Consider the following 56761-nt stretch of genomic DNA (forward strand, 5'->3'; position numbering starts at 1 on the left):
GCCTGGCGCACAGCTTCTGGCTGGTCGCACTGACCTACGCATTGGCCGCCGTGAGTATCCGCGTCATCCGTTCATTTACGCGAGCGCCTGAGACATCCGATTTTTCTGTCAATACTTCTAATAACTCTGAGACAAACCCATGAACACATCGCAATTGGCCGTTCTGCTGCCACTTCTCGGCTCGATCAGTGCCCCCGCCTGGGCCGAACAGACAGAGCCGACCAGCCTGCAGTTGCAAGCGACCGTGGTGTCGGCGACGCGCAATGAAACCAGCATCGCGCAGATTCCAGGCTCTGTGCAGGTCATCAACGAAGAACAGATCCGCCAGCAAACGGGCGCGGGGCGTCGGGTCGCAGATATCCTCGGCCAACTGGTGCCTGGCATTGCGCCTTCCAGCGGCGGCATGAGCAACTTCGGCCAAACGCTTCGCGGGCGTAATACCCTGATCCTGATCGATGGGGTTTCACAAAACGCCGCGCGCGATAACTTCCGCCAGCTCAACAGCGTGGCACCGGAAAGCATCGAGCGCATCGAAGTGATCTCCGGCGCCAGCAGCGTCTACGGCGCAGGCGCATCGGGCGGCATCATCAACATCATCACCAAGCGCAACAAGGGTGAGGACCTGGCCTTCAGCAGCAAGATCGGCATGACCGCCGGCAATAACTTCAGCCACAAGGGGTTCGCTTACGAGGCGTTCCAAAGCGCTACCGGGCGCAAGGGTCCAGTGGACTGGTATCTGTCGGGCAATACCGTGCAGCGCAACGACCAGTTCGACGGTAACGGCAAGCGCATTCCCCAGGATACGTCCCAGGGCAGCAACATGGACACCGACACCTACGACCTGCAAGGTCGCTTCGGCTACGAGCTCGATGACGACAAGAAGATCAGCCTGTCGCTGCAAGACTATAAAGACGAACAAGACACCCGCTACACCAAGAACCCGCGCATCACCAGCAACGCAGTCGCGGTAAAAGGCCTGGACCTGGGCGACCAGCCCTACACCCATAACCAGGCGGTCAACCTTAACTACGCCGATAAGGATTTCTACGGCCAGGGCCTGCAGGTCGAAAGTTACTGGCGGCGGGCCGACGCCCTGTTCTTCCCGGACCTGTCCCGGGGTCGGGCAGGCGTGTCCGACAACAACAGCGTGCAGGATGTCTATGGCCTGCGTGCGGCGATCGATACGCAGATGCCGGACATCGGCCCGGCAACCGGCAACCTGGTGTGGGGGGCTGACTATGATCATGAAACCTCACGCCAGCGTGGCGACCAATACCGGGTCAATGGCCTGAGCTACAGCAAAACCGGGACCACGTTCGAACTGGGCCCGGATATTGAGACCACCACCAAAGCCATCTTTGGTCAGCTGTCCTACGACATCGATGACTGGACCTTACGCGGTGGAATACGTCGCGAGTGGATTGAGAGCAAAGTCTCCGACAGCATCGCCTACGGCGAAATCGTCCAGACCGGCAACCGCGCCACACTGCCCGGCGGCACGCTCAAATACGATGACACGCTGTATAACCTCGGGGCGGTGTATCACCTGACCGAAAACCAGGACGTGTTCGTCAACTTCAGCCAGGGCTTTTCCCTGCCGGATATCCAGCGCTTCCTGCGTGACGTGAACAGCAAATACGATATTCAGGACCTCAATGCCCAGGCTCTGAAAGTCGACAGTTACGAGCTGGGCTGGCGTGGCGACTGGGACAAGTGGCAGGCCAGTGTCACCGCGTATGAAAACACCTCGGATGTCACGCAGTTCTACGATGCCAACGACCGTGTATTGCGCCTGATCAATCAGAAAGAACGCGTGCGCGGTGCCGAAACCAGCCTGACTTATAACGTCAACGACCAGTGGTCCGTCGGCGGTACTTACGCTTACGCCAAGGGCGAGACCCAGCAGAACGGCAAATGGATCGACCTGCCCGCCACGCGTATTTCCCCCGCCAAGACCACCGCTTTTGTCGGCTATCAGCGTGACGACTACAGCCTGCGCTTGCAGGGGATGCGCCTGGCCGACTATGACGCGGCGGCCAAGGACAACAACGGTCGCGATATCCAGGGCTATACCTTGGTTGACCTGCTGGGCTCGGTAAGGCTACCGGTAGGTCGCCTCGAAGGTGCGGTGTACAACCTTACCAACCGCAACTACCAGAACATGTTCGCCCAGGCCAATGCCCGCGCACCGTACCCGAATGCCGAGGGCCGTACCTTCAGCCTGAGTTACGCAGTGGATTGGTAACCGGCTGACGCTGCACGCTTAAAACACAAACCCCGCCTTTTGGCGGGGTTTGTCGTTTCTAGCGGCTTACCACATCAGATCGTCAGGGATCTGGTAGGCGGCGTACGGATCATCCTCATCCGGCACCTGGCTTTCGGTGAGGATGTTGAGCTGCACGATGCGCTCCGGTGCACGTTCCTGAATCTTGAGCGCCGCTTCACGCGGGATCACCTCGTAGCCGCCACCGTGGTGCACGATAGCCAGAGAGCCGTTGCTCAGCTTGTTGCGCATCAAGGTGTTGACCGACAGGCGCTTGACCTTCTTGTCATCGACAAAGTTGTAGTAGTCCTCGGTGGTCAACTTGGGCAGGCGCGAGGTTTCGATCAACTGCTTGACCTGGGCGGTACGCGCCTTGGCCTCGGCTTTTTCCTGCTGCTGGCGGTTGAGCTCCTGGTCACGCTTGACCTTCTCGGCGTGTGCCTCAGCGGCCAGGCGTGCCTGGGTATCATCGACTTCGGCCTGGCCCTTGTGGACCAGACGCTGCTGCTTCTGCTTCTCTTTGCCGACCTGCTTGGCCTGCTTTTGGTTGACCAGACCTGCTTTGAGCAACTGGTCGCGAAGGGAAAGGCTCATGGTGCTTACTCACTTAGGCAGCTGCTCAACCGCAGCTGGACACATTCTTTTCCTGGCGTTTGGCTTCGCCCCACAGGGCGTCCAACTCTTCGAGGGTGCAATCTTCTATGGGTTGGTGCGTATCGCGCAATGCCTGTTCGATAAATCGGAAACGTCGTTCGAACTTGGCATTGGCACCGCGCAGTGCGGTTTCCGGGTCAACCTTGAGGTGACGGGCCAGGTTGACGGCGGCAAACAGCAGGTCACCGACTTCATCGGCAATGGCCTGCGGATCGTTATCGGCCATGGCTTCGAGCACTTCATCCAACTCTTCACGCACGTTGTCCACCACCGGCAAGGCGGCCGGCCAGTCGAAACCGACCTGGCTGGCGCGCTTTTGCAATTTGGCCGCACGGGACAACGAAGGTAAGGCGGTGGGCACATCATCGAGCAGGGAGAGTTGCTCGGGAGCGTCGGACTTTTCTGCGCGCTCCTCAGCTTTGATCTGCTCCCAGCGCTCCTTGACCTGTTCTTCGCTCAACTGCGGGATATCCAGCGGTGCGTACAGGTCGCCGGTTGGGAACACGTGAGGATGCCGGCGAATCAACTTACGGGTGATGCTGTCGATCACGCCGGCAAATTCGAAGCGCCCTTCTTCCCGCGCCAGTTGGCTGTAATACACCACTTGGAACAGCAGGTCGCCCAGCTCACCTTGCAGGTGATCGAAATCGCCGCGCTCGATGGCGTCGGCCACTTCATAGGCCTCCTCCAGCGTGTGCGGGACGATGGTCGCGTAGGTTTGCTTGATGTCCCACGGGCAGCCGTATTGCGGGTCGCGCAGGCGGTTCATCAGGTGCAGCAGGTCTTCGAGTGAATACATCGTATCTCTTTCCGCTGAAAATCCAATGTGGGAGCTGGCTTGCCTGCGATGCTCGCGACTCGGTGCTTCAGTTAAACCGAGGTGGTGCTATCGCAGGCAAGCCAGCTCCCACATGAAGCAGCTAACACAATTCAGTTCGCGTTCATCCAGCTATTCATGGGGTGCGGTTGCGCCGCGTCTCGATGATATTCGGCAACTGGGAAATCCTCCCAAGCAACCGTCCCAGTGCGTCCAACCCCGGAATCTCGATGGTCAGGGACATCAACGCCGTGTTGTCCTCTTTGTTCGAGCGGGTGTTGACCGCCAGCACGTTGATCCGCTCGTTGAGCAGCACTTGCGAGACGTCACGCAGCAAGCCGGAACGATCGTAGGCACGGATGATGATGTCCACCGGGTAAGTGAGCACCGGCACCGGCCCCCAACTGACCTGGATGATCCGCTCCGGCTCGCGCCCGCCCAGTTGCAGCACCGAGGCGCAGTCCTGGCGGTGAATGCTCACGCCACGGCCCTGGGTGATGTAGCCGACAATGGCGTCGCCCGGCAACGGCTGGCAGCAGCCGGCCATTTGCGTCATCAGGTTGCCCACGCCCTGGATCTGGATATCGCCACGCTTGCCCGGTTTGTAACCCGTGGCCTTGCGTGGGATGAGTTCCAGCTGTTCGTTGCCGCGCTCGGGCTCGACCAGTTGCTGGGCCAGGTTGACCAGTTGCGCCAGGCGCAGGTCACCGGCACCGAGGGCGGCGAACATGTCTTCGGCGATCTTCATGTTGGCCTTTTCGGCCAGCTTGTCGAAGTCCACCTGAGGCAGGCCCAGGCGCGCCAGTTCGCGTTCGAGCAGGGTCTTGCCGGCGGCGACGTTCTGGTCGCGCGCTTGCAATTTGAACCAGTGGACGATCTTCGCCCGTGCTCGCGAGGTGGTGATATAGCCCAGGTTCGGGTTCAGCCAGTCGCGGCTCGGCGTGCCGTGCTTGCTGGTGATGATCTCGACCTGTTCACCGGTTTGCAGGCTGTAGTTGAGCGGCACGATGCGCCCGTTGATCTTGGCGCCCCGGCAGTTATGGCCGATTTCGGTGTGCACGCGGTAGGCAAAATCCAGCGGCGTGGCGCCCTTGGGCAAGTCGATGGCATGGCCGTCGGGGGTGAAGATATAGACCCGGTCCGGCTCGATATCCACCCGCAGCTGTTCGGCCAGCCCGCCGATGTCGCCGAGTTCTTCGTGCCATTCCAGCACTTGGCGCAGCCAGGAGATTTTCTCTTCGTACTGGTTGGACCCGGCCTTGACGTCGGTGCCCTTGTAGCGCCAGTGCGCGCACACGCCCAGCTCGGCCTCCTCGTGCATCGCGTGGGTGCGGATCTGCACTTCCAGCACCTTGCCTTCAGGGCCGATCACCGCGGTGTGCAGCGAGCGGTAGCCGTTTTCCTTGGGGTTGGCGATGTAGTCGTCGAACTCCTTGGGGATGTGGCGCCACAGGGTGTGAACGATCCCCAGCGCGGTGTAGCAATCGCGCATTTCCGGCACCAGCACGCGCACCGCCCGCACGTCATAGATCTGGCTGAAGGCCAGGCCCTTGCGCTGCATTTTGCGCCAGATCGAGTAGATGTGCTTGGCGCGGCCGCTGATGTCGGCGTCTACGCCAGTTGCCTGCAGCTCGGAACGCAGCTGGCCCATCACGTCGCTGATAAAGCGCTCGCGATCCAGGCGCCGCTCGTGCAGCAATGTGGCGATCTGTTTGTATTGGTCCGGCTCCAGGTAGCGAAAGGACAGGTCCTCCAGCTCCCACTTGATGTGGCCGATGCCCAGGCGGTGGGCCAGCGGCGCGTAGATGTCGAAGACTTCGCGGGCGACGCGGTTGCGCTTTTCGTCGTCGGCGGTCTTCACCGCACGGATCGCGCAGGTACGCTCGGCCAGCTTGATCAGGGCGACGCGCACGTCGTCGACCATCGCCACCAGCATCTTGCGCAGGTTTTCCACCTGGCCCTGGGTGCCCAGCACCATCGACTGGCGCGGGCTGAGGCTGGCACTGATGGCCGCCATGCGCAGCACGCCGTCGATCAGCTTGGTCACCACCGAGCCGAAGCGCTGGCCAACGGTTGCCAACGGAATATGCCCCTCGCGCACGCCGCGATACAGCACGGCGGCGATCAGCGAATCCTGATCCAGCTTGAGATCGGCGAGGATCTCGGCGATTTCCAACCCGGTGCGAAAGCTTGAAGTGCCTTCGGCCCACAGGTTCTTGGCCGCATTGTCTTGCTGCTCAGACTCACGAGCGAACTCGCAGGCTGCTTTCAAGGCTTCACGGTCCAGTGCCGGGTCGACACTGACGGCATGATCCAGCCATGCCTCGAGATTGATACTGCCGTCGGTGTTGATCGGCTGGTGTGCTCTCACCTGTACCATCTTGCTTACCTTCCCTACGACGCACCTTTGATGCGCCAAAATCATCGCCGACTTTTACTGCGAGCTCCGTAGCAGTACCAAGGCCTTGGAGAACGCAGGCCAGTCGGATTAAACGGGCATCCTAGCCCGCTTCAAATAACGCCATGGCCTCGACATGCGCAGTCTGCGGAAACATGTCGAGAATCCCGGCACGCTTTAGCCGGTAGCCTTGCTTGACCAACTCAACCGTGTCCCGCGCCAGCGTAGCTGGGTTACAGGACACATACACCAGGCGCTTGGCTCCAAGGGTGGCGAGCTTGCGCACAACCTCTTGGGCACCATCGCGGGGTGGGTCCAAGAGTACCGCAGAAAAGCCCTGTTTGGCCCATGGCGCGTCAGTCAAAGGCTGAGACAGGTCGGCCTGAAAGAACTGCACGTTAGGCAAATGGTTGCTCGCGGCATTGAGTGCCGCACGGTCCACCATGGTCTGCACACCCTCTACCGCCACCACTTCGCGCACCTGGCGCGCCAGCGGCAAGGCGAAGTTGCCAAGGCCGCAAAACAGGTCCAACACCCGTTCGTCGGCTTGTGGCGCCAGCCACTCCAATGCCTGGGCAACCATCGCCTGATTGACCCCGGCGTTGACCTGCACAAAATCTCCCGGCCGATAAGCCAGTTCCAGATTCCAGGCATCCAGGCGAAACCCCAGGGCCTGGTCGGGCTCGGCAGGTTCCGGTTGGCCCTCGCCATGCAGCCACAATTGGGCCTCATGGAAGGTACAGAATTCTTTAAGGATCAGCAGGTCTGCTTCGGACAGCGGTGCCATATGCCGCAGCAAAACGGCGATGGACGAACCACTGAACAGCTCCACATGCCCCAGCGCCTGCGGTTTGCTCAGGCGACGCAGCATATTCGGCAAGCGCTGCATGATCGGTTGCAAGGCTTGTACCAGCACCGGGCAATCGTCGATAGCGACGATGTCCTGACTGGCCACGGCGCGAAAACCCACTTCGAGTTTCTTCGCCTTGGCGTCCCAACGTACGGCCACACGGGCGCGACGCCGGTAACCGAACTCCGGCCCGCTCAACGGCGGCGCCCACTCTTGCGGTTCGACACCTGCCACCCGCGACAACTGCTCGGCGAGCATGCGCTGTTTCAGGGCAAGTTGCTGATCATGGGGCAGATGCTGCACGCTGCAACCGCCGCAGCGGCCAACGTGGGCGCAGGGTGCCGGGCGCCGTAGCTCACTGGCCTTGAACACCCGCTCGGTGCGGGCCTCAACCACTTTGCCGTGGGCGCCCAACACCCGCGCTTCGACTTCTTCGCCGGCCAGCGCACCATTCACAAACCAGGTGCGGCCTTCAAAGAACACAATGCCACGGCCATCATTGGCCAGGCGCTCGATGGTCAGGCGCTGTTTCTTGCCCACCGGGATCTGCGGGGCCCGGCTGCCGCCTGTCGGCTGGAAGCGCAGGCCTCTCTCGTGCTTGGCCATCAGTTGGGTTCGTCGAAGATGCCGGTCGACAGGTAGCGGTCGCCTCGGTCACAGATGATCGCGACGATCACCGCGTTTTCCACTTCTTTGGACAAGCGCAACATACCGGCCACAGCGCCGCCGGAGGACACGCCGCAGAAGATGCCTTCTTCACGGGCCAGACGGCGCGTAGTGTCTTCGGCTTCGCGCTGGGCCATGTCGATGATGCGGTCTACTCGCGTCGCGTTGTAGATCTTCGGCAAGTACTCTTCGGGCCAGCGGCGGATACCGGGGATGGCCGCGCCTTCCATCGGTTGCAGACCGACGATCTGGATCGCAGGGTTCTGCTCCTTCAGGTAGCGCGAGTTGCCCATGATGGTGCCGGTGGTGCCCATGGAACTGACGAAATGGGTAATGGTGCCCTGGGTCTGGCGCCAGATTTCCGGGCCGGTGCTGGTGTAGTGCGCCTCGGGATTGTCACCGTTGGCGAACTGGTCCAGCACCACGCCACGGCCTTCGGCGGCCATACGCTCGGCGAGGTCACGGGCGCCTTCCATGCCTTCTTCCTGGGTGACCAGGATCAGCTGGGCACCGTAAGCGGTCATCGCCGCCTTGCGCTCGGCACTGCCGTTGTCGGGCATGATCAGCACCATCTTGTAGCCTTTGATCGCGGCGGCCATGGCCAGGGCGATCCCGGTGTTACCCGAGGTGGCTTCAATCAGGGTGTCGCCTGGCTTGATCTGCCCGCGCAACTCGGCGCGGGCGATCATCGACAGCGCCGGGCGGTCCTTGACGGAGCCGGCCGGGTTGTTGCCTTCGAGTTTGAGCAACAGGGTATTGCTGGTTTCACCCGCCATGCGTTGCAAGCGGACCAGGGGCGTGTTGCCGACGCAATCGGCGATTGTGGGGTACTGCAAGGTCATGGCGTATTCGCAATCCAGACTGCGGGGGCGGACATCATACCGGGAAAGGCCGGCGGGCCATATCACGCAAAGTGCGGTGCTTATGGCTTAAAGGCATAAGCCATTAAAGTGTTGACTGTGAGGGCTCCATCGGGGGCAAGCCTCGTCAAACCTGCTAATCCTTCTGCCCTTCACCATGATTTCTCTGGAATACCTCATCCCCCATCGCAGCAATCTGCCCTTCGATCAGCGCTTCAAAGGGTTTGAGCAGCGGATCGAACGATAGTGGCGCTTCCAATACCTGCAACGCTTGCGTGATTGCTTCAACCGTCGACAAGGCACCAGGCCCCGGCGCCTTGCGCAAGCGATAGCGGGAAACGCCGCCTAGGGCCAATGTCACCCGGGGCAACGCCGCCAGCAAAGGATTGAGGTGCAACAGCTTGCGCGCCTTGCGCCAGGTGCCATCGGGAACCACCAATAACAATGGCTGATCGTCAGGTGCATAAGCGCGCAGCGGCTCGGCGTCATCCGCCGGAAACAACAGCCGCGCCCGATAACCAGGCGGGTTTAATAACGTCGCCAGATCATCAAACACCTCCCCCACCACCAACTGCGCATTATTCAAGCCCAACGCCGCCAACCTCGCGGTATTGAGCGCATGGCCGACCTCGCTCGGGTGCTGCAACAGCAACACGCGAGTGCGGCTGTCGAGGGTCGGGATCAGTGCACAGAGGCAATGAGTGGTCGGCCGCAAGCATTGCGGGCATTGGGGTCTGGACATGGTTTTTTCAGGCCTGGTTAAGCTGGGTCTTGAGCAAGTCGCGGAAGGTCTGGATCAGCGGTTCACGGCTACGACCACGGCGCATGATCATCGAGAACGGCGCCTGGTAGCCGAAGGTCGCCGGCAGTAACACGCGCAGGTCACCCTTGTCGGCCCAGGCCTGGGCGTAGTGTTCGGGCAGGTAACCGATGTAGGCGCCAGACAATACCAGGATCAACTGCGCTTCCATACTTTCCACGGTCGCGGCGCTGTGTTTGAAGCCGTGGCGCGCCAGCTCGGCCTGGCTCCAGTAGCCGCGGCCGACCATGCGCTGCTGAGTGATGACCTGTTCGGGAATACGCCGCTCGCTGAACAGCGGGTGCCGGTTGCTGCAATACAGCCAGTGCTGTTCGCGGTACAGCGGCATATAGATCAGCCCGCTCATACGGTTGGAGAACGCACCGATTGCCAGGTCCAGGCGGTTGTCCTGTACGCCCAGTTGCAGTTCGTAGGGGCTCATCACCGACAGATTCAGGTGAACCGCCGGATGTTCCAGGCTGTAGGCGCCAATCACTTCGGCGAACGGCAGGGCCTTGTCGCTGACGGTGGAATCAAGCACGCCCAGCTTGAGCGTGCCGCGCAACTCGCCTTTGAGCGCGGCGGCGTATTGCTCGAAGCCCTCGAGCTCGCCCAACAGGCGCAGGGTTTCCTGATGAAACAGCTCGCCTTTGCTGGTCAGGCTGAAGCCGCCACGTCCTCGATGGCACAGCACCAGGCCCAGCGCGGATTCGAGTTGGCTCATATACGTGCTGATGGCCGACGTCGACAGGTTGAGTTCGTGCTGGGCATTGGCGAACCCCTGGTGGCGCACGACGCTGACGAAGATGCGCAGGAGTTTCAGGTCGGGCAAGGCGTTGGCCATGGTCGGCTCCGGACAGGGATGCGCACAGTCTACCTCCCTGCATTAGTTTAGAAAAATCTGAACTAAGTATTTGCCCCTGCCGATTCTTCCTGCCCCAGGCTTTTTGCAGAATCGGCCATCAATAAACAAAACAACGATGAGGCAATCCCGTGGACAAGATTTTCCACCAACCACTGGGCGGCAACGAAATGCCGCGCTTCGCCGGCATCGCCACCATGATGCGCCTTCCCCACCTGCAAACGGCCAAGGGTCTGGACGCTGCCTTTATCGGCGTGCCCCTGGATATTGGCACCTCGCTGCGCGCCGGCACACGCTTCGGGCCTCGGGAAATCCGCGCCGAGTCGGTGATGATCCGTCCCTACAACATGGCCACCGGCGCTGCACCGTTCGACTCACTGTCAGTGGCCGACATCGGCGACGTGGCGATCAACACCTTCAACCTGCTCGACGCCGTGCGCATCATCGAAGAAGCCTACGATGAAATCCTCGAGCACGACGTGATCCCCCTGACCCTGGGCGGCGACCACACCATCACCCTGCCGATCCTGCGGGCGATCCACAAGAAACACGGCAAGGTCGGGCTGGTGCACATCGATGCCCATGCCGACGTCAACGACCATATGTTCGGCGAAAAAATCGCCCACGGCACCACCTTCCGCCGCGCCGTGGAAGAAGGTTTGCTCGATTGCGACCGCGTGGTGCAGATCGGCCTGCGTGCCCAGGGCTACACCGCCGAAGATTTCAACTGGAGCCGCAAGCAAGGCTTTCGCGTGGTCCAGGCCGAAGAATGCTGGCACCAATCCCTGGCCCCGTTGATGGCCCAAGTGCGGGAAAAAGTCGGCGGCGGCCCGGTGTACCTCAGCTTCGATATCGACGGCATCGATCCCGCCTGGGCACCCGGCACCGGCACCCCGGAAATCGGCGGGCTGACCACCATCCAAGCGATCGAGATCATCCGTGGCTGCCAGGGCCTGGATCTGATTGGTTGTGATCTGGTGGAAGTTTCACCGCCCTATGACACCACAGGCAACACCTCGCTGCTGGGCGCCAACTTGCTGTACGAGATGCTCTGTGTATTGCCTGGCGTCGCGCATCGCTGATGCCTTCACGATAACAATCAAGGGGATCGCGCAGATCCCCATCCAACGATGTACCTGACCTTCGCTCGCGTATTGACCGAGCCGGCTGCCGCCTGATCGCCCATAAAAAAGATAATCGGAGAATCACCGTCATGGCTTTGGATTTATTCGTCGTACTCATCTACGCCGCCGGTATGCTCGTGCTTGGCTACTACGGTATGCGCCGCGCCAAAACCCACGAAGACTATCTGGTGGCGGGCCGTAACCTCGGCCCATCGCTGTACATGGGCACCATGGCCGCCACGGTATTGGGCGGCGCCTCCACCGTCGGCACCGTGCGCTTGGGTTATGTGCACGGCATTTCAGGTTTCTGGCTGTGCGCCGCGCTGGGCGCCGGGATCATTGCGCTGAACCTGTTCCTGGCCAAGCCGCTGCTGAAGCTGAAAATCTTCACCGTGACCCAGGTCCTGGAAAAACGCTACAACCCCATGGCGCGCCAGGCCAGCGCTGTGATCATGCTGGCCTATGCACTGATGATCGGCGTGACCTCGATCCTGGCAATCGGCACCGTATTGCAAGTGCTGTTCGACTTGCCGTTCTGGATGTCGGTGCTGGTAGGCGGCGGTGTGGTGGTGGTGTATTCAACCATCGGTGGCATGTGGTCGCTGACCCTGACCGATATCGTGCAATTTGTGATCAAGACCGTCGGCCTGATGTTCATCCTGCTGCCGATCTGCCTGTACCGCGTCGGCGGCTGGGATGAACTGGTGGCCAAGCTGCCGGCGTCGAACTTCAGCTTTACCGCGATCGGTTGGGACACGATCATCACTTACTTCATGATCTACTTCTTCGGCATCCTGATCGGCCAGGATATCTGGCAGCGAGTATTCACCGCCCGTGATGAAAAGGTCGCCCAGTACGCGGGCACTTTCGCCGGTTTCTACTGCATTCTCTACGGCCTGGCCTGCGCCCTGATTGGCATGGCGGCTCACGTGCTGATCCCGGACCTGGATAACGTCAACAATGCCTTTGCCGCCATCGTCAAAGCCTCGTTACCGGACGGTATTCGTGGCCTGGTGATTGCGGCTGCCCTGGCGGCGATGATGTCCACCGCCAGCGCCGGCCTGCTCGCTGCGTCCACCGTGTTGACCGAAGACCTGCTGCCACGGCTGCGCGGTGGCAAGCAATCGAGCCTGGGCATCAACCGCGTGTTCACCCTGATGACCGGTGTTGCCGTATTGGGCATCGCACTGGTGGTGAATGACGTGATCAGCGCGCTGACCCTGGCCTATAACCTGTTGGTGGGCGGTATGTTGGTACCTCTGATTGGCGCGATATTCTGGAAGCGAGCCACCACCTCGGGCGCGATCACGTCCATGGCGCTGGGTTTCGTAACCGCGCTGGTGTTTATGTTCAAGGATGGGTTGGATGCAAACACACCGATTTACTGCAGCCTGGCGGTAGCCCTGGTGAGTTTTGTGCTGGTGAGTATGTTGTCGCGCAAACCGGATACCGTGGCGGCTCGGGCGGCTTGAGCTATTAGGATAATTTCTTCAGCGGGTGCGACGTCGGTGTTCGCACCCGTTTTTTGCGCTGCACAAAATAATTGTGGGAGCGGGCTTGCTCGCGAAGGCGGTGTGTCATTCAACCATTTACTGGCTGATGCACCGTATTCGCGAGCAAGTCCGCTCCCACATTTCCCATATTGTTTGGGCCTGATACTCAGCGGCGACGGGGCCGGCGCTGCTCATCATCCGTGCGGATCGGCACCGGTTGCAGCGGGGGCTCGATCAAGCCCAGCGTAACGCCAAGATCGTGGAGCCAGTTCTGGATTTTCTCTTTCATGGTTGCCCCCTTTGAGGGTAGTGCTGGTCGGCGTGAGTTTTGTCGCCGTTTCCTACAGAGATAGTAGCCCTAAGTCCTAGGTAATGCTTGAACGAAACCACAACTAACTATTACTGGATTGATCCAAATCCTGACGGATCGCTCAAGCGATGGCGCGCGTATCTGCCAGGCTTGCCGGGCTGCCTTCGTGCTGCAGGTCGATCCATGCATTGAGGTTAGCGCCGAGCATACCCTTTCGCCACATCAGCCAGGTGGTCGCAGTGGCAAAAGGCCCGGTCAGCGGATGAACGGACACGCTGTCCTTGCCTGGCAGGCTGTCGAGCATCGATTGCGACATCAACGCCACCCCCGAACCGGCGATCACACACGCGAGCATCCCTTGATAGGACTCGATCTCGATAGCCCGCCCCATGGCCACATGCTCGTGGGAAAACCAGGTTTCCAGGCGCGTGCGATAGGCGCAGCTGCGTCGGAACGTGAACACAGATCGCCCGGCAACGTCCTGGGGACCGCGCACCGGTGGGTGATCGGCTTCGCAAATCAATACCAGGCGCTCTTCGCACAACGGTACGCCATCCAGGGTCGCGATGGTCAGCGGACCGTCCACAAACGCTGCGTCCAGCCGTCCGGTAATCAAACCTTCCAGCAGCTCCCCGCTGGGCGCCGACTGCACTTGCAGGTTCACCATGGGGTAAGTCCTGTGATAGCGCGCCAGCAGCTTGGGCAAATGCACCGCGGCGGTGCTGTACATGCTGCCCAGCACAAAATCACCAGCCGGTTGCCCGCCTTGTACGGCGCCGTGAGCTTCGTCATGCAGCGCCAGCAGCCGAGTGCTGTAGTCCAGCAGCACTTTACCCGCAGGAGAAAGCTGCAACCGCTGGCGCTCACGCACAAACAGCTCGACTCCCAGTTGCTCCTCCATCTGCTTGAGGCGGGTCGACAAGTTCGATGGCACGCGGTGCAAACGTTCAGCGGCGCGGGTGATGGAGCCCTCTTCCGCCACGGCCTGGAAAATCCGCAATTGACTGAACTCCATACCTTTCTCCAAAACTGAACAAGTTACTCACTATTATTCAATTTTACAGAAAGTCAATCCGCCTTAGCCTACAAGTCATTCGCTTTCCTGTAGGAAACCTAAGCATGTCACCGCAGATTCGTTTACTCGCCAGCTTTATCGCCCTGATGATGGCCATGGGCATTGGCCGCTTCGCCCTGACCCCGCAAATGCCGCATTTACTCAGCGAAGGTCAGGTCGACCTGGCGGATGCCGGGCTGATCGCGGCCGCCAATTACTTGGGCTACTTTGTGGGCGCGGTGGATTCGATCTTTGCTCGCAGCCATCATCATGTACGCGGCCGCCTTTATGGCGGGTTGTGGCTCTGCGTCCTGCTGACGCTGGCGTCGTACTGGGCCCATGGGTTCTGGCCGCACTTGCTGTTGCGCTTCGGAACCGGCGTGGCCAGCGCCTGGGCTCTGGTGATGATTACCAGCCTGAGCCAGCCGCTGGCGATCGCCGCCGGCCGGCCGCGTCTGGGTGCGCTGGTATTTGCCGGGCCGGGACTTGGGATTGCGCTGACGGGGCTGCTGGCGCTGGGCTCGAACTTGCTGGGGCAAGGCTCCGCCATGCTGTGGCTGGTCTACGGCATCGTTGCCCTGGTGATGCTGCTGGCGATCCTGCCCTTTTTACCCAAGCCAACCCTCACGGCGCCTGCTGAAACCCGTGCAAGCAACAACGGCAGCATCGCGCATCTGTGCTGGATCTATTTCCTGTTCGGCCTGGGCTACATCATCCCCGCGACCTTTCTGTCGCAGATGGCCAACGCACAGTTCAACGGAGCCTGGCAGGCCGATCTGTTCTGGCCCTGCTTCGGCCTGGCTGCCGCTGTAGGTGTGGTGGTGGCAAGTCTGCGCCGCAAGAGCCCGGACACCACGCGCCGATGGCTGATGGTGACCTTGTGGCTGCAAGCGGCCGGGGTCTTCGCCTGCCTGCTCGGTAACAGTTGGGGCCTTGCGCTGGGCGTGTTGTTGTGCGGCGCGCCCTTCCTGGCCTGCATGCAACTGGTAATGGCGCGCCTGCGCGAGGTTGCACCCAACGGCTACCAACGCAGCACAGGGCTACTGACCGCCAGCTTTGCCATCGGCCAACTGAGCGGTCCGCTACTGGCCTCGATGAGCAGTCACCTCAGTGGTGGTCTGCACCCGGCGTTGATCGTCGCCGGTGCCGGGTTGTTGGTGGCAGGCTCGGTCTTGATCAACCGCCAACTACCGATGCACACGCCGTGCACACAGGTGGCCGACGGTGCAGCACAGGGCGGTTAAACAGGTGCCCCACGCCATGTCCATCACCGCGAGCCCGGCGGACCAGCCCCGAAGCGTGGCCCAATTGCTCAAATCATAAGTGCCATAGGCCACCAGGCCCAGCAGTGCGCCCAACCGCGCAGCACGTTGCCAACTGGCACTGGGCAAGACCACGAACACCACACAACCGAGGACATACAGCAGATAGAACAACACCGCAGGCAACAGGCGCGGCTGATCAAGCATCAGCGGGCCGAGCAGGGATTTGTAGGTGGGGCCCATCAGCACGCCGAGCCAGAGGCCGTCGAGGACCAGGAAGGCGAGCAAGGTGCCGAGGTAGGCGAAGAGCGGTCTCTTGGACATGACACGAGCCTTTGTAGGAGCGAGCTTGCTCGCGAAAAACGTACATCCGACGCCACACTGCGCGTGGAATATTTTCGCGAGCAAGCTCGCTCCTACAAAGAGCCAGGCGCGATCAGCTTAGTTCAATGCGGTCAGCGTGAATCACGATCTGGCCTTGCTTGTAGAGCGCACCAATGGCCTTTTTAAAGTTGCCTTTGCTGACGCCGAACAAGTTGCTGATCACCGCCGGATCGCTTTTGTCGCTGACCGGCAGGGTGCCGTTGTTGTCACGCAACTTGGCGAGGATCTTGGAGTTGAGGCTGGAGGCCGCCTCCTGGCCGACCGGTTGCAGGCTCAGGCTGATGTTGCCATCGGCGCGAATCTCCTTGATGAAGCCTTTTTCTTCCTTGCCCGGGCGCAGGAACTTGAACACTTCGTTCTTGTGGATCAGGCCCCAGTGCTTGTTGTTGATGATTGCCTTGAAGCCCATGTCCGTGGCTTCAGCCACCAGCAGATCGACTTCCTGGCCCACCTGGTAGTTGGCTGGCGTCTTGTCCAGGTAACGGTCAAGACGTGCGGTGGCGGTGATGCGCTTGGTGTGCTTGTCGAGGTAGACGTGCACCACGCAATATTCACCCGCCGTCAGCTGGCGCTTTTCTTCCGAATACGGCAGCAGCAGATCCTTTGGCAGGCCCCAGTCGAGGAACACCCCGATACTGTTGACTTCCACAACTTTCAAACTGGCAAATTCGCCGACTTGAACTTTGGGTTTTTCAGTGGTGGCGATAAGTTTGTCATCGCTGTCCAAGTAAATGAAAACATTGAGCCAGTCTTCATCTTCACTGGGAATATCTTTAGGGATATACCGATTAGGCAAGAGGATTTCGCCGTCTTGCGCACCATCGAGGTACAAACCAAAGTTAGTGTGCTTGACCACTTGCAAGCTGTTGTAGCGCCCGACTAAAGCCATTTCCAATACCCTCATTGCGTGGGCGGCATTCTACCCGACTTGGGCCCTGCACGCGCGCGCGCCTGAAAAATCGCGGGCTGGCATGGCGTTCTATTGGCATCGCCCCGCTCGTCTGATCAATCGGTTGAATTTTTCCGGGCCGCCAACCTCGCACACGCCCATGGTTTCGAGCTAAAACAGTAAGTTAGCGGCTTATTTCATCATTAAACCTGGGCTCTTTCCCAGCCTGGCCTATATTCTCAGGGGATATTTGCCAAGCAATTGTCAAGTATTTCCTGTACGATGCCTGGCCAAGTTAATTCTCTACAGGTTAGTGGCCGCCATGCGTGTAAAAGCATCCAACAGCAAAGCAAAGCCAGCTCCCGCCGTTGAAACCAGCGAATCGATCAACAGCCAGATTGCTGCTTTCCTCAAGTCCGGCGGCGAAATCCAGCAAATTGCCAAGGGCGTGAGCGGCCAGACTTTCGGCCCGTCCAAGCAGATCAGCCTGGGCAAGAAGTAATCGTCCTACCTGCGCACTGCATCTGGTCCCTAAGCGTCTTGCCTTCAAGGCGCTAGGACTAGAGTTGGAAACACCCTCGTACACCCTTCAATACCAAGCTAATCGACGAACGGGCCTCAATGCCTGGCATTCGCCGGTATCCTTGCACACGTCTAGCACGGGCATCTGCTCGAACCCATCCGTTACTGCTCCTCGCTTTTCATGGAGTGAAGCATGCTTAAACGCTGTATTTTCCTGGTCAGCATTCTGATCGCCAGCCCTTTGGCCGAAGCGCAGATTTTTCAGCGTGAACTGGGCGACTTCGACCTGAAATTGGGCACTACCCCCAGCCGTAGCATGGCCCAGGGCCTGGTCAAGCCCACCTCCCCTGGCAGTGACTCGTTCCACGGAGGCCTGGACCTTACCCACGACAGCGGCCTGTATTTCGGCCAATTTTCACCGAATATGGGCCTGTCGTCGGCCAACAATCTCGAAGTTGACTCCTACCTGGGTTTCAAACGCCCTTTCGACCAGACCCTGGGCTATGAAGTGGGCTTGATTCACTACAGCTACCCCAAGGTCAGCCCCCTCGACAGCCAGGAGTTCTACGGCGGCCTGAACCTGTTGGGCAACCGCTTCGGCGTGTCCTTCAGCAACGACCCCGACCGTCAGGACAGCACCCTGTTCGCCGACCTCGGCGGCACCCAGCCGTTCGGTATCGGCGTCAGCATGAAATACACCACCCACCAATTGGGCACACCGGTGTCGGTGGAAAACGGCGCCATCAGCAGTTTCAGCGACTGGTCGGTGCAATTCTCCCGGGCCTGGAAAGGCATCGACCTGGATCTGATCTACAGCGACTCCAGCCTCAGCGGCGGTGACTGCTCGGCCTACTCCGGACACAACTCGCAATGCGACGGCCTGTTGACCTTGAAGGCCGTCCGGCCGTTTTATTGATGGGCTGAACTGTCGCACCCCGCGCAGGTTCACATGCATTAATCCCATCCGTGCAAGGACTCGCCCATGTTGCGCCGGCTCAAACTCCTGGTGGTACTGCTGACCCTGAGCCTGGTGCTCGCCGGCTGCAATCGCGTGGGCCTGGCCTACCGTAATCTCGACGTGATCATCCCCTGGACCCTCAACGACTACCTGGACATGAATGCCGGGCAGAAGAGCTGGTTCAACGACACCCTCAAGGAACACCTGGCCTGGCATTGCACCACGCAATTGCCGGGCTACCTGGACTGGCTCGACCGCCTGCAGCAGATGGTCGACAGCCAGCAAATCACTGACGCCGCGCTGCAAACCCGAACCGTGGAAGCCAAGCAGGCGATTGCCGAGATCGCGCGGGAGATCACCCCGTCCGCCGTGCAGTTGCTGCAGGGTCTGGATGATCAACAGGTCAAGGACATGAGCGACGCCCTGGCCAAAGACCTGCGCAAACGCCAGGATGAATACCTCAAACCGCCGCTGGCCCAGCAGATCAAGGAACGCGCCCAGCGCATGAGCAAGCGCCTGGATGCCTGGATCGGCCCGCTGAGCGCCAGCCAGCAAAACCGCGTAACGGCGTGGTCCAACGCTTTGGGCGAACAGAACCAGGCGTGGATCGGCAACCGCGCCCATTGGCAGGCGCAGTTTATCGAGGCCGTTGAACACCGCCACGACGCCGACTTCCCGCAGAAAATGCAACGTTTGCTGGTGGACAGGGAGAGCCTATGGACGCCTGAATACCGCGCTGCCTATGCCCAGACCGAAGCGGCGGCGCGCAGTCTGATCGTGGACCTGATGGCTGAGAGCACCGAGCAACAACGTCAGAAGCTGAGGCAAAAAATCGACGGCGTACGAGGCGATTTCAAAGCGCTTAAATGCCTCAAAGCCGGCGCAAATCAATAGGGAGGGGAGCAGGGCTCCCACCCACATTGGATTCAGGGGTTAGATAGCGCCACCGGCAATCGCAGCTTTGGAAGAGACTTGATCGAAGGTCGCCTCCTCCAGCGCGTCCTCCTGCTCGTTCATCACTTGACGGGGGTGCTCATGGCCAGGAATCGAACTGTCGATCAACGCCAACAGGCTTGCACCGCGCGCGGTCAAGATGAAGTTTTCACCATTGCCGCCTTCCTCTTCGGGGCGCGACTCAATAAACCCGCGCTTGAACAACAACGCCTCGTAGTCCGCAGCGGTTTTTTTCAGCGCGTCCAGGTTCCCGGTGTCCTCGCCAGCCGTAGCCTTATCAGCGGCTTCCTGCTCGGCGTATTTACGCGGGGCGAAGCTGCCCTCGCCGTTCTGCACTTCGTGCAGCAGACGTTCGATCAGATCCCAGTTGTAAGTCGTCATCCTGATTCCTCCTGCAGGCCGATGGAAAATTAGCCCGTCATAGGTAGTGACACGTGGGGGCACTGGCCGTTCACCCGGATAGACGGGCGTCATTTCTCTGAACTTTCCAGACGTTCGCCGCCTCAACTGCCTATACCGCCAAGGAGGTCCGACCATGAAAACCCTGATGAACCTGGCGATTGCCGCCACATTGTTAAGCGCCCTGCCCGCCTGGGCTTGCACGCCTGAAGAGGCCACGGCCAAACGCGAAGAACTGGCCAAGCAAGTGACCCAGCTAACGGAGCAGAATCCCCAGAAAGCCAAGGAGATGAATGCCCAGTTGCAGAAAATGGACCTGGACACCGAAAGCGCCGAGTTTCCCGACAAATGCCAACTGATCGACGCCCGGCTCAAAGAACTGAAAGAAGCCGCCTCCAAAGCCAAAAACTGATGGCGAAAAAAAACCGGACATTGTCCGGTTTTTTTCTGCCTGGCTGCTTATTCGGCAGCCGGTGCTTCTGGCTTGCGGCGCTTGAGCGGCGCCATGCCATCCTTGCTGACGAGCGACAGGTTGTCGGTCTTCGGCCGGTTGGCGATCTTGCGCTTGGTCGGCGATTTGGCGCCGGTTTTCTTTTTGTCGCCCTTGGCGTCAGTCTTTTTCTTCTTCACGCCAACGGCCTTGCCCGACGCCTTGACCTTCTTCGGCCCGGTGTAAGTGCCTTTGACTTCCTTGATGGTACGGCGCTCGAACGACTGCTTGAGGTAGCGTTCAATGCTCGACATCAGGTTCCAGTCGCCGTGGCAGATCAGCGAGATGGCCAGGCCATCGTTGCCGGCACGCCCGGTACGGCCGATACGGTGCACGTATTCGTCGCCGCTGCGGGGCATGTCGAAGTTGATCACCAGATCCAGGCCATCAACGTCCAGGCCACGCGCTGCGACGTCGGTGGCTACCAGGATCTTCACGCCGCCAGCCTTGAGGCGGTCGATGGCCAGCTTGCGGTCCTTCTGGTCTTTCTCGCCGTGCAGCACGAACGCCTTGTATTCCTGCGCGACCAGACGCCCGTAGATACGGTCGGCGGCGGCACGGGTGTTGGTGAACACGATGGCCTTCTGGTAGGTCTCGTTGGCCAGCAACCAGTTGAGGATCTGTTCTTTGTGCACGTTATGGTCAGCGGTCACGATCTGCTGACGCGTGGTGGCGTTCAGGTCACTGACGTTGTTGACCTGCAAGTGCTCAGGGTTGTTCAGCACCTTGGCAACCATGTCGCGCAGGGTTGAACCGCCGGTGGTGGCGGAGAACAACATGGTCTGCTGGCGATTGACGCATTCAGCAACCAGGCGCTGCACGTCATCGGCAAAGCCCATGTCGAGCATACGGTCGGCTTCGTCGAGCACCAGTACTTCGACTTCCTTGAGGTCGAGGTTGCCGGCGTTGAGTTGCTCGATCATGCGCCCCGGGGTACCGATCAGGATGTCCGGCACCTTGCGCAGCATGGCAGCCTGGACCTTGAAGTCTTCGCCGCCGGTAATGATGCCGGACTTGATGAAGGTGAATTGCGAGAAGCGCTCGACTTCCTTGAGGGTCTGCTGGGCCAGCTCACGGGTCGGCAGCAGGATCAGGGTCTTGATGCTGACGCGGACCTTGGCCGGGCCAATCAGACGATTCAGAACCGGCAAGACGAAAGCGGCGGTCTTGCCGCTGCCGGTTTGAGCCGTCACCCGCAGGTCACGCCCTTGGAGCGCGAGCGGGATGGCCGCTGCTTGCACAGGCGTAGGCTCGACAAATTTAAGCTCGGCCACGGCTTTGAGCAGGCGTTCGTGCAGGGCGAATTGGGAAAACACGGGTGCTACCTCGAAGAAATACAAAATATCAGCGCCATAGGTTACCGGTTTCGGGCGGCCAAACCGAGTTTCTTTACGCGAACAGGGCTAATCAGCTGCTTTTTTGTGAGCGATTTTGTCCAGAGCGTCAACTTTGTTGCACTTAAATGCTCTAATCGCCCCGTGTTGTCTTACAGAAGAATCGGTTCACTCATGGATATCAAACAGCTCTGGCTCAACGTCCAAGACCTTTGGGGCGCCCTCGATGAACACCCGGTCCTGCATTCCAGCCTCGGCTTGCTGGTGCTGCTGGTGGTGGCATTGCTGGTTGGACGGGTAGCGCGTTACCTCATCCTGCACGCAGTCAAATTGCTTGGCCGGCAACCGGCCCTGCACTGGCTGAACGATCTGCGACATAACAAAGTCTTCCATCGGCTGGCGCAAATGACGCCGTCCCTGGTGATCCAGTTCGGCCTGTACCTGGTACCTGACCTGAGCAAGACCGCCATTCTGTTTATCGGCAATGTGGCCCTGGCGATCACCATTCTGTTTATGGTGCTGGCCATGAGTGCCCTGCTCAATGCGCTGCTGGATATCTACGCACGCACCGAACACGCACGCACCCGCTCGATCAAGGGTTATGTGCAGTTGGCAAAAATGGTGTTGTTCGTGTTTGGCGCAATCATCATCGTCGCCACCCTGATCGACCGTTCGCCGCTGCTGCTGCTGTCGGGCCTGGGTGCGATGTCGGCGGTGATTCTGTTGGTGTACAAGGACACGCTGCTGTCGTTCGTCGCCAGTGTGCAATTGACCAGCAACGACATGCTGCGGGTCGGTGACTGGATCGAAATGCCCCAGGTCGGCGCCGACGGCGATGTGGTGGACATCACCCTGCATACGGTCAAGGTGCAGAATTTCGACAAGACCATCGTTTCCATCCCGACCTGGCGCTTGATGTCCGAGTCGTTCAAAAACTGGCGCGGTATGCAGGCCTCCGGCGGGCGGCGCATCAAGCGCAGCCTGTACATCGATGCCAGCGGCGTGCGCTTTTTGCGCGATGACGAAGAAGTGCGCATGACCCAGGTGCACCTGCTCACCGGCTACATCGGTCGCAAACAGGCCGAACTCAAGGCCTGGAACGAGGCCCAGGGCCACAGCGCGCAACTGTCGGCCAACCGCCGGCGCATGACCAACCTCGGCACGTTCCGCGCCTATGCCCTGGCGTATCTGCAAAGCCACCCGGACATCCAGCCGAACATGACCTGCATGGTGCGCCAGATGCAAACCACCGCCCAAGGCGTGCCGCTGGAGATCTACTGCTTTACCCGCACCACCGCGTGGGCGGATTACGAGCGGATCCAGGGGGATATTTTCGATTATCTACTGGCAGTGTTGCCGGAGTTCGGGCTGAGCCTGTATCAGCAGCCAAGCGGTAATGACCTGCGCGCCGGCGTACTGCCGGCGTTGGCCGGGGCCGCGCAACTACCCGCCATCGAAACGGCGTGAAGTGATCCGAACGGGATTACGGCAGTGATGCCGTAATCTCCCGGCGGCAAACCTCAAGCACTTCATCAGCCAAAGCGGAATCATCCGGGCACGCCCGCGATAACAAGATTGCGCCAATGGCATGGGCCATCCTGTTGAGCATTTTCGCGCGCACGTCTTGCTGTGGCTCGTCCTGCGTCGTGTTGTACTTTGCCTCCAGGGCTTGCAGCGTGTTTTCCAGCCCGTTGGCGAAAGTCTCCTTAAGCGTGTCCGATTGACGCGCAGCGTCTGCACACAACGCCGCCAACGTGCACCCGCCGCCGCGATGATCGCGGTGCTGCCTGGACAGGTAAACCTCGAAAAACTCCCCCGCCTCCATCTCCACGCTGCTGGCGAGCGACTGCGCCAGGCCATTGGCGGCCGCTTCTGCCATCAAATCCGCCTTGGAGCCGAAGTGCTTGTAGAAGCCGCCCTGGGTAAAACCAGCGGCAGCCATCAATTCGGCCACACCCACCCCATCGAAACCACGTTCACGAAACAGCGCGGAAGCCGTCGCGACGATATGCGCTCGATTGTTCTGTGATTGCGTCTTGGTGATCTTCATTTCTATGCGCTCCTGCTGCCCTGCGATAGAGGGATCTTACTATGATGTCGATCATAATCAAAACCGTTGACAGCTTTGATTATGATCGACATCATAAAACCTCCCTGCACTCACTGAGCATCACACCATGAGCACTTCCAAGACCGTTCTCATCACTGGCGCCTCGACCGGCATTGGTGCCGCCTACGCCGAACGTTTTGCCCAGCGTGGTCACGACCTGGTTCTGGTCGCCCGCGATACCAAGCGCCTGGAAGCGCTCGCTGCACGTCTGCGTGAAGAGCACGCCATCACTGTTGATATCCTCCCCGCTGACCTGACCCAGATCGCTGACCTGGCAGCGGTCGAAGCACGTCTGCGCGAAGATTCCAGCATCGGCACGCTGGTCAACAACGCCGGCGCCGCACAGTCCGGCAGCTTCATCGAACAGTCCACCGACAGTGTCGCTCAGTTGGTCGCGCTCAACACCACCGCGCTGGTACGGCTTGCCAGCGCCATTGCCCCACGCCTGGCGGCAGCCGGCAACGGCGCTATCATCAACATTGGCTCGGTGGTGGGCCTGGCGCCGGAGTTCGGCATGACCGTATATGGCGCGACCAAGGCATTCGTACTGTTCCTGTCCCAGGGCATGAGCCTTGAGTTGGGCGCCAAAGGTGTCTATGTGCAAGCCGTGCTACCGGCCGCTACGCGTACCGAGATCTGGGACCGGGCGGGCATTGACATCAACACTCTCACAGATGTGATGGAGGTAGGTGACCTGGTCGATGCGGCGCTGGTCGGTTTCGACCGTCGTGAGCCCGTGACCATCCCGCCCTTGCAGGACGGCGCACGCTGGGATGCCTTGCAGGCAGCCCGACAAGGCTTGCTGTCGCAGATCAAGCAGTCCGACGTTGCCGAGCGGTACCTGACCCAAGCCTGATCAACCGGTTGCAGGCGCGCTCTATGCGCCTGCCCTTCCTCTCGAAGCGATGAGCGTTGAACCATGAAGGCATTTTCCATCGAACGTTACGGCAAACAGACCGGTCGCATCACCGAAGCGCCAACACCAGTGGTGGGTGAGCATGACGTGCTGGTTCAAGTACATGCCAGCAGCGTCAACGTTCTGGATGCAAAAATCGCCAAGGGCGAATTCAAACTGATTCTGCCGTATGCATTGCCGTTGATACTGGGCAATGACCTGGCTGGCGTGGTGCTCAGCGTCGGGGCCGCGGTGCGACGCTTCAAGCCGGGTGACGAAGTGTATGGCCGCCCTCCACAGCAGCGTATCGGCACGTTCGCCGAGCTGATTGCGGTACGCGAGGACGCACTGGCACGCAAACCTGCAAACATCACGATGGAGCAGGCCGCCTCCCTGCCTCTGGTCGCATTGACGGCATGGCAAGTACTGGTTGAAACAGCGAGGCTGAAAAAAGGCCAGAAGGTCTTCATTCATGCCGGTTCCGGCGGAGTCGGCAGTATCGCCATCCAGCTTGCCAAGCATTTGGGCGCATTTGTCGCAACGACGACCAGCACCGCCAATGTCGAGTGGGTCAAGGCACTGGGCGCCGATGTAGTGATCGACTACAAGCAGCAAAACTTCGAAACCCTGCTCAATGATTATGACGTCGTCTTGAACAGTCTCGGTCCGGACGCACTGGCAAAGTCACTCGACATTCTCAAACCGGGCGGTCAACTCATCTCCATCTCCGGGCCACCGACGCAGGCGTTTGCTCGCGAGCAGCAGCTGTCGTGGCTATTGGGCCTGGTCATGGGTGTGTTGAGCAGCGGTATACGCCGCAAAGCGCGCAAACAAGGCGTGCGTTATGACTTCCTCTTCATGCGCGCCAGCGGCGCCCAATTGGATGAACTGACCGCGCTGGTGGAAGCCGGCATTATCAAGCCGGTGATCGACCGCACCTTCCCTTTCGAGTCCACAGCCCAAGCCCTGAGCTATGTCGAACAAGGCCGCGCCAAAGGCAAAGTGGTGATCACGATGACGCCGCCTGGCGCGCGCCGAGCCGACTAATCCACACCGCGCCCAGAATCACCAGGCCGCCCAGGGCCAGACGGCCCAGCGGCTCATGCTGATTCCAGATCAGCAGGTTCAACAGCAGCCCCACCGGTACATGCAGGTTGTTCATCACCGCCAGGGTACCGCCATTGACCAGACAGGCGCCCTTGTTCCACCAGTACATGCCCAGCGCGGTGCTGACCAAACCAAGGAACACCAGCACGCCCCATTGCAGCGGCGCTTGCGGCAAGAAGTCAGCCTTGCCGAACAGCAGGAACGCCGGCAACACCACCAGCAAGGCGCCCAAGTAGAAATAACCGAAACGCCGGAAGTGCGGTTGGTCAATGGGATAACGCGCCACCAGATGCTTGTACATGACTTGCCCGGCGGCGTAGGTGAAGTTGGCCAATTGCAGCAGCAAGAATCCCATCAGGAAGTGCGGGGTGATCTGATCGAAACGAATCACCGCCGCACCGCCCACCGCCACCAGGGCCGCGACCAGTGCCCAAGGATTGAAGCGCCGATTAAGCGCGTCCTCGATCAGGGTCACATGCAGCGGTGTGAGGATGGTGAACAGCAGCACTTCCGGCACCGTCAGCACGCGAAAGCTCAAGTACAGGCATACGTAGGTCACACCGAACTGCAATGCACCGATCACCAACATGCCGCGCATGAACGCAGGCTCCACCGAGCGCCAGCGCGTCAGCGGGATAAAGATCAGCCCGGCCAGCACCACGCGCACTAGCACTGCGAAGTAGCTGTCGACGTGACCGGCGAGGTATTCGCCGATCAAGCTGAAGGAAAATGCCTGAATCAGGGTGACAACCAGTAAATAGCCCATGCGCGCCTCGTTTCGAATGGGCGCGACATTAAAGCTTTTCCAGCCTTGAAGAAACTCAAGGCAAAAAAAACCCGACCTCGCTAAAGCGGCAGTCGGGCAGGAGCACTCAGGAGCAACAAGTGCAAAGGGAGGTTCGATACGCGTACTTGAAGGGTTGGCGTGGCGTTATATAAACAGCCCGCGATTATCTGGCGATTAACGGATCACGCCACCTGTGCGAGCAGGGCTTTGGCATGGTTGATGCCTTTTTCCTGAAAGTCGCTGCTCAGGTTCACCCCTTCGGCGTGAATGAAGGTCACGTCGTGAATGCCGATAAAGGCCATCACCTGGCGCAGGTAGGGTTCCTGGTGGTCCGAGGTGGCCCCGGTGTGAATGCCGCCACGGGCGGTAAGCACAATGGCACGTTTGCCGGTCAGCAAGCCCTGCGGCCCGGTGGCGGTGTACTTGAACGTTACGCCGGCGCGCAGGACGTGATCCAGCCAGGCTTTGAGGGTGCTGGGGATGGCGAAGTTGTACATCGGTGCAGCCATTACCAACACATCGGCGGCGAGCAATTCGTCGGTCAATGCGTTGGAACGCTCCAGGGACACCTGCTCGCTGTCGTTACGCTGATCTTCAGGTTTCATCCAGCCGCCAAGGAGGTTGGCGTCCAGGTGTGGAACCGGGTTGAGTGCCACGTCGCGCACGGTGATCTGATCGGCTGGGTGGGCAGCCCGCCATTGGCTGATGAACTGTTGCGTGAGCTGGCGAGAGATAGAATCCTGCTGGCGCGCACTGCTTTCGATGATCAGAACGTTGGACATGGCTATGTAGGCTCCATCGGTGAATGTTGTAAGTCGATGGAGAAAAGATTAACCAGGGCTCATTCGATAAAAAAGCGCAAAAAACTGCTATAACCCATCTATAAATTTGTTTATAAGCGGAGTACTCCTGTAGAAAGGCTCCGCTATCGCTTTATTTGGGGCTGCAGTCCAAGGCAATGCGCATCTTGATGATGGAGCGGTTGAACTTGACCGTGGTGTTGGTGCTTTTGCCTGCTGGCACGCTCACGGTGCGACGGCGCGGCGATTCCGGGCCGTTGGTGAAGATTACCGAACACACAGCATCCTGGGTGCCGTAGTTGTTCAGCTGAATCGAGCTGATGTCTGCGTCCACGTCGGAGGCGGTGTAATCAATGCTGACGCCATCGATCTTTTTCGTCACGTCGATAGGGTAGGCAAATACGCTCATCGGCAGCAGCGCCAGCAACACACAACACAATTTTCTCATTCGGCAGTCTCCAATAAGGACTGCCAGCTTAGGACAAGAGGAGCTCATGTTGAAAGCGCCCCGCGTTACCCTCGATCAATGGCGCACGTTGCAGGCCGTGGTTGACCATGGCGGCTTCGCCCAGGCGGCTGAAGCGCTGCACCGTTCGCAATCCTCGGTGAGCTACACCGTGGCTCGTATGCAGGATCAACTCGGCGTGCCGCTGCTGCGCATCGACGGGCGCAAGGCGGTGCTGACCGAGGCCGGTGAAGTGCTGCTGCGTCGCTCCCGGCAGTTGGTGAAGAACGCCAGTCAACTTGAGGACCTTGCCCATCATATGGAACAGGGATGGGAGGCCGAAGTGCGCCTGGTAGTGGATGCGGCCTATCCCAATGCGCGCCTGGTGCGCGCCCTGACTGCGTTTATGCCGCAAAGTCGCGGCTGCCGCGTGCGCTTGCGTGAAGAGGTGTTGTCCGGCGTCGAAGAACTGCTGATCGAAGGCGTAGCCGACCTGGCAATTTGCGGTTTCAGTATCCCCGGTTACCTGGGCACCGAAATGAGCGATGTGGAATTTATCGCCGTGGCCCACCCCGAACATGCGTTGCACCGCATGAATCGCGAGCTGAGTTTCCAGGACCTGGAAAGCCAGATGCAGGTGGTCATCCGCGACTCCGGCCGCCAGCAACCGCGCGACGTGGGTTGGCTGGGCGCCGAACAGCGCTGGACCGTCGGCAGCCTGGCTACCGCCGCCGCCTTCGTGGGCAGCGGCCTGGGCTTTGCCTGGCTGCCACGGCACATGATCGAGCGCGAACTGGCCGAAGGTGTACTCAAGCAACTGCCCCTGGAACAAGGCGGCAGCCGTCACCCGACGTTCTATCTCTACTCCAACAAAGACAAACCCCTGGGGCCGGCGACGCAGATTCTCGTGGAGCTGCTGCGCACGTTTGACACCGCTCCCCTGGACGCGCCTTTCGCCGCTCCCCGACAAGCCTGAAACGGAGTTCATCCATGGCCTGGTTCGACCACGAAGGCTCCAGCCTGCACTACGAGGAATACGGCCACGGCACGCCGCTGATCCTGATCCACGGCCTGGGCTCCAGTAGCCAGGATTGGGAGCTGCAAGTGCCGGTACTGGCTCGGCACTATCGCCTGATCGTGGTCGACGTGCGTGGGCATGGCCGCTCCGATAAGCCCCGCGAGCGCTACAGCATCCAGGGCTTCACGTTCGACCTGCTCGCCCTGATCGAGCACCTGGACCTGCCGCCCGCCCACGTTGTGGGTTTATCCATGGGCGGCATGATCGCCTTCCAACTGGCGGTGGACGACCCTGCGCGAGTCAGAAGCCTGTGCATCGTCAACAGCGCGCCCGAAGTCAAGGTGCACAGCGCAAGTGACTATTGGCAGTGGGCCAAACGCTGGACCCTGGCCCGCGTACTCAGCCTGCGCACCATCGGCAACGCCCTGGGCGAACGACTGTTTCCCAAACCTGCCCAGGCCGACCTGCGCCGCAAGATGGCCGAACGCTGGGCAAGCAACGACAAACGTGCTTATCTCGCCAGCTTCGACGCGATTGTGGGCTGGGGCGTGCAGGAACAACTTTCGCGAATTACCTGTCCAACCCTGGTCATCAGCGCCGACCACGACTACACCCCCGTGGCGCAGAAAGAAATCTATGTAAAACTGCTGCCCGATGCGCGACTGGTGGTGATCGAAGATTCCCGCCATGCCACGCCCTTGGATCAACCCGAAGTCTTTAACGCGACCTTGCTCGATTTTCTAAAGACAGTCGAAACCACTACCCAGGATCACTGACCCATGCTGAAAAAAATCGCCTTCTTTGCCGGTTCTGTTCTGTTCGCTGCCAACCTGATGGCGGCCGAACCGGCCAAGGCGCCCCACGTATTGATCTCCACCACCAATGGCGACATTGAAATCGAACTGGACCCGGTCAAGGCGCCGATCAGCACCAAGAACTTCCTCGCCTATGTCGACAAGGGTTTCTATACCAACACGATTTTCCACCGCGTGATCCCGGGCTTCATGGTCCAGGGCGGCGGGTTCACCCAGCAGATGTCGCAAAAACCGACTGAAGCACCGATCAAGAACGAAGCCAGTAATGGCCTGCATAACGTGCGCGGCACGCTGTCCATGGCCCGCACCAATGACCCGAACTCGGCCACCAGCCAGTTCTTCATCAACGTAGCCGACAATGCCTTCCTCGACCCGGGCCGCGATGCCGGTTACGCCGTGTTCGCCAAAGTGGTCAAGGGCATGGATGTGGTCGACATCATCGTCAACTCCCAGACCACCACCAAACAAGGCATGCAGAACGTGCCAATCGATCCTGTGTTGATCAAGTCGGCCAAGCGCATCGACTGAGGTCTGCAGGTAGCTTCGCGTGGTGCCCACACGGCACCGCGCGCATTTGAAAGGAGAGCCCGCCCGGCGGGCGTCAAACCCAATGCTCTATCGTCGCTTTGAACAACTGATCGATATTTTCCGCGACGCTCCCAGCGCGGCCCCTCCCGAAAAAGTCCTGCCCTTCTATCTCTATTACCTGCGCCAGGTCTGGCCCTGCTTCGCCGCACTGTTGGTGGTGGGGCTGGTCGGTGCGCTTATCGAAGTGGCGCTGTTCAGCTATCTGAGCCGCATCATCGACCTGGCCCAGGGCACACCACCGGCGAATTTCTTCCAGATCCACAGCGCCGAGCTGATCTGGATGGCCGTGGTCGCCCTGCTGCTGCGCCCGGTTTTCAACGGCCTGCATGACTTGCTGGTGCACCAGACCATCAACCCAGGCATGACCAGCCTGATTCGCTGGCAGAACCACAGCTACGTGCTCAAGCAGAGCCTGAACTTTTTCCAGAACGATTTCGCCGGGCGCATCGCCCAGCGGATCATGCAAACCGGCAACTCCTTGCGTGATTCGGCAGTGGCGACGGCAGAAGCCATCTGGCACGTGTCGATCTATGCCATCAGTGCCCTGGTGCTGTTTGCCGAGGCCGACTGGCGGCTGATGATCCCGCTGATCACCTGGATCATCTGCTACAGCCTGGCCCTGCGTTACTTCGTACCGCGCGTGAAGGAGCGCTCGGTGATTTCCTCGGAGGCGCGCTCCAAATTGATGGGCCGAATTGTCGACGGCTATACCAATATCACCACCTTGAAACTGTTCGCCCATACGCAGAATGAACAGGAATACGCCAAGCAAGCGATCATCGAGCAGACCGAAAAAACCCAACTGGCCGCCCGTGTGCTCACCAGCATGGACACCGTGATCTGTATCTTGAACGGCCTGCTGATTGTGACCACCACCGGCCTGGCCCTGTGGTTGTGGACGCAGTCGCTGATTTCCGTCGGTGCGATTGCCTTGGCCACTGGCTTGGTTATCCGCATCGTCAACATGTCCGGTTGGATCATGTGGGTGGTCAATGGCATCTTCGAAAATATCGGCATCGTGCAGGACGGCCTGAAAACCATCGCCCAGCCACTGGCCGTGACCGACCGTGAAAACGCCCCGCGCCTGAAAGTCCCCAATGCCCAAGTGCACTTTGAGCAGGTGGATTTCCACTACGGCAAGAAGAGCGGGATCATTGGCGGCCTCAACCTCAACATCAAGGCCGGGGAAAAGATCGGTTTGATCGGCCCGTCCGGCGCGGGCAAGTCGACCCTGGTCAACCTGCTGCTGCGCCTCTACGACCTGCAAGGCGGCCGCATCCTGATCGACGGCCAGAACATCGCCGAAGTGGCCCAGGAAAGCCTGCGTGCACAGATCGGCATGATCACCCAGGACACATCGCTTCTGCACCGTTCGATCCGTGACAACCTGCTGTATGGCAAGCCCGACGCAACTGAGGAAGAACTCTGGGCTGCGGTGCACAAGGCTCGCGCCGATGAGTTCATCCCGCTGTTGTCGGATTCCGAGGGCCGCACCGGGCTGGACGCCCATGTTGGTGAGCGCGGGGTGAAACTCTCTGGCGGTCAACGTCAACGTATCGCCATCGCCCGCGTGCTGCTCAAGGACGCACCGATCCTGATCATGGACGAAGCCACCTCGGCATTGGACTCGGAAGTGGAAGCGGCAATCCAGGAGAGCCTGGAAACTCTGATGCAGGGCAAGACCGTGATTGCGATCGCCCACCGGTTGTCGACCATCGCACGAATGGACCGCTTGGTAGTGCTGGAGAAAGGCCAGATTGCCGAAAGCGGCAGCCATGCCGAGTTGCTGGCGCAGGGCGGGCTTTATTCGCGGTTATGGCAGCACCAGACCGGCGGATTCGTCGGAATAGACTGATTTCATTGGATAGGTGCCCGGGCAATTCCGAACAATTCTGACAGTTTTCTCTATCGAACTGGTCTTGCGACACAATCCTGCTGTACTGCAATCAGGCCCCAGGAGGGCCCTGATTTAGGCGGCAGGGAAGCTTCACAGACCGTTAATCAGATAGAGCAATCTAAGGAAGTGTTCATGTCACTGTTCAAACGTTCCGTAACGGAAGGGCTGGGTACGTTTTGGCTGGTGTTGGGCGGTTGCGGGAGTGCGGTGCTGGCCGCAGCGTTCCCCAATGTCGGAATCGGCCTGCTCGGCGTGGCCCTGGCCTTCGGGCTCACAGTGCTGACCATGGCGTTTGCCATCGGGCACATCAGCGGCTGTCACCTCAACCCGGCCGTTTCGGTGGGGCTGGTAGTGGGCGGAAGATTTCCGGCCAGAGAGTTGCCGGCCTACATCGTGTCTCAGGTGATCGGTGCCACCATCGCCGCTGCGCTGCTGTACTTTATTGCCAGCGGCAAACCCGGCTTTGAACTGGCGAGTGGCCTGGCCTCCAACGGCTATGGAGAACACTCACCCGGTGGTTACTCGATGGCAGCAGGATTGGTCTGTGAGCTGGTGATGACGGCGATGTTCGTGCTGATCATCCTGGGCGCTACCGACCGCCGTGCCCCCGCGGGCTTTGCCCCCATCGCCATTGGCCTGGGGCTGACGCTGATCCACCTGATCTCGATCCCGGTCACCAACACCTCGGTCAACCCGGCCCGCAGCACGGGGCCCGCGTTGATTGTCGGCGGCTGGGCGCTCGAACAGTTGTGGCTGTTCTGGCTTGCGCCGATCCTGGGCGCGGTGATCGGTGGCATTACGTACCGATGGTTGGGCGCAGAAAAGCCTGCCTGACCAAACCCCTCTAGGAGCGAGCTTGCTCGCGAAAAACGTCAACGATGACGCAGGCTTCCAGATGCAGCCCGCTTCGCCTAAGCGTTCTTCGCGAGCAAGCTCGCTCCTACAAGGTGTTTCACTTGCTGTCAGGTTGCCGATAAGGCAAAGCCGCCCTCGCCTCTTCGGCATACGCCAGAATCCCCACCCGTTCACGTTCAAGAAAGTCGTGCACGGCACTCTTGAGCCCCGGATGGCGCAGGTAGTGCCAGGACCGCGTGATCACCGGCTCAAACCCGCGAATCAATTTGTGCTCGCCCTGGGCCCCCGCATCGAAGCGTTGCAGGCCGTGGGCGATGGCGTAGTCCATGCCCTGGTAGAAACAGGTTTCGAAATGCAGCCGGTCGAACTCCCCCAGGCAGCCCCAGTAGCGGCCGTAGAAGCTGTCGCCACCGATCAAGCTGAACGCCATGGCCACCGGACGCGGGCCTTGCTTGGCCAGCACCACGCGGATCGCCTCGGGCATACGTTCGGCCAACAGGCTGAAAAACGCCCGTGTCAGATAGGGCGCTTGGCGGCGCACCGCATAGGTGTTGGCATAGCAGGCATAAACAAAATCCCATTGGGCCTCGCTCAATTGATGACCTTGCAGCCACTCGAACTCGATGCCCTGCCCGGCCACTTGTTCACGCTCTTTGCGCATCTGCTTGCGCTTGCGTGAACTCAAGGCATCAAGGAAGTCCTGGAAGTCGCGATAGCCACGGTTCTGCCAATGAAACTGGCAGCCCAGGCGTTGCATCCAGTCGGGCTGCCGGGCCAAGGCGTCGTCGGCCAAAGCGTCGGTGAAATTGATATGGGCGCTGGAGAGCCCTTCGATTTCCAGGTAACCCGGCAAACTTTTGAGCAACTCAAAGCCGTCTTCGGCACTGGCGGCCAATAAACGCGGCCCGCTGACCGGACTGAACGGCACGGCTGTCAGCAGCTTCGGGTAGTAATCAATGCCGGCACGCTCGCAGGCGTCGGCCCAGCCATGGTCGAACACGTACTCGCCATAAGAGTGCCACTTGCGGTAACTGGGTAATGCCGCCACCAAACGCGGGCCTTCCCAGTGCAGCAGATGTTCCGGCTGCCAGCCTGTTTGCGGGCCCAGGCTGGCGCTGTCTTCCAGCGCGCTCAAAAACCCATGCCGCACAAAAGGCTGGGCCTGCGGCACCAGGGCATCCCAAGTGTGAGCAGCGATTGCGGACAGGCTGTCCAGGCGTTGCAGTGGCATCGACATCCTCATTGTTTCGCGGCATGAAAGCCTGGGCAGTATCGCTTATCGCAGCCTGGCGTACATCTGCAAAACGCGCCGACAGAACGCCCAAGCGTTAGTTCCTTCCCGTTACAAGCTGTCATCTACATGAAATCACTTAGCCACTACTCCGTCATAAACGGCCGCGATACTGACGCCAGTTTTTAGAGCGTCCGGATCTACCGGGCGACATTTTTTCCGTCCGTCATGGGTCGGTTGTGTCCTGGATGGTTTGCCATCCCTCCTCACTTTCGGAGATTGATATGCGTCTTGCTTCCACTAAAACTGCGGCGCTCCTGTGTGGCGGCCTGTTGCTGGCCCTGAGCGTACCGGCCAGCGCTGCAGTCGACGCTAAATTGCTCGACATGCTCAAGGCCAACGGCCAGATCACCGCGTCGCAGTACACAGAACTGCAAGCGGAACTGGCCAAGGACCAGAAAGAACAGCAGATCGCACGCCAAGCTCAGCAAGAGACCAACGAGCAGATCGCAGCCACTGCGAAAAAAACCAACGAGCTGAGCAGCTTCGACCAAAAGCTGGCCTGGGCCGCCAAGACTCAATTCAAGGGTGATGTACGCTTCCGCCAGGAAACCATCAAGATCGATGGCGAACCCAACAACGGTGGGCGTGACAAAGACCGTCAACGTATCCGCGCCCGCCTGGGTGCCTACACCGAAATCAACCCGCAGGTGGACACCGGTATCCGTATCGCCACCGGCGGTGGTGACGATGCGCGTTCTACCAACCAGGATCAGGACGGCTACTTCGATAAAAAATCGATCTGGCTGGACCTCGGTTACATCGACTACCACCCGGACCAGATCAAGAACCTGCACGTGATCGGCGGCAAGATGCTTCAGCCTTGGGTAAACATGGGCGACGTGATCTGGGATAGCGATATCAACCCTGAAGGCCTGGCCGTCACCTACAAATACCCACTGGGCAGCAGCGCCGAACTGTTCGGCAGCCTGGGTAACTACAACCTCAAGGACAACGTCGACGGCGACGGCGTGCAGTTCCGCCACGACCTGCGCCTGACGTCCGGCCAGTTGGGTACGCGTTTCTCGGTCACCGACAACCTGAAAATGACCCTGGGCGGCAGCGTCTACGCCTACAAAAATGACGAGGACAGCCGCTGCACAACCACTACCACACCTTGCGCGTTGGCGGTCAACGGCAACTCGGCCAACAACGAGTTCCGCCTGTACGAAGGTTTTGCCCAGGCAGACATCGGCGGCCTGGCAGTGCCACTGTCGTTCTACGGCCAATACGTGAAAAACAATGATGCCGTGACCGACCAGGACACCGCGTGGTTGCTGGGTGCCAAGTCCAAGGTGTTCGGTTTCAACCTGGACTACAACTACCGCGATGTTCAGCGTAATGCCGTCGTAGGCGCGTTCACCGATTCGGACTTCGCCAACGGTACCACCGGTTCGCGCGGCCACAAGATGAAGGTCAGCTACGACATCGACAAGAACTTCGCCCTGGGCGCCACCTACTTCCTGACCAAGGCGGACTACGCCAGCCGTACCCAGCGGGATGCCAACACCAACACCCTGCAACTGGATGCTGAAGCCAAGTTCTAACCGTTACTGTAGGAGCGAGCTTGGTGAGCTCGCTCTTACATATCCTTACGGCGCTCGGCTGCCATCTGTTCAGCCAGCGCATCAGCACCGTCCACCGGCTCCTGCGGCATACGCTTGAGCGTCGCCTGCAACAGGCGCATCTGCCGGATAAACCGTCGGCAGTTCGGGCAGAACATCAAGTGATGACGCACCATCAGACGTTCACGGAAGGTCAATTGACCATCCAGATAGTCACTGGAGCGCGCTACTTGCTCTTTACAGGTCAACATTCGCCCGTCTCCTCAAAATGCTCCACCGTAGCAAAGACTTTAAGCCGTGCTCGATGCAGGAGCACACGAACGTTGGAGAGCGAAAGGCTCAGAAGATTACAGATTTCCTCCAGTTCCAGACCCTGGCGTTCACGCAACACCAGCACGCTGCTTTGCAGTTCGGACAAACTCAGAATCGTATGCTCCAGGCATTTGCGCAGTTCATCTTCGGTCAGCAGCGCTTCAGGGGTGTCCTGGTGCCAGGCATACGGGGCGACAGCCCAATGGCCATCATCCGGGCTGAAGCGATCATCACCAATGGTGCCGTGGGGCGAAGGCAAATCGTCGAGTAGCACTTCCCGACGATTCTGTTTGTAACGTCCCTTGGCGGCGTTGGCGGTAATGGTCAATAACCATGTCTTGAGGCTCGATCGCCCTTGGAATCTGGCCAGGTTGCGTACGACCGAAACCCAGGCGTCTTGCACGATTTCGTCGGCGTGGCGCTGACCGACGATGGCGTAGGCCACCGCCCGCATTGCGCTCTGGTAAGTGGTGACCAATTCCTTGTAGGCCCGCTGCTCACCCTTGAGCAGGCGTTCAAGCAGGTGCGCGTCGTCCGCTGCTGCCATTCAAACCTCTATTTAAAAGTGCACACCCGGTCCTGTGGGAGCTGGCTTGCCTGCGATGCAGACACCTCGGTGTATCAGTCACACCACAGTGATGCCATCGCACGCAAGCCAGCCCCCACACAATCAGCGTTTGCGCAGGATCACACTGCCAATCGAATACCCGGCGCCAAAGGAGCTGAGTACGGCAACCGAGCCCTTGGGCAAGTCATCCTGGTAAGTGTGAAACGCAATCACCGAGCCGGCCGAGCTGGTATTGGCGTAAGTATCGAGGATCACTGGCGCTTCTTCCACCGACGCGTCGCGCCCCAGCAGCTTTTTCACGATCAGGTGGTTCATGCTCAGGTTGGCCTGGTGCAGCCAGAAGCGCTTCACATCGGTCACACTCAACTGATTTTCCGCCAGGTGCGCGCCGATCAATTCGGCCACCATCGGGCAGACATCGCGAAACACCTTGCGGCCTTCCTGCACGAACAGCTTGTCGGGGGCACCGACACCTTCTTCCGCCGTGCGATTGAGGAAGCCGAAATTGTTGCGGATGTTGTTGGAGAACTTGGTCAGCAGCTTTGTACTCACCACATCGAACTGGTGCTCGGACGTCGCCAGGTCAGCGCGTTCCAGGATCACCGCAGTGGCGGCGTCACCGAAGATGAAGTGGCTGTCGCGATCGCGGAAGTTCAGGTGGCCGGTGCAGACTTCCGGGTTGACCATCAGGATCGCCCGGGCCTGGCCCAACTGGATGCTGTTGGCCGCGTTCTGGATGCCGAAGGTGGCCGAAGAACACGCCACGTTCATGTCAAAACCGAAGCCCTGGATACCCAAGGCTTCCTGGACTTCAATGGCAATCGCCGGGTAGGCACGTTGCAGGTTGGAACAGGCAACGATCACGCCATCAATGTCGGCGGCGGTCTTGCCGGCGCGTTGCAGGGCTTGTTCGGCGGCACCGACCGCCATCTGGCAGAGCACCGACCATTCGTCGTTGCTACGCTCGGGCAGGCGTGGCGCCATGCGCTGCGGATCGAGGATGCCGTCCTTGTCCATCACAAAACGGCTCTTGATGCCGGATGCCTTTTCGATGAATGCCGCGCTCGACTCCGTCAGCGCCTGCACCTCGCCACGCTCGATGGCGGCGGCGTTGTCTGCGTTGAACTGTTGCACATAGGCATTGAAAGACTGCACCAGCTCTTCGTTGGAGATGCTGTTGGCCGGGGTGTACAGGCCAGTGCCGCTGATGACGACGTTATGCACGGTCGTTCCTCTAAATCTGTCAGGCAGAAGATATTGGTACCGTCGTACCAAACTTAAAGTCGTTTGATTCCGTCCAGCAGGCATCAAACTGGCGACGCTTTATTCAATCTTGTAACCGCGAAGTTTGCCACAACCCTGGAGATTTGGCGCTATAGGCCAGACAAACACCTTGAATGCGGGAGGGGCGGTGCGACGATTCGACTTGCTCCCTCCCACATTTGGCCCTGCCCGGATCGGGAAACCGGGAAAGGTTCAGGGCTCTACCTGGCTCCACTGCTTGCTCAAGCGTTTATCGGAAATCGGTACCTTGGTGCCCAACTGCTGGGCAAACAACGACACCCGGTATTCCTCCAGCCACCAGCGGTACAGCTCCAACTGTGGGTCACGCTTGCCTTCCTGGGCGTGTTTGTTCAAGCGGTTCTGGTATTGCGTCCACAGGCCGCCCAATTCGCTGCTCCACACGCGGTCCTTTTGCACCTGGCTCGGCAGTTTTTCCAGGCGCAGTTCAATAGCCTTGAGATAGCGCGGCAGCTCCTTGAACCATTGCGCCGGGGTTTCGCGCACAAAACCTGGGTACACCAGGTTGCTAAGTTGCTGCTTGATATCATTCAAGGCCACCGCCTGGGCCAGGTCGATCTTGCCTTTGAAGCGCTTTTGCAGGCCGTGCCAGAGTTTCAGCACCTCCAGGGTCAGGCGTGCCAGGCGCTCGGCGTGTTCGGTCCAACCGCCACGCTTGCGCTCGGCCAGGGCAGCCAGGCCCGCGCCATCACGCGGCAGGCTTTCTTCGCCCTCAAGTACACAGGTGTCGAGGCTGGCCAGCAGAATGTCTTCCACCAACGCGTCGATACGCCCCAGTTCGCGGTACATCAAGCCCAGCTCGGTCAGGCCCGGCAATTTGCCGCGCAGGAATTTCGCCGGTTCCGCCAGTTGTTGCATCAGCAGGCGCTGCAACGCGCGGCGATGCTGGAACTCGGCTTCGGCGGCGGTGGAGAAACGCCCTTCCTTGACCGTGCCGTTCTCTTCCACCAGCGCCGGGTACACCGTCATCGACAGGCCGGCGATGTTTTGCTGGGTCTTTTCAGCCACCGCCGCGAACACCTTGGCTTCTACCGGCTGTTGGCTTTTCGCGGTTTGCGGTACGGCCAACGCGGCCTGGCTGGCCTCTGCAAAACGTGCGGTCAGTTCGGCCAGGTCGCGACCTTCGCCAAGGAACTTGCCTTGGCCGTCGACCACTTCCAGGTTCATCTTCAGGTGGCTTTCTACCTGCTGCGCCGCTTCAGCCCAGGCTTCATCGCTGACCCGCGCACCGGTCATGCGCAGCAACTCGCGCCCCAGCGCCTGGGGCAGCGAGCCCTGGCCGAATTCGATGCGTTGCAGCGCCGCCTTGACGAAGTCCGGCACCGGCACGAAGTTCTTGCGCAATGCCTTGGGCAGGTTGCGTACCAACGCGATGCATTTGGCTTCGATCACGCCCGGCACCAGCCACTCCAGGCGCTCGGCCGGCAACGCCGGCAGCAACGGCGCAGGTACACGCAGGGTGACGCCATCGCGAGGGTGGTTGGGTTCGAAGTGGTAGCTCAAGGCCAACGCCAGGTCACCCAGGTGCAAGGTGTCCGGATAATGCGCAGCGGTAACCTCACTGGCCTCGCGGGCCAGCACATCTTCTTCGCGCATGATCAGCAGTTGCGGGTCTTTCTGGCTGTTGACCTTGTACCAGCTGTCGAACGTGGCGGTCTGGTGAATCTCCGCTGGCAGGCGCGCATCGTAGAACGCGTAGAGGGTTTCTTCGTCGGCGAGGATGTCGCGGCGGCGTGCCTTTGCCTCCAGTTCGTCGAGCTGCTCCAGCAATAGCTGGTTGGCCGCCAGGCACTTGGCACGGGATTGAATCTCACCGCGCACCAGGCCCTCACGAATAAACAACTCGCGAGACACCACCGGGTCAATCGGCCCGTAATGCACCGGCCGGCGCCCGACCACAATCAGCCCGAACAGGGTGATCTGCTCAAACGCCACCACCTGGCCGCGCTTCTTCTCCCAATGGGGTTCGAAGTGGTTTTTCTTGATCAGGTGCCCGGCCAGCGGCTCGATCCAGTCGGCATCGATCTTCGCCACCATGCGCGCATAGAGCTTGGTGGTTTCCACCAGTTCGGCGGTCATCAGCCATTGCGGGCGCTTCTTGCCGATACCGGACGAGGGGTGGATCCAGAAACGCCGCTGCCGCGCACCGAGGTAATCGCCGTCTTCGGTCTTCTGGCCGATCTGGCTGAGCAGGCCGGACAGCACCGCCTTGTGCAGTTTGGGGAAGTCCGCAGGCTCTTTATTGATGTTCAGCTGCATGTCGCGGCAGATCAGGCTCAACTGGCGATGGGAGTCGCGCCACTCGCGCAGGCGCAGGTAGTTGAGGAAGTTCTTGCGACACCAGTTGCGCAGCGGGCTGGCGGTCAGTTCCTGGCGCTGCTCTTCAAAGCCACGCCACAGGTTGACCAGCCCGGCGAAGTCCGAATCCGGATCTTTCCACTGAGCGTGGGCCTGGTCGGCGGCTTGTTGACGCTCCGGTGGCCGCTCGCGCGGGTCCTGGATAGACATGGCGCTGGCCACGATCAACACTTCCTGCAAGCTGCCCAGCTTGGCCGCTTCGAGCAACATGCGGCCCATGCGCGGGTCCACCGGCAAGCGTGCAAGCTGGCGGCCCAACGGCGTGAGTTGGCTGTTACGGTCCACCGCCGAGAGTTCCTGCAGCAGGTTGAAACCGTCGCTGATCGCCTTGCCATCCGGCGGTTCGATAAACGGGAAATCGGTGATTTCGCCCAGGCGCAGGTGCAGCATCTGCAGGATTACGGCGGCGAGGTTGGTACGCAGGATTTCCGGGTCGGTGAATTCCGGGCGCCCGATAAAATCTTCTTCGCTGTACAGGCGCACGCAAATGCCCGGCTCAACCCGGCCGCAACGGCCTTTACGCTGGTTGGCGCTGGCCTGGGAGATCGCCTCGATCGGCAGGCGCTGCACCTTGGCGCGGTAGCTGTAGCGGCTGATGCGCGCCGTGCCGCTGTCGATCACATAGCGAATGCCCGGCACCGTCAGCGAGGTTTCCGCAACGTTGGTCGCCAGTACCACGCGCCGGCCTGGGTGGGATTGGAAAATGCGCTGTTGCTCGGCCGGTGACAGCCGTGCGTACAACGGCAAAATCTCGGTGTGCTTGAGCTGGGCCTTGCGCAGCATGTCGGCGGCATCACGAATCTCGCGCTCTCCGGGCAGAAACACCAGCACATCGCCGGGGCTGCGTCGCTCGCTGCGCTCATAGGCGGCGATTTCATCGAGGGTGGCGAGGATCGCCTGGTCGACGGTCAAGTCATCCTCGACGCGGTTGCCCTCTTCGTCCTGTTCCAGGGTCAGTGGGCGATACCAGGTGTCCACCGGGAAAGTACGGCCCGAGACCTCGACAATCGGCGCATCGTCGAAGTGCTTGGAAAAGCGCTCCAGGTCGATGGTCGCCGAGGTGATGATGACTTTCAGGTCAGGGCGACGCGGCAGCAGGGTCTTGAGGTAGCCGAGCAGGAAGTCGATGTTCAGGCTGCGTTCATGGGCCTCGTCGACGATGATCGTGTCGTAGCGTTCCAGATAACGGTCGTTCTGGGTTTCGGCCAGCAGGATGCCGTCGGTCATCAGTTTGATCAGGGTGTTGGAATCACTCTGGTCTTCGAAACGCACCTGATAGCCGACCAAGGCGCCCAATGGCGTGGCCAGCTCTTCAGCGACACGGCTGGCGACGCTGCGCGCTGCGATCCGGCGCGGCTGGGTGTGGCCGATCAGGCCGTACTGGCCGCGGCCGATTTCCAGGCAGATTTTCGGCAACTGGGTGGTCTTGCCCGAGCCGGTCTCGCCGGCAATGATCAACACCTGGTGTTTGAGCAGCGCGTCCTTGATCTCATCGCGCTTGGCGGCAATCGGCAGGCTGTCGTCGTAGCGAATCACCGGCAGGCTGGCGCGCCGCGCCGTGACCTGGGCACAGGATGCCTGCATCCGCGCCACCCACTGCGCCAGCTTGTCCTCATCGGGTTTCTTGCGCAGCTCAAGCAACTGCCGGCGCAAGCGGTGGCGGTCGGCGAGCATGGCGTGATCGAGGGTTTTGAGCAGTTGGTCGATGGTGGGTGCTTGGTCAGTCATCAGCTACTTCGACGGTCATCTATGTTATGCGCGGCCGGCAAGTGTGGCAGAAAATCGACTTATCTGGCAGGTCAAACATGTGGGAGGGGGCTTGCTCCCGATGAAGGTGGGTCAGCCAATGAAGGTGTTGACTGATTCACCGTCATCGGGAGCAAGCCCCCTCCCACAAGAGAAAGCGTTATAGCGGGTCTTTTCGGCGATAGGGGAATACGTCGATAACCTTGCCGGCGCGAATCGCGTCCTGCAGGCCCTTCCAGTAATCGGCGTTGTACAGCTCGCCATGCAGCTCGTCGAACAACTTGCGCTGGCCAGCGTCGGCAAACAGGAACGGCGGGAATTCTTCGGGGAACACATCCAGCGGGCCGATGGAGTACCAGGGCTCTGAGGCCATTTCGTCCTCGGGGGTGCGCGGTGCGGGAATATGGCGGAAGTTGGCTTCGGTCAGAAAGCAGATTTCATCGTAGTCGTAGAACACCACGCGGCCATGACGGGTGACGCCGAAGTTTTTCAGCAGCATGTCGCCGGGGAAGATATTCGCCGCCGCCAGTTGCTTGATTGCCAGGCCGTAGTCTTCCAGGGCTTCGCGCACCTGGGCGGGGTTGGCGTTGTCGAGGTAGAGGTTGAGCGGGGTCATGCGCCGCTCGGTCCAGCAGTGGCGGATCAGCACGCTGTCGCCTTCCACTTCGACCGTGCCGGCCGCGACTTCCAGCAACTCGGCCAGGCACTCGGGCTCGAACTTGCTCAAGGGGAAACGAAAGTCGGCGAATTCCTGGGTGTCAGCCATGCGCCCTACCCGGTCGACACTCTTAACCAGCCGGTACTTCTCGATCACCGTGGCGCGGTTGACGTTTTTCGACGGTGAAAAACGGTCCTTGATGATCTTGAACACGGTGTTGAATCCCGGCAGCGTGAACACGCTCATGACCATGCCGCGCACGCCGGGGGCCATGATGAACTGGTCGTCGGTGGTGGCCAGGTGGTTGATGAGTGCGCGGTAGAATTCGGACTTGCCGTGCTTGTAGAAACCAATGGAGGTGTACAGCTCGGCAATGTGCTTGCCCGGCAGGATGCGCTTGAGAAAACCGATGAATTCGGCAGGCACCGGTACGTCGACCATGAAATAGGAGCGGGTGAACGAAAAGATGATCGACACGTCGGCTTCGTCGGTGATCAACGCATCGATCTGGATGCCGCGCCCTTCGCGGTGCAGCAACGGGATGACCAACGGCCACTGTTCGTCGCGGGTATAAATGCGCCCCACGAGATAGGCGCCTTTGTTGCGGTAGAGCACGGAGGAAAACAGCTCGACCTTGAGGTCCGGGTCCTTGCACACCCAATCCGGCAGGTTTTCCCGCAGCTGGGCTTCGAGGCGACGCAGGTCGGCAGGAAGGTCGGCGTAAGGCTCGCTGAAGCTGTAGTCAGAGAAAATCTGCGCCAGCATGTCTGATATTTTACCGGCCGGCGTGTAGACCCGGGTTTGCGCCGCCCGCGCCCGGCGCAGGCTCGGCCGGGTGGTGTGGATGAACATGCAGCCGTCGCTGATCAGGTCATGGCTGAACAGGCCGCAGAAGATCGAGTTGTACCAGGTCTCGGACAATTCATCGTCAAAGCGCAGGTCGATCAGGCCGATATAAGCGCTTTTCACCAGGGGCCACAGCTCGATGTCCTGCAACGCACTCGCTTCGAAACCGGCGCGCAGGCGGGCAGTGACCTCGGCAACTTTCTCTTCATACAGGTTGATGCGTGCCGCAGACGCCGCCTGCCCTTGCTGCCACTGGGCCTTCTCGAAACGCTCGCGGGCCCCATCGGTGATCTGGCGAAAGTGCTCACGGTAATCGTCGAAACCGTCGAGGATCATCCGGGCGATAGCGAGGGCGGGCTGCGACATGCGGGAAACCTCGAACGGGTAGCGGGAAGCTCAGAGCTTAGCCAGTGAACGCTGGCAGGAGAAGGAGGATTTTTAAGGGGCCTTCGTAGTTAGCGATTGTGTCGGCCTGAGCACTGGGCAACACTCCCCGCCTGATTGGCGTAGGAGTTTTCCGTGAGACCTGTTGACACCCTCTACTTGCTGGGACTGGCTGCCATCTGGGGCGCGAGTTTCCTGTTCATGCGCATCATAGCGCCGGAAATCGGCACAGTGCCGACTGCGTTTTTCCGCGTGTCGATCGCCGCCGCCGGGTTGCTGGTGATTCTGGCGATGCTGCGCGTGAGCTGGGATTTCCAGGGCAAGTTCAAGACCGTTTTGCTGTTGGGGGTGATCAACTCCGGGATTCCGGCGACCATGTATTCAGTGGCAGCGCAGGTACTGCCGGCGGGTTATTCGGCGATTTTCAACGCCACCACGCCGCTGATGGGCGTGCTGATTGGCGGGTTGTTTTTCAGCGAGCGTCTGACACCGTCAAAAATAGCGGGGGTTGCCTTGGGGCTGTTTGGCGTCGCCGTGCTCACGCGCGCGGGGCCGGTGGCCTTTGATCTGCAATTGTTGATGGGCGCGCTGGCGTGCCTGCTGGCAACCACCTGCTACGGGTTTGCCGGTTTCCTGGCACGACGCTGGCTGGATCAGCGCGGCGGGCTGGACAGTCGCCTGTCGGCCTTGGGCAGTATGCTCGGCGCTACCTTGTTTCTCTTGCCGCTCTTTGCCTACAGCGCCATCAGCCATCCACCGGCAAGCTGGGGCGGCTGGCAGGTGTGGGCGTCGCTGCTGGGCCTGGGGCTGGTGTGTACGGCGTTCGCCTACATTTTGTACTTCCGCCTGCTGTCATCCATTGGCCCGGTCAAGTCGATGACCGTGACCTTTATGATTCCGCCGTTCGGCGTGCTGTGGGGGGCGTTGCTGCTGGATGAGCCGCTGTCCATGGCTCACCTGTATGGCGGGGTGCTGATTGCCGGGGCGTTGTGGTTGGTGCTGCGCCCGCAAAAACTATAGGAGCGTCCCCCTGCTCCTGGGGGTGCTTCGCCCCCCAGCGCAAGCAAGCTTGCTCGCCACAGCAAGCTTGCTCCTATAGGGATAGGTTTTAGTTTTTACGGAATACAAACACCAAGCCGACGATGATCAACGCCATTCCCAGCACGCTTAACAGCGCCAGGCGATTGCCGAAGATCAGGTAGTCCATCACCGCGGTCACCGCCGGCACCAGGTAGAACAGGCTGGTGACATTCACCAGGTTGCCGCGGGCGATCAGCCGATACAGCAACAGCGTCGCCAGCACTGACACCACCAATCCCATCCACAGCACCGGCAGGTAAAAGCCCCAACTGTGCTCGAAATGGAAGGGCTGGAACGGCACGAACACCGCACACAACAGCATCCCGGCCAGGTATTGCAACGGCAACGTGCCCAAGGGGTTGTCGGTGATGCGCTTTTGCATGATCGAGCCAAACGTCATGCTCGCCAGCGCCAGCAGCCCGAACAGCATCCCGGCCAGGGACATGCCCGCCAGCCCGATGCCCTGGTACACCACCATGATCAACCCGGCCAGGCCCAACCCCAGGCCGAACAGCCGGCGTAACGAGCGCTGACGCTCCATCAGCACCACGGTGAGGATCGGCTGGACGCCCATGATGGTCGCCATCACCCCGGGGGTGACTTTGAGGTCCAGGGCCAGCAGATAGAAAATCTGGTAGGCCCCCAACAACACCAGGCCCGTCGCCGCCGCATACAGCATGGGCTTGCCGGGACGTGGCAGCTTCAACTTGAGGATCGGCACCAGCACCACCAACCCCATCAGGGCGATGGCAAAGCGGATCAGCAGAAAGGCAAAGGGCGAAGCATGGGCCAGGCCCAACTTGGAGAAGATCGCCCCGCTGCTCCACAGCAAGACAAACAAGCTCGTCGAGGCCGCCGCGGCCACGGATTGTTTCGAAAGAACAGACATGAGTTACCACCTGTTATCAGGCAAAAAAGCCGATTCAGTAAGGACTGAATTTCAGTAGGTTTTTTTCAGGCAGGCACAGGGGAACAGCAAACAGCTGATCAGCCCGAAATGCCAACGCCCGGCGGTGATACGACTGCGTACACCGGCGTGCTACTGACAGGTGGGGGGTAGTGACTGATCTGCGCAGGCTGCTTTGCGCCGCACGGCACGACCACAGCGTTGACCGCTGAATCGACTACCGCTATGCGCTGGGAAGCTGGCATGTGCTGATCTTTTTGAAGGGAGAAAGACGCGACGACTATAACCAGCCGCAAACATACTTTGCAATCCTTTCCCCCTTGCCTCGTACGTGGAGGCGTTTTCATGCCCTCGAACCAGACCACTCGCTATAATGCCGCCCGGTTTTTGTTAAGGATTTCACATGATTGCTCTGCCCTGGCTGTACCTCACACTACTTTGCATTGGCTATGTCACGGCCTTGATCTACGGCCAACTGGGCATACTGGCGGCGGTGTCAGTGGCGCTGTTGCTGGTGGCCGGCTACGCCGTACGCCAGCAACGCACTCCTTGGGCACGCTACCTGGGCCACGGCTTGTTTATCGTCCTGGCCCTGGGGCTGGCGATGCACTGGCTGCCGGGTTTCTACAATGGCCGAGGTATTGCACCCCAGCGTTTTACCCCGGACTCAGTGCCCTTCTCGATGTACCTGAACCAGGACAAACCCCTGATCGGCTTCTGGCTGTTGCTGGCGTGCCCATGGATTGTGGCGCGACGCTCATTGCGCCTGTCGATCTGCGTCACCGCTTTGGCACTGACCCTGACCGCCATCGCAGCCCTGGGTGGCGCGGCCCTGATGGGGATGATCAGTTGGGCCCCCAAATGGCCGGACCAGGCATGGCTGTGGGTACTCAATAACCTGCTGCTGGTGACGCTGGTGGAAGAAGCGCTGTTTCGTGGCTATGTTCAGGGCGGCCTGAGCCAGCGTTTCAAACACCTGCCCTACGGCGAGAACCTCGCGCTGCTGCTGGCTTCGCTGTTATTCGGCCTGGCGCATTTTGGTGCGGGTTGGCAATGGGTAATGCTGGCGAGTATTGCCGGGGTCGGTTACGGCCTGGCGTATCGCTTTGGCGGGCTCGGCGCAGCGATTGCCACGCACTTTGGCTTGAATCTGCTGCACTTCGGGCTGTTCACCTACCCGATGCTGGCCGGCTGAGCCTTTCTTGCTGTAGGAGCGAGTTGTTGTGGCGAGGGAGCTTGCTCCCTCACCACAGCCAGCCCACTGCTCCCAGAATTGTTGCAAAAATAAGTTAAATAAATGCCCGCCATGGCCGATACCCCCTGAAAGCCTTGCGGATTGAACAATCATGCGTAATAACCAACCCGTTACCCAGCGCGAACGTACCTTCCCCGCTCAGCAACGGTTGATCTCCACCACAGATGCCAAGGGTGTCATTACCTACTGCAACGACGCGTTTGTCGAAATCAGTGGGTTCACCCGCGACGAACTGATCCGTGCCCCGCACAACCTGGTGCGCCACCCGGATGTGCCCTCGGCCGTGTTCGCGCACATGTGGTCCACGCTCAAACAAGGCTTGCCATGGATGGGCATTGTCAAGAATCGCTGCAAGACCGGTGACCATTACTGGGTTAACGCCTATGTGACTCCGGTGTTCGACGGCAACCAGGTGATCGGCTACGAATCGGTGCGCATCAAGCCCACCGCCGAGCAGATCCGCCGGGCCGAGGCGCTCTATCAACGCATCAACCAGGGCAAGTCGGCCATCCCCCAGCGCGACAAATGGCTGCCGGTGCTACAGGACTGGCTGCCGTTTATCCTGGTCAGCCAACTGAGCTTCATGATCGGCGCCACCCTCACCTCCCAGTGGGGCTTTGCCCTGGCGGCAGCGCTGTCGGTGCCGTTGGGCCTGCTGGGCCTGAGCTGGCAGCAGCGCGGCCTCAAGCGCTTGCTGCGGCTGGCCGAGCAGACCACCTCCGATCCGTTGATCGCGCAGATGTACACCGACAGCCGTGGCGCCCAGGCCCGACTGGAAATGTCGATCCTCAGCCAGGAAGCGCGCCTGAAGACCTGCCTGACCCGTCTGCAGGACACCGCCGAGCACCTCAACGACCAAGCGGCGCAGTCCAACACCCTGGCGCACAGCAGCTCCAGCGGCCTGGAACGTCAGCGCGTGGAAACCGAACAGGTAGCCACCGCCGTCAACCAGATGGCCGCGACCACCCAGGAAGTCGCCAGCCATGTGCAGCGCACCGCCGATGCCACCCAGGAAGCCAACCGCCTGACCGGTCGCGGCCGCGATATCGCCGGGGAAACCCGCGAGGCGATCCAGCGACTGTCGGTGGCCGTGGGCGAGACGGGCGTGACCGTCACCCAACTGGCCAAGGACAGCGATGAAATCGGCGGTGTGGTCGATGTGATCAAAGGCATCGCCGACCAGACCAACCTGCTGGCGCTCAATGCCGCTATCGAAGCCGCGCGTGCCGGTGAGATGGGCCGTGGATTTGCGGTGGTCGCCGATGAAGTGCGCCAACTGGCGCAGCGTACGGCCGAATCCACCGGGCAGATCCATACCCTGATCGCCAAGCTGCAACACACGGCGGCTGCGGCTGTGCAAACCATGGACGCCGGGCATCGCCAGGCTGAAGAGGGTGTAGCGCGGGTGATGGAAGCGGATCAGGCGTTGGTGGGCATCAGTGAGGCGGTGGCCAATATCACCGACATGACCACCCAGATTGCCGCTGCTACCGAAGAGCAAAGCGCCGTGGCCGAGGAGATCAGCCGCAATATCAGCACCATCGCGCTGTTGGCAGATCAAACTTCAGAGCAGGCGATGAACTCGGCGCAGTTGAGTGAGGAGTTGACGCATACCGCCAATACCCAGTACTCGCTGGTGGAGCGTTTTAACCGATAAACCGCTATCGCAGGCAAGCCAGCTCCCACACTGGACGGTATTCACCGATAGAAATAGGTGAACCCAGTCCAATGTGGGAGCTGGCTTGCCCCCGATAGGGCCCTAACAGGCCCTGAGAAACTCAGCCACCTGCACCGCCGCCGCCTCCAAGTGCTGCTCATGGCTGAACCCCGAAGCCTTCAACGGCTTCAAGTCATGATCGCCCGCCACCAACCACATCACTTCAATACTCTCTGACAACTCATAATCCTGCACCGCTGCCCGATTGCCCAAGGCATCACGCTCGCCCTGCACAATCAACGTTGGCGTCGTAAGCGCAGCCAAGTGCTCCACCCGGGGTTTCTCTGGCTTGCCCACCGCATAGAACGGATAGCCCAGGCACACCAACCCATCGGCGCCCAGTTCATCGGCCAGTAAACTGGCCATCCGCCCACCCATGGACTTGCCGCCAACTGCCAGTTTCCCAGCGACATGACGTCGCACCTCGCCATACACCTCGCGCCAGCACTCCAGCAGTTTCGGCGCCGGATTCGGCGGGCGCTTGCCGCCATCCATACGGCGCTGGGCCATGTACGGGAACTCGAAGCGCACCACGTTCACGCCATGCCCGGCAAGGCGTGCCGCCATGTCGTTCATGAACGCCGAGTCCATCGGTGCCCCGGCGCCGTGGGCCAGAATCAGCGTGACCGGCTCGCCCGAAGCCGTGCCCGTGGCGACATCCCACAGCCAGCCGCGTTCGCGCACACACTGCGCCCATTGATCCCCGTCAATACTGGCCTTGTGCTCTTTGCCCATGCTTGCCTCGCTTTTTAGTCTGCCTATAACTCCAGCCCAAGTGCCGCACTTGCTTGGGTTGAACCGTGGATGGGGAACCATGAACACTACTTTAAGTACCGCCTATAACTACAAGGTGGTCCGCCAATTCGCCATTATGACGGTGGTGTGGGGCATCGTCGGCATGGGGCTCGGGGTTTTTCTCGCCGCCCAATTGGTTTGGCCTGCGCTCAACTTCGATTTACCCTGGACCAGCTTCGGCCGCCTGCGCCCGTTGCACACCAATGCGGTGATTTTCGCCTTCGGTGGCTGCGCGCTGTTCGCCAGCTCCTTCTACTCGGTACAACGCACCTGCCAGACTCAGCTGTTCGCACCAAAAGTGGCTGCGTTCTGCTTCTGGGGCTGGCAGCTGGTAATTTTGCTGGCCGCAATCAGCCTGCCGCTGGGCTACACCAGTTCCAAGGAATACGCCGAGCTGGAATGGCCGATCGATATCCTGATCACCATCGTCTGGGTCGCCTATGCCATCGTGTTCTTCGGCACGATCATGAAGCGCAAGACCAAGCACATCTACGTCGGTAACTGGTTCTTCGGTGCGTTCATTATCACCGTGGCCATCCTGCATATCGTCAATAACCTGGAAATCCCGGTCAGCCTGACCAAGTCCTACTCGCTGTACGGCGGTGCGACGGATGCCATGGTGCAATGGTGGTATGGGCACAACGCGGTAGGCTTTTTCCTCACCGCAGGCTTCCTGGGGATGATGTACTACTTCGTACCCAAGCAGGCCGAGCGTCCGGTGTATTCCTATCGCTTGTCGATCGTGCACTTCTGGGCGCTGATCACCCTGTACATCTGGGCCGGCCCTCACCACTTGCACTACACCGCCTTGCCGGACTGGGCGCAGTCCCTGGGCATGGTGATGTCACTGGTGCTGCTGGCGCCAAGCTGGGGCGGCATGATCAACGGCATGATGACCCTCTCGGGTGCCTGGCATAAGTTGCGCAGCGACCCGATCCTGCGCTTCCTCGTTGTGTCCCTGGCCTTCTACGGCATGTCGACCTTCGAAGGTCCGATGATGGCGATCAAGACCGTCAACGCCCTCTCCCACTACACCGACTGGACCATCGGCCACGTACACGCCGGGGCGCTGGGCTGGGTGGCGATGATCTCCATCGGCGCGCTGTACCACATGATCCCGAAAGTCTTCGGTCGCGAGCAGATGTACAGCCTCGGCCTGATCAACGCGCACTTCTGGCTGGCCACCATCGGTACCGTGCTCTACATCGCCTCGATGTGGGTCAATGGCATCGCCCAGGGCCTGATGTGGCGTGCGGTCAACGAAGACGGCACCTTGACCTACTCCTTCGTCGAAACCCTGGTGGCCAGCCACCCTGGCTTCATCGTGCGGCTGGTGGGCGGTGCGATCTTCCTCACCGGCATGTTGCTGATGGCTTACAACACGTGGCGCACCGTGCGTTCGGCGCAGCCAGCCGAAATCAGCGCCGCAGCGCAGATGGCCTGAGGAGTCGATGATGAAACACGAAACGATTGAAAAAAACGTCGGCCTGCTGATGCTGCTGATGGTGCTCGCCGTGAGCATCGGCGGCCTGACCCAGATCGTCCCGCTGTTCTTCCAGGACGTGACCAACAAGCCGGTGGAAGGCATGAAGCCCTACACCGCGCTGCAGCTGGAGGGCCGCGACATCTACATCCGCGAAGGCTGCGTGCAGTGCCACTCGCAGATGATCCGCCCGTTCCGCGCCGAGACCGAGCGCTACGGTCACTACTCGGTGGCCGGCGAAAGCGTGTGGGACCACCCGTTTCTGTGGGGCTCCAAGCGCACCGGGCCGGACCTGGCCCGCGTCGGCGCGCGCTACTCGGACGACTGGCACCGCGCGCACTTGTACAACCCGCGCAACGTGGTGCCGGAGTCGAAAATGCCGGCCTATCCGTGGTTGGTCACCGCCGCCGTGGACAGCAGCCACACCGAGACCAAATTGAAAGTGATGCGCACCCTCGGCGTGCCGTACACCGACGACGACATCAACGGCGCGGTCGCCAACCTCAAGGGCAAGACCGAGATGGACGCGCTGGTTTCCTACTTGCAAGTGCTCGGCACTGCCATCAAGAGCAAGAGGTGAGCCATGGGATTTGAATTCGATGCGGGCACCATCCGCGGCCTCGGCACGCTGGTGGTCGCCATCGCCTTTATCGGCCTGTCGCTGTGGGTGTTCAGCCCACGGCGCAAGTCGGAGTTTGACGATGCGACCATGCTGCCGTTTGCCGATGAGCCCTCCCCAACCGACGCTCAAGCAGAGCCAGTAACAAGGAGCACTCGGCCATGACTACTTTTTGGAGTACATGGATCTGCGTATTGACCCTCGGCAGCCTGATTGGCCTGACCTGGCTGTTGGTCGGCACCCGCAAGGGCGAAACCAAGGGCAGCGTCGACCAGACCATGGGCCACGCCTTCGACGGTATCGAGGAGTACGACAACCCGCTGCCTCAGTGGTGGTTCATGCTGTTCGCCGGCACGCTGATATTTGCCGTCGGCTACCTGATTCTCTACCCGGGCCTGGGCAACTGGAAAGGCGTGCTGCCGGGCTATGAAGATGGCTGGACCCAGACCAAGGAATGGGACAAGGAAATGGCCAAGGCCGACGCCAGGTTCGGGCCGATCTTCGCCAAGTTCGCGGCGATGCCCGTGGAAGAAGTCGCCAAGGACCCACAAGCGTTGAAGATGGGCGGTCGCCTGTTCGCCTCCAACTGCGCGGTGTGCCACGGCTCGGATGCCAAGGGCGCCTATGGCTTCCCGAACCTGGCAGACAGCAACTGGCGCTGGGGTGGTTCGGCCGAAGCGATCAAGGCTACCATCATGGCCGGTCGCCACGCGGCCATGCCGGCCTGGGGTGAAGTGCTGGGCGAGGACGGGGTGAAAAACGTCGCCGCCTATGTGCGCCACGACCTGGCCAAGCTGCCCTTGCCGGCGGACAACACCGCTGACCTGGCCGCGGGCCAAGCCGCATTCAGCACCACCTGCGTGGCTTGCCATGGCCCACAAGGCCACGGCGTGGAAGCCATGGGCGCGCCGAACCTGACCGAACCAAGCGGGTTTATCTACGGCACCAGCCTGGCGCAGTTGCAGCAGACCATCCGCCATGGTCGCCAGGGCCAGATGCCGGCCCAGGAAGTGCTGCAGGGTAATGACAAGGTGCATCTGCTGGCGGCGTACGTGTATAGCCTGTCCCATAATGCTGATGGTGCAACGCCAGACAGCCAACCGCAGTAAAAGCTCTACCTGTGGCGAGGGAGCTTGCTCCCGCTGGAGTGCGAAGCGCTCCCAAGATTTTGGGGCCGCTGCGCAGCCCAGCGGGAGCAAGCTCCCTCGCCACAGGCATAAGTCGCGACCAAGTGTCGCACCCTCGCAACACCCAACTTTCCCCCCCTCCCATTCGGGTCTACGCTTGTTCCCACAGTGGAGCAATTCTGGCGTAGGCGACGGTATCCGTTGCGCCCCCTAAAATTCCTGTCCACTTGATCAGCTTTCTATTTCGGATTTAATCCTTACGCCAAACATGGAAAGGGCGCAGAATCTGGCGTGGAACGCATTGATACAGGTCAGCCATTGCGTTGCAATGGCCCCTCGCTTTCTACATACTTGCGACCGATTTTACCTATAAAAAAACCTAAACCGTGGAACCTTAGAATGAGCACAGCAATCAGTCCGACTGCTTATAACTATAAGGTAGTCCGCCAGTTCGCCATCATGACGGTGGTCTGGGGGATCCTTGGCATGGGGCTCGGGGTGTTCATCGCCTCGCAACTGGTCTGGCCGCAATTGAATTTCGACCTGCCCTGGACGACCTTCGGTCGTTTGCGCCCGCTGCACACCAACCTGGTGATCTTCGCCTTCGGTGGCTGTGCACTGTTTGCCACCTCCTACTACGTGGTGCAACGCACCTGCCAGACGCGATTGATCTCGGATAGCCTGGCCGCGTTCACTTTCTGGGGCTGGCAGGCGGTTATCGTCGGCGCCATCATCAGCCTGCCGCTGGGCTACACCACCACCAAGGAATACGCCGAGCTGGAATGGCCGATCGCGATTCTGCTCGCCATCGTCTGGGTGACCTACGCGGTGGTGTTCTTCGGCACCATCGTCAAGCGCAAGACCAAGCACATTTATGTGGGCAACTGGTTCTACGGGGCGTTCATCCTGGTCACGGCGATGCTGCACATCGTCAACCACGCGTCCTTGCCGGTCAGCCTGTTCAAGTCCTACTCGGCCTACTCTGGCGCGACGGACGCGATGATTCAATGGTGGTACGGCCACAACGCCGTAGGCTTTTTCCTCACCACCGGCTTCCTGGGGATGATGTATTACTTCGTGCCCAAGCAGGCCGAGCGCCCGATCTACTCCTATCGCCTGTCCATCGTGCACTTCTGGGCGCTGATCACCCTGTACATCTGGGCCGGCCCCCACCACCTGCACTACACCGCCTTGCCGGATTGGGCACAGTCCCTGGGCATGGCGATGTCGATCATCCTGCTGGCACCAAGCTGGGGCGGCATGATCAACGGCATGATGACCCTGTCGGGCGCCTGGCATAAGCTGCGCACCGACCCGATCCTGCGCTTTCTGGTGGTGTCGCTGGCGTTCTACGGCATGTCGACCTTTGAAGGGCCGATGATGGCGATCAAGACCGTCAACTCGCTGTCCCACTACACCGACTGGACCATCGGCCACGTACATGCCGGCGCACTGGGCTGGGTAGCGATGATCTCCATCGGCGCGCTGTACCACATGATCCCCAAACTGTTCGGCCGCGCTCAGATGCACAGCGTCGGGCTGATCAATGCGCACTTCTGGCTGGCGACCATCGGCACCGTGCTCTACATCGCTTCGATGTGGGTCAACGGCATCACCCAGGGCCTGATGTGGCGTGCGATCAATGATGACGGCACCCTCACCTACTCCTTCGTCGAAGCGCTGCAAGCCAGCCACCCGGGCTTTATCGTGCGTGCCCTGGGCGGTGCATTCTTTGCCAGCGGCATGTTGTTGATGGCCTACAACGTCTGGCGCACCGTACGTGCCTCCGACCCGGCGCAAGCCGAAGCCGCCGCCAAGATCGCCGTTGTGGGAGCCCACTGATGAAGCATGAAGTAGTCGAGAAGAATATCGGCCTGCTGGCCTTCTTCATGGTCATCGCCGTGAGTATCGGCGGCCTGACCCAGATCGTGCCGCTGTTTTTCCAGGACGTGACCAACAAGCCGGTCGAAGGCATGAAGCCGCGTACCGCCCTTGAACTGGAAGGCCGCGACGTCTACATCGCCAACGGTTGCGTGGGCTGCCACTCGCAGATGATCCGCCCGTTCCGCGCCGAAACCGAACGCTACGGCCACTATTCGGTCGCCGGTGAAAGCGTGTGGGACCACCCGTTCCTGTGGGGTTCCAAGCGCACCGGCCCGGACCTGGCCCGGGTCGGCGGGCGTTACTCCGATGACTGGCAGCGTGCGCACTTGTACAACCCGCGTAACGTGGTGCCGGAGTCGAAAATGCCGGCGTACCCGTTCCTCGTGGAAAACAAGCTCGACGGCAAGGACACCGCGAAGAAGATGGAAGTCTTGCGCACCCTGGGCGTGCCCTACACCGACGAAGACATCGCCGGTGCAGCGGCCGCTGTGAAGGGCAAGACCGAAATGGACGCACTGGTGGCCTACCTGCAGGGCCTTGGCACCATCATCAAAAGCAAACGGTGACCTACATGGATATCGGGATGATTCGTGGCCTGGGCACCGTTGTGGTGATGGTGGCCTTTGTCGGCCTGGCGCTGTGGGTGTTCAGCCCGCGGCGCAAGTCGGAGTTTGACGACGCGACCATGCTGCCCTTTGCAGATGATCCCGAAGCCATCAAGCACGTCGAGCAAGCTTCTAGGAGTAACAAAGAATGACTACGTTCTGGAGTCTGTACGTCACAGTCCTCAGTCTGGGTACCATCTTCGCCCTGACCTGGCTGCTGCTGTCGACCCGCAAGGGCCAGCGCACCGAGCAGACGGACGAGACCGTCGGCCACTCCTTCGATGGCATCGAGGAGTACGACAACCCACTGCCCAAATGGTGGTTCATGCTGTTTGTCGGCACCATCGTCTTCGCCCTCGGCTACCTGGTGCTCTACCCCGGCCTGGGTAACTGGAAGGGCCTGCTGCCGGGCTATAACTACCTGGACAACGACAAGCAAACCGCCTTTGCCAACGGCCAGACCGGCTGGACCGGCGTGCACGAATGGGAAAAGGAAATGGCCAGATCGGAAGCCAAGTTCGGGCCGATCTTCGCCAAATTCGCATCGATGCCCATTGAAGAGGTGGCCAAGGACCCGCAAGCCCTGAAGATGGGCGGCCGGCTGTTTGCCTCCAACTGCTCGGTGTGCCACGGCTCCGACGCCAAGGGCGCCTACGGTTTCCCTAACCTGACCGACGCTGACTGGCGCTGGGGCGGCGAGCCGGAGACCATCAAGCAAACCATCATGCAAGGCCGCCACGCAGTAATGCCAGGCTGGGCCGAAGTCATCGGCGAGCAAGGCGTGGCTGACGTAGCAGGCTTTGTGGTGACCAACCTCGATGGCCGCAAGCTGCCCGAAGGCGCCAAGGCAGATGTAGCCAACGGCGAGAAACTCTTCGCCGCCAACTGCGTGGCGTGCCACGGCCCGGCCGGTAAAGGCACGCCAGCCATGGGCGCCCCCGACCTGACGCACCCGGGCGCATTCATCTACGGCTCAAGCTTCGCGCAATTGCAACAGACCATTCGTTATGGCCGCCAAGGTCAGATGCCAGCGCAGGAGTTGCTGCAAGGCAATGACAAAGTGCACTTGCTGGCGGCGTACGTGTACAGCCTGTCCCATGGGGATAAGAAGGCAGAAGAGCAATAAATCCTCGCACACAAAAAAGCCCCGCCCAGCGAAAACTGGCGGGGCTATTTTGTTTCTGGCTTGCGAGTGACTCGTCGATTGCCGCAACCGCTCTGGTTCATGGGCTTACCGTGGTCACACGCAACGTCAGCGACTTCAAGTCCAGCGGCGTTGCGCTGATCAATCCATGGGGCGAATGACCGTCTTGCGAGCAAAAACCGTCCGTACTTCACAAGTCAATTGATCCAGACAAAGTCCCCCAACTGCAACAGATCATTCGCTCTGGTCGCTGAGATTAATACTTAAACATCTTATTAAATTCCCGTCGGCGATTACGCAACGGCGCATGAAAATTATCCAGCCGTTCCAAATCAAACTTATCAATACTGCCCTCCGATGAGGGAGCACCTACTTTATCAACACCATGGGCACTACAAAGCTTATTCAAAAGTCCGGGCATTAGAAAAATCATCTTAACCAACTCGACGTTCCTTT

55 protein-coding genes and 1 pseudogene (2 of these 56 cut by a window edge) are annotated in these 56761 nt (G+C 60.3%); 30 read left to right on the forward strand and 26 right to left on the reverse strand.

Annotation, left to right across the window (positions count from 1 at the left end):
• Positions 1–143: the 3' portion of an MFS transporter gene (locus LJX92_RS18955; RefSeq protein WP_228308810.1), read on the forward strand. 1084 nt of this gene lie to the left of the window's left edge; 143 of the gene's 1227 nt are visible here — the last part of the coding sequence; its start codon lies off the left edge, out of view; the stop codon is at positions 141–143.
• Positions 140–2245 carry a TonB-dependent receptor gene (locus tag LJX92_RS18960; RefSeq protein ID WP_228308811.1) on the forward strand — a complete coding sequence of 702 codons (2106 nt, stop codon included), beginning with the start codon at positions 140–142 and terminating at the stop codon, positions 2243–2245. Before LJX92_RS18955 ends, LJX92_RS18960 begins: the two co-directional genes overlap by 4 nt.
• Positions 2246–2311: 66 nt before the next feature.
• On the opposite strand, the gene LJX92_RS18965 is transcribed toward LJX92_RS18960, so the two are convergent.
• The 7 genes from LJX92_RS18965 to LJX92_RS18995 all read right to left on the reverse strand — a co-directional run bounded on the left by LJX92_RS18965 (position 2312) and on the right by LJX92_RS18995 (position 10151).
• Positions 2312–2857, reverse strand: coding sequence for a DUF2058 domain-containing protein (locus LJX92_RS18965; RefSeq protein WP_014719402.1), 546 nt, complete (start codon positions 2855–2857; stop codon positions 2312–2314).
• Positions 2858–2882: 25 nt separating this feature from the next.
• Positions 2883–3716, reverse strand: a complete 834-nt coding sequence (gene mazG / locus LJX92_RS18970) for a nucleoside triphosphate pyrophosphohydrolase (protein ID WP_032880011.1) — start codon at positions 3714–3716, stop codon at positions 2883–2885.
• Between the two features lie 154 nt (positions 3717–3870).
• Positions 3871–6114, reverse strand: a complete 2244-nt coding sequence (gene relA / locus LJX92_RS18975) for a GTP diphosphokinase (RefSeq protein ID WP_032880009.1) — start codon at positions 6112–6114, stop codon at positions 3871–3873.
• A 121-nt stretch (positions 6115–6235) separates the two neighbouring features.
• Positions 6236–7588 (reverse strand): 23S rRNA (uracil(1939)-C(5))-methyltransferase RlmD, encoded by a 1353-nt coding sequence (gene rlmD, locus LJX92_RS18980; RefSeq protein WP_078821996.1) that lies wholly within the window; start codon positions 7586–7588, stop codon positions 6236–6238.
• Positions 7588–8490 carry a cysteine synthase CysM gene (gene cysM, locus LJX92_RS18985; RefSeq protein ID WP_003193080.1) on the reverse strand — a complete coding sequence of 301 codons (903 nt, stop codon included), beginning with the start codon at positions 8488–8490 and terminating at the stop codon, positions 7588–7590. The genes rlmD and cysM overlap by 1 nt, the downstream gene beginning before the upstream one ends.
• A 154-nt stretch (positions 8491–8644) precedes the next feature.
• Positions 8645–9250: a tRNA-uridine aminocarboxypropyltransferase gene (locus tag LJX92_RS18990; RefSeq protein WP_228308812.1), complete on the reverse strand. Its 606-nt coding sequence runs from the start codon at positions 9248–9250 to the stop codon at positions 8645–8647.
• Positions 9251–9257: 7 nt separating this feature from the next.
• On the reverse strand, positions 9258–10151 hold the full coding sequence (locus LJX92_RS18995) for a LysR family transcriptional regulator (RefSeq protein ID WP_005790200.1): 894 nt from the start codon (positions 10149–10151) through the stop codon (positions 9258–9260).
• A gap of 149 nt (positions 10152–10300) precedes the next feature.
• Between LJX92_RS18995 and speB the strand changes: the two genes are divergently transcribed.
• The gene (speB, locus tag LJX92_RS19000; RefSeq protein WP_005790202.1) at positions 10301–11251 is read left to right on the forward strand and encodes an agmatinase; all 951 of its coding nucleotides are present in this window, start codon (positions 10301–10303) and stop codon (positions 11249–11251) included.
• Positions 11252–11382: 131 nt separating this feature from the next.
• Positions 11383–12765: a sodium:solute symporter gene (locus tag LJX92_RS19005; protein WP_103733661.1), complete on the forward strand. Its 1383-nt coding sequence runs from the start codon at positions 11383–11385 to the stop codon at positions 12763–12765.
• Between the two features lie 187 nt (positions 12766–12952).
• On the opposite strand, the gene LJX92_RS27005 is transcribed toward LJX92_RS19005, so the two are convergent.
• Together LJX92_RS27005 and ptrR are read right to left on the reverse strand one after the other, a co-directional pair.
• Complete coding sequence (locus LJX92_RS27005) at positions 12953–13075, reverse strand: PA1414 family protein (RefSeq protein WP_262371413.1); 123 nt, start codon at positions 13073–13075, stop codon at positions 12953–12955.
• A 142-nt stretch (positions 13076–13217) separates the two neighbouring features.
• Positions 13218–14111, reverse strand: a complete 894-nt coding sequence (ptrR, locus tag LJX92_RS19010; protein WP_103733660.1) for a putrescine utilization regulator PtrR — start codon at positions 14109–14111, stop codon at positions 13218–13220.
• A 104-nt stretch (positions 14112–14215) separates the two neighbouring features.
• Between ptrR and LJX92_RS19015 the strand changes: the two genes are divergently transcribed.
• The gene (locus tag LJX92_RS19015) at positions 14216–15394 is read left to right on the forward strand and encodes an MFS transporter (protein ID WP_148852754.1); all 1179 of its coding nucleotides are present in this window, start codon (positions 14216–14218) and stop codon (positions 15392–15394) included.
• On the opposite strand, the gene LJX92_RS19020 is transcribed toward LJX92_RS19015, so the two are convergent.
• Both LJX92_RS19020 and LJX92_RS19025 read right to left on the reverse strand, forming a co-directional pair.
• The gene (locus tag LJX92_RS19020; RefSeq protein WP_148852755.1) at positions 15338–15736 is read right to left on the reverse strand and encodes a DUF2177 family protein; all 399 of its coding nucleotides are present in this window, start codon (positions 15734–15736) and stop codon (positions 15338–15340) included. The genes LJX92_RS19015 and LJX92_RS19020 overlap by 57 nt on opposite strands.
• Positions 15737–15848: 112 nt before the next feature.
• Positions 15849–16685: a S1 RNA-binding domain-containing protein gene (locus LJX92_RS19025; RefSeq protein WP_019820451.1), complete on the reverse strand. Its 837-nt coding sequence runs from the start codon at positions 16683–16685 to the stop codon at positions 15849–15851.
• 322 nt (positions 16686–17007) lie between these two features.
• Here LJX92_RS19025 and LJX92_RS19030 point away from each other — a divergent pair, with 322 nt between their 5' ends.
• The 3 genes from LJX92_RS19030 (at position 17008) to LJX92_RS19040 (ending at position 19059) form a co-directional block, all read left to right on the forward strand.
• The gene (locus LJX92_RS19030) at positions 17008–17187 is read left to right on the forward strand and encodes a hypothetical protein (protein WP_003193095.1); all 180 of its coding nucleotides are present in this window, start codon (positions 17008–17010) and stop codon (positions 17185–17187) included.
• A 213-nt stretch (positions 17188–17400) separates the two neighbouring features.
• Positions 17401–18123, forward strand: coding sequence for a TorF family putative porin (locus tag LJX92_RS19035; RefSeq protein WP_005790212.1), 723 nt, complete (start codon positions 17401–17403; stop codon positions 18121–18123).
• A gap of 66 nt (positions 18124–18189) precedes the next feature.
• Positions 18190–19059, forward strand: coding sequence for a DUF6279 family lipoprotein (locus tag LJX92_RS19040; protein WP_228308813.1), 870 nt, complete (start codon positions 18190–18192; stop codon positions 19057–19059).
• Positions 19060–19098: 39 nt separating this feature from the next.
• Here the strand turns inward: LJX92_RS19040 and LJX92_RS19045 are convergent, their stop codons facing one another.
• A complete protein-coding gene (locus tag LJX92_RS19045) occupies positions 19099–19500 on the reverse strand; it encodes a transcriptional regulator (RefSeq protein WP_148852759.1) in 402 nt (133 codons plus the stop codon).
• Positions 19501–19654: 154 nt separating this feature from the next.
• Between LJX92_RS19045 and LJX92_RS19050 the strand changes: the two genes are divergently transcribed.
• A complete protein-coding gene (locus LJX92_RS19050) occupies positions 19655–19930 on the forward strand; it encodes a hypothetical protein (RefSeq protein ID WP_032879994.1) in 276 nt (91 codons plus the stop codon).
• 47 nt (positions 19931–19977) lie between these two features.
• On the opposite strand, the gene LJX92_RS19055 is transcribed toward LJX92_RS19050, so the two are convergent.
• A complete protein-coding gene (locus LJX92_RS19055) occupies positions 19978–21324 on the reverse strand; it encodes a DEAD/DEAH box helicase (protein WP_005790219.1) in 1347 nt (448 codons plus the stop codon).
• Positions 21325–21516: 192 nt separating this feature from the next.
• On the opposite strand from LJX92_RS19055, the gene LJX92_RS19060 reads away from it, so the two are divergent.
• Positions 21517–22809 (forward strand): mechanosensitive ion channel family protein, encoded by a 1293-nt coding sequence (locus tag LJX92_RS19060; protein WP_103733655.1) that lies wholly within the window; start codon positions 21517–21519, stop codon positions 22807–22809.
• Positions 22810–22825: 16 nt separating this feature from the next.
• Here LJX92_RS19060 and LJX92_RS19065 read toward each other — a convergent pair whose 3' ends face one another.
• Positions 22826–23392, reverse strand: a complete 567-nt coding sequence (locus LJX92_RS19065) for a TetR/AcrR family transcriptional regulator (protein WP_032879991.1) — start codon at positions 23390–23392, stop codon at positions 22826–22828.
• A gap of 127 nt (positions 23393–23519) precedes the next feature.
• Between LJX92_RS19065 and LJX92_RS19070 the strand changes: the two genes are divergently transcribed.
• Both LJX92_RS19070 and LJX92_RS19075 read left to right on the forward strand, forming a co-directional pair.
• Positions 23520–24308 carry an SDR family NAD(P)-dependent oxidoreductase gene (locus tag LJX92_RS19070; protein WP_223018118.1) on the forward strand — a complete coding sequence of 263 codons (789 nt, stop codon included), beginning with the start codon at positions 23520–23522 and terminating at the stop codon, positions 24306–24308.
• Between the two features lie 63 nt (positions 24309–24371).
• Positions 24372–25394, forward strand: coding sequence for an NADP-dependent oxidoreductase (locus tag LJX92_RS19075; RefSeq protein ID WP_228308814.1), 1023 nt, complete (start codon positions 24372–24374; stop codon positions 25392–25394).
• Here LJX92_RS19075 and LJX92_RS19080 read toward each other — a convergent pair.
• The 3 genes from LJX92_RS19080 to LJX92_RS19090 form a co-directional block, all read right to left on the reverse strand.
• A complete protein-coding gene (locus tag LJX92_RS19080) occupies positions 25357–26220 on the reverse strand; it encodes a carboxylate/amino acid/amine transporter (RefSeq protein WP_228308815.1) in 864 nt (287 codons plus the stop codon). The two genes, LJX92_RS19075 and LJX92_RS19080, sit on opposite strands and share 38 nt — an antisense overlap.
• Positions 26221–26423: 203 nt before the next feature.
• The gene (locus tag LJX92_RS19085) at positions 26424–27023 is read right to left on the reverse strand and encodes an FMN-dependent NADH-azoreductase (RefSeq protein WP_103733652.1); all 600 of its coding nucleotides are present in this window, start codon (positions 27021–27023) and stop codon (positions 26424–26426) included.
• 151 nt (positions 27024–27174) lie between these two features.
• Positions 27175–27489: a hypothetical protein gene (locus tag LJX92_RS19090; RefSeq protein ID WP_032879985.1), complete on the reverse strand. Its 315-nt coding sequence runs from the start codon at positions 27487–27489 to the stop codon at positions 27175–27177.
• Between the two features lie 49 nt (positions 27490–27538).
• Here LJX92_RS19090 and LJX92_RS19095 point away from each other — a divergent pair, with 49 nt between their 5' ends.
• The 5 genes from LJX92_RS19095 (at position 27539) to aqpZ (ending at position 32638) form a co-directional block, all read left to right on the forward strand.
• On the forward strand, positions 27539–28462 hold the full coding sequence (locus LJX92_RS19095) for a LysR family transcriptional regulator (RefSeq protein WP_005790234.1): 924 nt from the start codon (positions 27539–27541) through the stop codon (positions 28460–28462).
• A 14-nt stretch (positions 28463–28476) separates the two neighbouring features.
• On the forward strand, positions 28477–29280 hold the full coding sequence (locus LJX92_RS19100; protein WP_228308816.1) for an alpha/beta fold hydrolase: 804 nt from the start codon (positions 28477–28479) through the stop codon (positions 29278–29280).
• A 3-nt stretch (positions 29281–29283) separates the two neighbouring features.
• Positions 29284–29847, forward strand: coding sequence for a peptidylprolyl isomerase (locus tag LJX92_RS19105; protein ID WP_032879982.1), 564 nt, complete (start codon positions 29284–29286; stop codon positions 29845–29847).
• A gap of 82 nt (positions 29848–29929) precedes the next feature.
• A complete protein-coding gene (locus LJX92_RS19110) occupies positions 29930–31762 on the forward strand; it encodes an ABC transporter ATP-binding protein (RefSeq protein WP_032879980.1) in 1833 nt (610 codons plus the stop codon).
• A gap of 174 nt (positions 31763–31936) precedes the next feature.
• Entirely contained in the window at positions 31937–32638 is a 702-nt protein-coding gene (gene aqpZ / locus LJX92_RS19115; protein ID WP_005790241.1) for an aquaporin Z, read from the forward strand.
• A gap of 118 nt (positions 32639–32756) precedes the next feature.
• On the opposite strand, the gene LJX92_RS19120 is transcribed toward aqpZ, so the two are convergent.
• The gene (locus LJX92_RS19120; RefSeq protein WP_103733650.1) at positions 32757–33890 is read right to left on the reverse strand and encodes a GNAT family N-acetyltransferase; all 1134 of its coding nucleotides are present in this window, start codon (positions 33888–33890) and stop codon (positions 32757–32759) included.
• 284 nt (positions 33891–34174) lie between these two features.
• On the opposite strand from LJX92_RS19120, the gene LJX92_RS19125 reads away from it, so the two are divergent.
• Positions 34175–35497, forward strand: a complete 1323-nt coding sequence (locus tag LJX92_RS19125; protein ID WP_005790244.1) for a putative porin — start codon at positions 34175–34177, stop codon at positions 35495–35497.
• Positions 35498–35532: 35 nt separating this feature from the next.
• Here LJX92_RS19125 and LJX92_RS19130 read toward each other — a convergent pair whose 3' ends face one another.
• The 5 genes from LJX92_RS19130 to aceK all read right to left on the reverse strand — a co-directional run bounded on the left by LJX92_RS19130 (position 35533) and on the right by aceK (position 43671).
• Positions 35533–35766 carry a zf-HC2 domain-containing protein gene (locus LJX92_RS19130; protein ID WP_032879977.1) on the reverse strand — a complete coding sequence of 78 codons (234 nt, stop codon included), beginning with the start codon at positions 35764–35766 and terminating at the stop codon, positions 35533–35535.
• Positions 35760–36374: an RNA polymerase sigma factor gene (locus LJX92_RS19135; protein ID WP_228308817.1), complete on the reverse strand. Its 615-nt coding sequence runs from the start codon at positions 36372–36374 to the stop codon at positions 35760–35762. The genes LJX92_RS19130 and LJX92_RS19135 overlap by 7 nt, the downstream gene beginning before the upstream one ends.
• 123 nt (positions 36375–36497) lie before the next feature.
• On the reverse strand, positions 36498–37619 hold the full coding sequence (locus LJX92_RS19140; protein WP_005790250.1) for a beta-ketoacyl-ACP synthase III: 1122 nt from the start codon (positions 37617–37619) through the stop codon (positions 36498–36500).
• A 252-nt stretch (positions 37620–37871) separates the two neighbouring features.
• A complete protein-coding gene (hrpA, locus tag LJX92_RS19145; RefSeq protein WP_228308818.1) occupies positions 37872–41783 on the reverse strand; it encodes an ATP-dependent RNA helicase HrpA in 3912 nt (1303 codons plus the stop codon).
• A 178-nt stretch (positions 41784–41961) separates the two neighbouring features.
• Entirely contained in the window at positions 41962–43671 is a 1710-nt protein-coding gene (gene aceK / locus LJX92_RS19150; protein ID WP_078822025.1) for a bifunctional isocitrate dehydrogenase kinase/phosphatase, read from the reverse strand.
• A gap of 153 nt (positions 43672–43824) precedes the next feature.
• Here aceK and LJX92_RS19155 point away from each other — a divergent pair, with 153 nt between their 5' ends.
• Positions 43825–44709, forward strand: coding sequence for a DMT family transporter (locus LJX92_RS19155; RefSeq protein WP_032879973.1), 885 nt, complete (start codon positions 43825–43827; stop codon positions 44707–44709).
• A gap of 88 nt (positions 44710–44797) precedes the next feature.
• Here LJX92_RS19155 and LJX92_RS19160 read toward each other — a convergent pair whose 3' ends face one another.
• Complete coding sequence (locus LJX92_RS19160) at positions 44798–45658, reverse strand: DMT family transporter (RefSeq protein ID WP_228308819.1); 861 nt, start codon at positions 45656–45658, stop codon at positions 44798–44800.
• Positions 45659–46079: 421 nt separating this feature from the next.
• Between LJX92_RS19160 and LJX92_RS19165 the strand changes: the two genes are divergently transcribed.
• Positions 46080–46871 (forward strand): CPBP family intramembrane glutamic endopeptidase, encoded by a 792-nt coding sequence (locus LJX92_RS19165; RefSeq protein ID WP_078822027.1) that lies wholly within the window; start codon positions 46080–46082, stop codon positions 46869–46871.
• A 151-nt stretch (positions 46872–47022) separates the two neighbouring features.
• Positions 47023–48588 (forward strand): methyl-accepting chemotaxis protein, encoded by a 1566-nt coding sequence (locus LJX92_RS19170; RefSeq protein ID WP_032879969.1) that lies wholly within the window; start codon positions 47023–47025, stop codon positions 48586–48588.
• Positions 48589–48690: 102 nt separating this feature from the next.
• Here the strand turns inward: LJX92_RS19170 and LJX92_RS19175 are convergent, their stop codons facing one another.
• On the reverse strand, positions 48691–49383 hold the full coding sequence (locus LJX92_RS19175) for an alpha/beta family hydrolase (RefSeq protein ID WP_032879967.1): 693 nt from the start codon (positions 49381–49383) through the stop codon (positions 48691–48693).
• A 79-nt stretch (positions 49384–49462) separates the two neighbouring features.
• Between LJX92_RS19175 and ccoN (LJX92_RS19180) the strand changes: the two genes are divergently transcribed.
• From ccoN (LJX92_RS19180) to LJX92_RS19220, 9 genes and pseudogenes are all read left to right on the forward strand, one after another.
• Positions 49463–50887 (forward strand): cytochrome-c oxidase, cbb3-type subunit I, encoded by a 1425-nt coding sequence (gene ccoN, locus LJX92_RS19180; RefSeq protein WP_005790268.1) that lies wholly within the window; start codon positions 49463–49465, stop codon positions 50885–50887.
• 10 nt (positions 50888–50897) lie between these two features.
• A complete protein-coding gene (gene ccoO, locus LJX92_RS19185) occupies positions 50898–51506 on the forward strand; it encodes a cytochrome-c oxidase, cbb3-type subunit II (RefSeq protein ID WP_228308820.1) in 609 nt (202 codons plus the stop codon).
• A 3-nt stretch (positions 51507–51509) separates the two neighbouring features.
• The gene (locus LJX92_RS19190; RefSeq protein WP_032879966.1) at positions 51510–51710 is read left to right on the forward strand and encodes a CcoQ/FixQ family Cbb3-type cytochrome c oxidase assembly chaperone; all 201 of its coding nucleotides are present in this window, start codon (positions 51510–51512) and stop codon (positions 51708–51710) included.
• Positions 51707–52654, forward strand: coding sequence for a cytochrome-c oxidase, cbb3-type subunit III (gene ccoP / locus LJX92_RS19195; RefSeq protein ID WP_228308821.1), 948 nt, complete (start codon positions 51707–51709; stop codon positions 52652–52654). Before LJX92_RS19190 ends, ccoP (LJX92_RS19195) begins: the two co-directional genes overlap by 4 nt.
• A 417-nt stretch (positions 52655–53071) precedes the next feature.
• Entirely contained in the window at positions 53072–54514 is a 1443-nt protein-coding gene (gene ccoN, locus LJX92_RS19200; RefSeq protein ID WP_078822029.1) for a cytochrome-c oxidase, cbb3-type subunit I, read from the forward strand.
• A complete protein-coding gene (gene ccoO, locus LJX92_RS19205; protein WP_003193167.1) occupies positions 54514–55122 on the forward strand; it encodes a cytochrome-c oxidase, cbb3-type subunit II in 609 nt (202 codons plus the stop codon). Before ccoN (LJX92_RS19200) ends, ccoO (LJX92_RS19205) begins: the two co-directional genes overlap by 1 nt.
• A gap of 5 nt (positions 55123–55127) precedes the next feature.
• Positions 55128–55313 carry a CcoQ/FixQ family Cbb3-type cytochrome c oxidase assembly chaperone gene (locus LJX92_RS19210; protein ID WP_005790274.1) on the forward strand — a complete coding sequence of 62 codons (186 nt, stop codon included), beginning with the start codon at positions 55128–55130 and terminating at the stop codon, positions 55311–55313.
• Complete coding sequence (ccoP, locus tag LJX92_RS19215; RefSeq protein ID WP_005790276.1) at positions 55310–56287, forward strand: cytochrome-c oxidase, cbb3-type subunit III; 978 nt, start codon at positions 55310–55312, stop codon at positions 56285–56287. The genes LJX92_RS19210 and ccoP (LJX92_RS19215) overlap by 4 nt, the downstream gene beginning before the upstream one ends.
• Before the next feature lie 65 nt (positions 56288–56352).
• A pseudogene (locus LJX92_RS19220) lies at positions 56353–56466 on the forward strand (VapC toxin family PIN domain ribonuclease); the annotation flags it as partial.
• 95 nt (positions 56467–56561) lie between these two features.
• On the opposite strand, the gene LJX92_RS19225 reads toward LJX92_RS19220, so the two are convergent.
• Positions 56562–56761, reverse strand: partial view of a hypothetical protein gene (locus tag LJX92_RS19225; RefSeq protein WP_228308822.1) — the 3' portion only. Its footprint extends 298 nt past the window's final position; 200 of the gene's 498 nt are visible here — the last part of the coding sequence; the start codon falls outside the window, past its right edge — the gene reads right to left on this strand; it ends in the stop codon at positions 56562–56564.

The organism is Pseudomonas sp. HN8-3 (assembly GCF_020790195.1).
Classification (GTDB): Bacteria; Pseudomonadota; Gammaproteobacteria; order Pseudomonadales; family Pseudomonadaceae; genus Aquipseudomonas; species Aquipseudomonas synxantha_A.

Coding starts and splice junctions, on each gene's coding strand:
- LJX92_RS19060 (WP_103733655.1), top strand. CDS start 21,517: ATGGATATCAAACAGCTCTGGCTCAACGTCCAAGACCTTTGGGGCGCC.
- ccoN (WP_005790268.1), top strand. CDS start 49,463: ATGAACACTACTTTAAGTACCGCCTATAACTACAAGGTGGTCCGCCAA.
- mazG (WP_032880011.1), bottom strand. CDS start 3,716: ATGTATTCACTCGAAGACCTGCTGCACCTGATGAACCGCCTGCGCGAC.
- LJX92_RS19015 (WP_148852754.1), top strand. CDS start 14,216: ATGTCACCGCAGATTCGTTTACTCGCCAGCTTTATCGCCCTGATGATG.
- LJX92_RS19090 (WP_032879985.1), bottom strand. CDS start 27,489: ATGAGAAAATTGTGTTGTGTGTTGCTGGCGCTGCTGCCGATGAGCGTA.
- LJX92_RS19040 (WP_228308813.1), top strand. CDS start 18,190: ATGTTGCGCCGGCTCAAACTCCTGGTGGTACTGCTGACCCTGAGCCTG.
- LJX92_RS19025 (WP_019820451.1), bottom strand. CDS start 16,685: ATGGCTTTAGTCGGGCGCTACAACAGCTTGCAAGTGGTCAAGCACACT.
- LJX92_RS19100 (WP_228308816.1), top strand. CDS start 28,477: ATGGCCTGGTTCGACCACGAAGGCTCCAGCCTGCACTACGAGGAATAC.
- LJX92_RS27005 (WP_262371413.1), bottom strand. CDS start 13,075: ATGAAAGAGAAAATCCAGAACTGGCTCCACGATCTTGGCGTTACGCTG.
- relA (WP_032880009.1), bottom strand. CDS start 6,114: ATGGTACAGGTGAGAGCACACCAGCCGATCAACACCGACGGCAGTATC.
- hrpA (WP_228308818.1), bottom strand. CDS start 41,783: ATGACTGACCAAGCACCCACCATCGACCAACTGCTCAAAACCCTCGAT.
- aqpZ (WP_005790241.1), top strand. CDS start 31,937: ATGTCACTGTTCAAACGTTCCGTAACGGAAGGGCTGGGTACGTTTTGG.
- LJX92_RS19105 (WP_032879982.1), top strand. CDS start 29,284: ATGCTGAAAAAAATCGCCTTCTTTGCCGGTTCTGTTCTGTTCGCTGCC.
- LJX92_RS19170 (WP_032879969.1), top strand. CDS start 47,023: ATGCGTAATAACCAACCCGTTACCCAGCGCGAACGTACCTTCCCCGCT.
- aceK (WP_078822025.1), bottom strand. CDS start 43,671: ATGTCGCAGCCCGCCCTCGCTATCGCCCGGATGATCCTCGACGGTTTC.
- LJX92_RS18995 (WP_005790200.1), bottom strand. CDS start 10,151: ATGGCCAACGCCTTGCCCGACCTGAAACTCCTGCGCATCTTCGTCAGC.
- LJX92_RS18965 (WP_014719402.1), bottom strand. CDS start 2,857: ATGAGCCTTTCCCTTCGCGACCAGTTGCTCAAAGCAGGTCTGGTCAAC.
- ccoP (WP_005790276.1), top strand. CDS start 55,310: ATGACTACGTTCTGGAGTCTGTACGTCACAGTCCTCAGTCTGGGTACC.
- LJX92_RS19020 (WP_148852755.1), bottom strand. CDS start 15,736: ATGTCCAAGAGACCGCTCTTCGCCTACCTCGGCACCTTGCTCGCCTTC.
- LJX92_RS19030 (WP_003193095.1), top strand. CDS start 17,008: ATGCGTGTAAAAGCATCCAACAGCAAAGCAAAGCCAGCTCCCGCCGTT.
- LJX92_RS19160 (WP_228308819.1), bottom strand. CDS start 45,658: ATGTCTGTTCTTTCGAAACAATCCGTGGCCGCGGCGGCCTCGACGAGC.
- LJX92_RS19085 (WP_103733652.1), bottom strand. CDS start 27,023: ATGTCCAACGTTCTGATCATCGAAAGCAGTGCGCGCCAGCAGGATTCT.
- LJX92_RS19065 (WP_032879991.1), bottom strand. CDS start 23,392: ATGAAGATCACCAAGACGCAATCACAGAACAATCGAGCGCATATCGTC.
- LJX92_RS19050 (WP_032879994.1), top strand. CDS start 19,655: ATGAAAACCCTGATGAACCTGGCGATTGCCGCCACATTGTTAAGCGCC.
- LJX92_RS19130 (WP_032879977.1), bottom strand. CDS start 35,766: ATGTTGACCTGTAAAGAGCAAGTAGCGCGCTCCAGTGACTATCTGGAT.
- LJX92_RS19190 (WP_032879966.1), top strand. CDS start 51,510: ATGGGATTTGAATTCGATGCGGGCACCATCCGCGGCCTCGGCACGCTG.
- LJX92_RS19075 (WP_228308814.1), top strand. CDS start 24,372: ATGAAGGCATTTTCCATCGAACGTTACGGCAAACAGACCGGTCGCATC.
- rlmD (WP_078821996.1), bottom strand. CDS start 7,588: ATGGCCAAGCACGAGAGAGGCCTGCGCTTCCAGCCGACAGGCGGCAGC.
- LJX92_RS18960 (WP_228308811.1), top strand. CDS start 140: ATGAACACATCGCAATTGGCCGTTCTGCTGCCACTTCTCGGCTCGATC.
- LJX92_RS19005 (WP_103733661.1), top strand. CDS start 11,383: ATGGCTTTGGATTTATTCGTCGTACTCATCTACGCCGCCGGTATGCTC.
- LJX92_RS19135 (WP_228308817.1), bottom strand. CDS start 36,374: ATGGCAGCAGCGGACGACGCGCACCTGCTTGAACGCCTGCTCAAGGGT.
- LJX92_RS19045 (WP_148852759.1), bottom strand. CDS start 19,500: ATGACGACTTACAACTGGGATCTGATCGAACGTCTGCTGCACGAAGTG.
- ccoO (WP_003193167.1), top strand. CDS start 54,514: ATGAAGCATGAAGTAGTCGAGAAGAATATCGGCCTGCTGGCCTTCTTC.
- LJX92_RS19120 (WP_103733650.1), bottom strand. CDS start 33,890: ATGCCACTGCAACGCCTGGACAGCCTGTCCGCAATCGCTGCTCACACT.
- LJX92_RS19165 (WP_078822027.1), top strand. CDS start 46,080: ATGATTGCTCTGCCCTGGCTGTACCTCACACTACTTTGCATTGGCTAT.
- LJX92_RS18990 (WP_228308812.1), bottom strand. CDS start 9,250: ATGTCCAGACCCCAATGCCCGCAATGCTTGCGGCCGACCACTCATTGC.
- LJX92_RS19035 (WP_005790212.1), top strand. CDS start 17,401: ATGCTTAAACGCTGTATTTTCCTGGTCAGCATTCTGATCGCCAGCCCT.
- ccoP (WP_228308821.1), top strand. CDS start 51,707: ATGACTACTTTTTGGAGTACATGGATCTGCGTATTGACCCTCGGCAGC.
- cysM (WP_003193080.1), bottom strand. CDS start 8,490: ATGACCTTGCAGTACCCCACAATCGCCGATTGCGTCGGCAACACGCCC.
- ptrR (WP_103733660.1), bottom strand. CDS start 14,111: ATGGAGTTCAGTCAATTGCGGATTTTCCAGGCCGTGGCGGAAGAGGGC.
- LJX92_RS19125 (WP_005790244.1), top strand. CDS start 34,175: ATGCGTCTTGCTTCCACTAAAACTGCGGCGCTCCTGTGTGGCGGCCTG.
- LJX92_RS19070 (WP_223018118.1), top strand. CDS start 23,520: ATGAGCACTTCCAAGACCGTTCTCATCACTGGCGCCTCGACCGGCATT.
- LJX92_RS19210 (WP_005790274.1), top strand. CDS start 55,128: ATGGATATCGGGATGATTCGTGGCCTGGGCACCGTTGTGGTGATGGTG.
- LJX92_RS19175 (WP_032879967.1), bottom strand. CDS start 49,383: ATGGGCAAAGAGCACAAGGCCAGTATTGACGGGGATCAATGGGCGCAG.
- LJX92_RS19080 (WP_228308815.1), bottom strand. CDS start 26,220: ATGGGCTATTTACTGGTTGTCACCCTGATTCAGGCATTTTCCTTCAGC.
- ccoN (WP_078822029.1), top strand. CDS start 53,072: ATGAGCACAGCAATCAGTCCGACTGCTTATAACTATAAGGTAGTCCGC.
- ccoO (WP_228308820.1), top strand. CDS start 50,898: ATGAAACACGAAACGATTGAAAAAAACGTCGGCCTGCTGATGCTGCTG.
- LJX92_RS19110 (WP_032879980.1), top strand. CDS start 29,930: ATGCTCTATCGTCGCTTTGAACAACTGATCGATATTTTCCGCGACGCT.